This window comes from Pseudarthrobacter cellobiosi (genome assembly GCF_023913815.1).
GTDB classification, from domain to species: domain Bacteria; phylum Actinomycetota; class Actinomycetes; order Actinomycetales; family Micrococcaceae; genus Arthrobacter; species Arthrobacter cellobiosi.
This window is the reverse complement of record NZ_JAMXBK010000023.1, coordinates 56,999-113,161: the sequence shown is the minus strand read 5'-3', so window position 1 is coordinate 113,161 and position 56,163 is coordinate 56,999. Positions and strand designations below refer to the sequence as shown.

Here is a 56,163-nt window from a genome sequence, read left to right as displayed (position 1 = left end):
TGTCCGTGGTGCTACATCGGCAAGCGCCGCTTCGAGGCCGCCCTGGCCGAGTTCCCGCACCGCGACGCTGTGGAGGTGAAGTGGTGCAGCTACCAGCTGGACCCCACCCTCCCGGAGCACTACCACGGCACGGAGCTGGAGTACCTGAGCACGCGCAAGGGCATGGCCCCGGCGCAGGTCTCGCAGATGTTTGACCACGTCACCGCACAAGCCAAGGGCGAGGGCTTGGACTACCGGTTCGACCAGGTGGTAGTGGCCAACAGCTTCACCGCCCACCGCCTGATCCACCTCGCGGCCGAGCACGGTCAGCAGGATGCCGCCAAGGAACGCCTGCTGAGCGACCACTTCGAGCACGGCAAGGACATCGGCAGCGCCGAATACCTCACGACTCTGGGCCAGGAGCTGGGCCTCAACCCCGATGCAGTCGCCGAACTCTTCACCACGGACAAATACGCCGACGACGTCCGCTTCGATTTCGAGGAAGCCCGCGCCCTGGGCATCACGGGTGTCCCATTCTTCGTGATTGACCGAAAGTTCGGCCTCTCTGGTGCCCAGCCTGCCGCAACGTTCACGGCGGCGCTCAACCAGGCCTGGCAGGAGACGAACCCGCTGGTTCTGGTTAACGCCGCGGACGGCAACGACGGCGAGGCCTGCGGCCCGGACGGCTGCGCGGTCTGAACGATCCGGGGCAACACACGGACCCAACTCCGGGTTTACTGACACATCGCGATAAAGTGTCTGCATGCCCAGGATTTCGGCGGCCAACAACGCCGCGCAACGCGCCGAGACGCAACGCCGGGTCCTGACAGCGTTCGGGGAACTCCTGTTCACCCACGGCCTGCCCGGACTGACCATGACAGACGTCGCCCGGCATGCCGGGGTGGGGCGCACCGCGGTCTACAACTACTACGCGGATATCGAAGAACTGCTGATCTCTTACGCCCTGGACGAGACCGAGCGATTCCTCGCCGAACTCCGCGAGTCACTGAGCACGCTCGAGAACCCCGTCGAACGGCTGGCCCTCTACGTGCGCACCCAGGTGGAGGACCTCAGCCGCCGCCACCTCCCGCCCGGACCGGCGATGGCGGCGGTGCTGTCGCCGTCGTCCTTTGCGAAACTGGCCGACCACGTGGGTGAACTCAGCGTCCTGCTGCAGGGCATCCTCCGGGACGGCATGGCGCAGGGGTACCTGCCGCGGGCGGACATTGGCCAGCAGGCGCAGCTCATCCACGGCACACTCTCCTCCAGCGCGGCACGCGGCAGCAACGAGCCCGCGGAACTTGAGGCCCGGGTCACCCGCACCGTGCGGTTCATCCAACTGGGCGCCGGAGCAAGGTTCGACGACAACGGCGCACCCCTGCGGGTCAGCCTCCCCTTGCCGTAAACCCCTGCGTTGCTCTATCACTTCCGGTCGTCATCCGGCTGCTTTAACGACCAGACGTGATAGAGCAACGGCAAATGGTCAGGGGCCGGCCGTCGGAATAACCGGCCACTTGGCATCGTCAGCGATCCGGCGGCTTTCACGCGGGCAGCTGAGCTTCCCTGGCGTCTGGTCCACACGGTCCGCGGCGGCCAGCTCTTTGTAATCGCTGGAAAGGATCACGTCTACGCTGGCGTCCGTCCGGCCATCCTGGAAGTAGTCGGAGCCCGGCAGGTTCCGCTGGACGCTGAAGGCCGCAGACTGACCGGCAGCCCCGGAAACCACTGCGGCCACGCCGCGGAAGCCGGCCTCCGTGTTGGCCACGGCCCCCACCACAAACTTCCGGACCAGCAACTCATCCGCCACGGAGCGAGCCAGCCCGGGACGGCTGGTGGAGTTGTAGACGTTGAGGTTGATTTTGTCGTTGGGCGTGTAGTCAAAGGTGGCCCCGGGACAGGTGGCCCGGGGCTCATCGCTGCCCGGCGTCGTCGGAAGCTTCAGGTGCCCGCTCATGATGGCCAGCGCAACGATGATGGCGCCGGCAATGAGGCCCAGCAGCAAAACCAGGACCACGCCATGCACCACGCGCCGGCGCAACCGCACCGGATTGTCGGGGTCGCCGGCAGCCTCAAACGTGGCCCGCAGTTCAGGGCCGGTGACAACGTGGTGGCCGTGCAGGACGCTGGCGTCCCTGGGTTTCCTAGCCATCTATGACCAGCACGCGGGCGTGGATGGCGGTCCGCTGGTGCAGCGCTGTCCGGACGGCGCGGTGCAGGCCGTCCTCCAGGTACAGGGTTCCCTGGTACTGCACCACGTGGGGGAAGAGGTCACCGAAAAAGGTGGAGTCTTCGGCCAGGAGCGCTTCGAGGTCCAGCGTCCGTTTGGTGGTCACCAGTTCGTCCAGGCGGACAGGGCGCGGCGGCAGCGACGCCCACTGTTTGGGCGTGTTGAAACCATGGTCGGGATACGGGCGTCCCTCGCCCACAGCTTTGAAGATCACCATGCCACCCTAGGCAGCTTGGCGGCCCAAGAGAAGTGTCCGGCCCGCAGCAGCCCAAGGTTGTAGCCAAACAGTGACCATGTGTCGCATGCCGCGGACTTTGCCCCGCCCGGCGCAGGATCGGAGTCTCCTGGCTGACACAATGGAGCCATGACTGCACCCGAATTCCCTGCCAGCACCACGCCCGGCGTCCGCCTGCCGTCCACCCCGCCGCTCGCCCTCCTGCTCGACGTCGACGGACCCGTGGCCAGCCCCGTGACCCGCGACGTGAAACCGGGCATCATTGCCGATCTTGTGGCGCTGGCCACCGCCGGGATCCCGGTCGTTTTCAATACCGGCCGCTCCGATGCGTTCATCCGGGAGCAGGTCATGGTGCCGATGATCGCCGCCGGTATTCCCGCAGGGACGGTCATCCACGCCATTTGCGAAAAGGGTGCCGTGTGGTTCAGTTACACCGCTGCCGGGCCCGGCCCCATCCACGTTGATCACGAACTTGCTGTACCCAAGGCCTACGGCGATGACGTCCGCAGGCTCGTGGCCGAGGACTACTCCAGGCACATGTTTTTTGACGAGACGAAACGCGCCATGGTGTCCGTTGAGCAGCACATCGAGGTGCCTTCCGCCGATTACCTGGCCGAACAGCAGCTTTTCGACTCCGACGCCATGGACCTGATGGCCCGCCACGGCATGGGCGTGGTCCGATTGGAGCACCACGCACCGAATTCCGACGACGAGGTGGACTACCGCGTCGATCCCACCATCATTTCCACCGATATTGAGTCGGTGCGGCTGGGCAAGGACCTCGGCGCCAGCCGCGCGGTGGAGTTGCTGGCGGCGCAGGGCATCACGCCGCAGGCGTGGCGGACCGTGGGGGATTCCCGCACGGACTACGCCATGGCGGACTGGCTGCACCACAATGACCATCCCGTGAAGCACGTTGATGTCCGCCCGGCGGACGGCGTTCCGGTCAAACCTTATGACGTGTTGACGGCCACCGATCTGGGGCTTGGGGAAGATGTCATTCACGACGACGCCGGCGGAGCTTTCCTGCGCAGCTGGCGGGAGGCAATGGTCAGCTGAGCCCGTCCCCGGCCGGCAGCGCCCGTTTGGGGGCCGCCGTTTTGGGGGCCGCGCTATTATTCAGGTAAGAACGCTTACCACTTACCCGCGACGGAGACAACCATTACAGAAGCACCTGTCCAGGACGAGATCTACTACGGCGGCCAGGCGTCCGTAGAACCGCGCACCCACGCCGAGGTGACATCTCCGGCGGCTGAGGCGCGACTCAAACACCGGCCTGACGTCGTCCGGCACAAGGGCAGGTATGCCCTGATCAACCACAACCGGACGCCGTACCAGGCCATGGTTGAGGACCTGTTGTTCCTGCGTGGTGTCCTCGCGGGCGAAGGCCTGGACTACCTGCTGGTCCGGGGCAACAACGACCGTCCGGTCATCGCCCTGGACTGGAAGGACCGCAAGAAGCTGCGGGCAGCCTTGGTGGAGGCCTGCCGCAACGAGCCCGTCTACTCCATGACCGTGGACGCGAAAAAGAAGTCCTCCGTGCTGGTGGCCGACGGGGATCTCTCCCCCAACCGCCAGGCCCGCATCTTCCGGCTCTACCGTCCACGGGTTGAGCCCGACGGCGGTTTCGAGTTCGGTTCCTCCGCTGGCGTCCAGATTGAGCTCTGGAGCTTTGAGGGCGATCAGCTGATCCTCCCGATCGAAAACTCCCTGACCCGCCGCACCATGCAGTCCCAGGACGCTGTCCGCGGCACGGTTGAACGGTACGGTCACACCTGGCCCACCATCGAGAACATGTTCGCCGACCATGCCAGCGACATCAGCTTCGACATCGATCTGGTCTTCTCCTGGGTGGACGGCAGCTCGCCCGATTACATCGCGGCCCGCCGCGCCCAGCAGAAAGGAGTGGTTCTCGGCGAAGGCGACGACAACGAAGCCCGCTTCCGGCAGATCAACGAACTCAAATACGCCCTGCGCTCGGTGTACATGTTCGCGCCCTGGATCCGCCGCATCTTTATCGCCACGGACTCCCCCGCCCCGGAGTGGCTCGCCGAGCACCCGTCGGTGACCATCGTCCGCAGCGAGGAATTTTTCGCCGATCCCACAGTGCTGCCCACGCACAACTCGCAGGCCGTGGAATGCCAGCTCCACCACATCGAGGGTCTCTCCGAGCACTTCCTTTACTCGAACGACGATATGTTCTTCGGCCGGCCCGTGGGCCCGGACATGTTCTTCACTCCGGGTGGCGTCACCAAGTTCATCGAGGCCGAGACCCGGATCGGGCTGGGCGACAACGATGCCGAGCGCAGTGGCTTCGAGAACGCGGCCCGCGTTAACCGGAAGCTGCTCTGGAACCGTTTCGGGCGGATCACCACGCGGCACCTTGAGCACACCGCCGCCCCGCTGCGGCGCAGCGTTGTGGCCAAGATGGAGCGTGAGTTCCCGGAGGAGTTCCAGAAGACGGCCGGCAGCAGGTTCCGCGGCGCCGACAACATCTCAGTCACCAATTCCTTCTACCACTACTACGCCCTGCTCACAGGCCGTGCAGTCACGCAGACCGCGGCCAAGGTGCGTTACGTGGACACCACCGCCCGCGCGGGGCTGAACTACCTGCCCAAGCTGCTGGCGAAGCGGAACATGGACTTCTTCTGCCTCAACGACGGCAGCTTCCCCGAGGTCCCCGCGGACGAGCGCGCCGAGATCGTGACCGATTTCCTGGAGAAGTACTACCCCATCAAGGCGCCCTGGGAGCTCTGACGTCCACAGCCCCCAACGTTGGAGTAGCCGACGCTGGGGGCTCCGGCCCGCCCGCCGAGCAAGGCTAGATAGCGTAGTACGGAACGGCTACCTTCCTGGTGCCTCCTGCTTTCGCGCTGTCAGGGATGCTGACGCCCGCGGCGGCCAGTCGCTCGGCAGTCATGTCCGACGTGACATGCTCGCCTACTGTGGCCGCGTTCCCCAGCGGAACCACGGAGTGGACAATGGTGTGCTCGTAGACGTGCACCAAGTTGAAGGCCTGCCCGCCGTCCCGGCCGCGGGTACCGCCGACGGCGACGTTGAGGTCCTGGGTGTAGCACGTCGCCGAGGCGACGGAGACAGGAATCCCCGCAAAGGTGGCGGTGGTCGAGTAGTGCAGATGCCCGGCAAGAATGGTTCGGACGTCGGAGTTGCGGACCACGGAGGCCAGGCTTGCCTGGTCCCGCAGTTCCACGAGCACGGCAAGGTCCAGGACCGACGGGACCGGCGGATGGTGCAGCGCCAGGATGGTGCCGTCGGGGGCCGGGGTGTCCAGCTGGCGGGTGAGCCACCCCAACTGTGACGGGCTCAGCTCGCCGTGGTGGTACCCCGGGACCGAGGTGTCCATGGTGATGATGCGCAGGCCATTGATGAAGTAGCTTCGGTCCACTGGTGCATCGCTCGCCGGCTCGTCCAGCAGCCCTGTCCGGAAGTTGGCGCGGTTGTCGTGGTTGCCCATCGCCCAGATGACTTGGGCGCCCATGTCTTCGCAGGCGGGATCAACAATTGCCCGGAGCTTTGCGTAGGCTTGAGGATCACCCTTGTCGGCCAGGTCCCCCGTAAAGATCACGGCCTCGGGCCGGGCGCCGGAAGCCCTGACCTCTTCGAAAAGCTGAATGAGCTTGGCTTCGCTGTCAACTGCGCCGTAAAGGGGATCCGGACCTCCCAACAGGTGGGGGTCGCTCAGGTGGAGAAGGAAGTGGCGTGGCCGGGGGTGTTCGGCCTCGATGTGCTTCATTGCTGCCTCTGTGGTTGGTGGGAAACGGCGTTTCCCTTCTACCCTTCAGTAACTATTATCCAATCAGACAATTGGCAAACTGTGGGTAAATTGTTGCGGCCAAGTTGGAAAAACTAAAGAATTAAGCCCTGGAAAGTTCGGTTGTGGCCGCCGGGCCGTCAAATTCTGCCAGTGCCATTTCTATGGCATCGATGACCTCGGCGGAGTCCGGTTCGACGGTGGGCGCGAAGCGTGCCACCACTTCGCCCTCGCGGCTGACCAGGAACTTCTCAAAGTTCCATTTCACCAGGCCGGGCAGCACACTGGTTTTGAACCTGGTCAGCTCGGCATAGAGCGGATGCTGGTCCTTGCCACGCACGTTGGCCTTGGCTGTCAGCGGGAAAGTGACACCGAAATTCCGCTCGCAGAACTCGGCGATCTCGCTGTCGTTGCCTGGCTCCTGGCCGGCGAATTGGTTGCACGGGACCCCGAGGACGTCGAAGCCGCGGTCCCGGAACTTCTCGTAGAGCGTCTCCAGGCCCGCGTACTGCGGAGTGAACCCGCACTTTGACGCCACGTTCACCACCATCACCACGTTGCCCTTGAACCGGCCAAAATCGGTTTCGGTGCCGTCGTTGAGAGTGAGGGGAATGGTGTACAGGTCTGTCACAGCGCCGTCCTTTGAAAGGTTGGTCATGCAGGTGATTCGTTGCCAACCATCAAGGGTACGCGTGCAGTCTGGGAGTTTCCCGTCAGGGTCCCGCCGGCTCGGACCATGCTGCGGTGTCGGTAGGTGTGGCGGTGGTTGTAGCTGTCGCAGTAGACGAGGGCGAGGCTGTTTCGGCTGAGGACCCGCTACTCGTTGTTGCTGTTGGCTCCACCGCTGGCGCCGGCGTCGGCGTCAGGCGCGAGGTAGGACTGAACGGCCACGACCTGGAGACAGTGGGCGTCGGAGACGGCGACGCGCTCGTCGTCGGCGCAGGCGAAGTGCCCGTGGGGGTAGGTGAGGTTCCCGTGGGGGTGGGTGACGTCGTCGTCGGCGTGACGCTTGAGGTTCCCGTCGGCGTCGGCGTCCGCGTTGCCCGGGGCGTGGAAGGTGTTGGGGAGGGCGATGCCGTCGAAGTGGCTGTTTCCGTCGTGGTTTCTGTCGCAGTTTCCGTTGCAGTGGGGTCCGGCGACGCGGATTCAGACGACGTAGCGTCCGACGAGGGCTCTTCCGTGGGGGCCTCGTCCTGCGGTTCCGACGTGGTCACCGGCCGTTCCACTGGCGGCGCCTCGGACAGTTCCTCTACGCCGCCCAGGACCGTGTGGCTGTTGTCCTCGGCGACCGGGATGGCCCAGCGTTGCGCGCCGTCATCTGCGGGCTGGGCGTCATAGCTGACCATGGCTATGTCCTCGAGCTCGTCCAACTGACGAATGCGGAGGAGTGTCCAGTTCAGCGGGCTGGTGTGCTTGCCGTGGAGGATGGTTTCGAAATGCAGATGGCAGCCCGTGGACCACCCCGTGGTGCCAACCCGGGCGATGACCTGGCCCACCTGCACGGAATCCCCCGTCCGGACCGCGACAGCCTCCAAGTGGTTGTACGTGGTGATCAGCCCGTTGCCATGGTCTATTTCCACGCGGTTCCCGCCGCCCCAGGGGTGCCAGCCGGCGGCCCGGACCACGCCGGCGTCGGCCGAATATACCCTGGTGCCGCAGCCTGCAGCGAAGTCCTGGCCCAAGTGGAAATCGCCGCCCGCACCCGTGATCGGGCTGACCCGGAACCCGAAAGGAGAGCTTGAGGTGAGGAATTCGAGGGGCGCCATGAGGGAGCCCTCCGGCGGGCGCGTGAGCCCGGCCGCGGCCACATTCAGCGGTGCACTCCCGCCCTTGGCGATGGTCCTGACCAGCGTGCGGTTGAACGGAACCAAGGCCCGGCTGTCCGTCAGGAAAGCACCGGCCAGCCCAGGCAGGCCAACATGTCCGGCACCGCCCGTCGCTCCCGGGCCGGGCTCAACGGTGGTTGTTCCAGGGAGGCCGACGGCGAAGAGTGACGCGGCAACAACGGCACTGGCGGCCAGCACGCGCACAGCCACGGCGCAGCCGCCCGCAGGCTCCTTTGCCCGGCCGGATCCCCAATGATTGCCCACTCGCTACTCCCGGATTGGCCCGCCAGACCCCGGATCCAGGCGGACGTACCATTTCATGGGACCACAAAGGTCCGGGCCTGTGAACCCCCGCGCCGGTACGACTGCGGACAATATGTGGATCCGACGTCAAAAACGAAACCCGCCGGGCTCTGGGCGAGAATGGTGACATGCGAAATTTCCTCAGGGAATGGCAGGGCGAAGTCAAACGGGTATTCACGGGCAACGCGGACGGCCCGCCCGCTTGGGTTCCGCGGCTGGCCGAGGGGGACGACGCCGGCTATCACCTGCCCGGCTCGGCCGTCTGGGCGGTGCACGGCTCCATGACCACCATTGTGGCCGGGGTCCGCGCGCTCCTGATGCAGGCCTTGCATCCGGGAGCGCTGGCGGGAATCCACGAGCACTCCGACTTCCGCGCAGATCCGCTCAGCCGGCTGGCCCGGACCATCCGCTGGATTTTCACCGTCACGTATGGCCCGCAGGCCGCCGCAGACGAGGCTTCCGCCCGGGTCCGTCGCCTGCACGAGCCTGTGCACGGGAGCTACGCTGACGGGCACGGCGGCGAACGGAGCTATGCGGCCAACGATCCGGAAATCGCCCGCTGGGTCCACATCGCGTTCGTGGACGCCTTCCTCTCGGCCCACAAAATCTGGGGTGCCGGGATCCCCGGCGGCCCCGACGCCTATGTCCGCGAGTGGGCCCAGGCCGGACGGCTGATGGGCGTGGAGGATCCGCCCCTGAGCGAGGCCGAAATGCGGGAGCAACTGGACCGCTGGTATAACAACGGTGAGCTGGTGGCGGACAGGAGGGTTGCCGAAACCGTTGAGTTCATCCGCAACCCGCCACTGCATCCGCTGCTGCGCCCCGGCTACCGGATCATCTTCGCCGGCGCTGTCTACAGCCTAGAGCCGAAGTACCGCCGGATGCTGGGGCTCCAGGTCCCCCGGCTGGGGCCGTTCCCGCTCCCCGTGAGACTGGCAACGAAGGTGACTCTCGGCGTCGTACATCTTGCCCTTGGACGCGGGCCTGGACCCAGCGAACAAGCGGCCCGGGAGCGCCTCCGCCGCCTGGGCTACGGTGGCAGCTGACCTGGCAGCTGGCCTGGGCGGCTGGGTTCCAGCCATGGGTCAACGCCTGGCTGGAGCACAGCAAAAACCCGGCCCTGACGAGGTCAGAACCGGGTTTTTGGCTGGCGGAGAATGGGGGATTTGAACCCCCGAGGGCGTTAACCCAACACGCGTTCCAGGCGTGCGCCATAGGCCGCTAGGCGAATTCTCCAGCTGCTTTCGAATCAAAAGCAGATACTAGACTACCTGAACTTTCCGGCATCGCCCAATTGGCCCGGCGGACTATTACCGCGGCCGCACAACCCGGACTCCATTTGGCTGGTTAACGTAAAAATGGACGCCCCCAATGCGCCCATTCCTCCGATACGCCGTTGAGCTGCCGGGTCCGGCCCTCCAGCCAGGCCCCGCAGCTCACAACCTTGAGATTGCCCCAATCGGTGTACATATCCATGATCGACCCTACCCGCCGGATAAGCAATGGAAATTGCTGCCGATAACCCTTCCTTCTTGGCAGGATGAGGCCATGACACAGCTGCACGCCCTGGTGGTTTATGTTCCGGACACACACACGGAGCCGCTGCTCGCGGCAATCGGGGACGCCGGCGCGGGCAGGATCGGGAACTATTCGCACTGCGCCTTCACCTCCCCCGGCACCGGGCGCTTCACTCCGTTGCCTGGTGCCGAGCCGTTCATCGGGGCCGTGGGTGCGGGCGAGCCCGTGCCGGAAACCCGGGTGGAATGCGTTGTGGAGGAAGAGATGCTCGACGCCGTTGTGCTGGCCCTCCGCGCGGCGCACCCTTACGAGGAGCCCGCCTTTATGACCTGGCCGGTGGATGGCTGGCGACGCTAGCTGGCGCCTGGGCCTTTGCGCCGGCTTTCGCGGTTGCGCCGGCTTTCGCGGCCGCGCCCCGCTTGAGCGGTGTGGGCCAGCACCGTTCAAGCGGGTCCGGGCAGCTCATCAGGGGATTCCCGGCCGCGAGAGGGCACCCGGCCGGGCCACGGCCGGCCGGCGCCCGGGCCGTCCGGACCTTCCCGAATCTTCGGGTAAACTTGTCTGCGGCCCCTCATGTGGCGTCATCCTGTTGAACTCCCCCAGGACCGGAAGGTAGCAAGGGTAAACGGGCTCTGGCGGGTGCATGGGGGGTCTTTACTATTCCCCCACAGGGCGACCGCCCGCGAGGGATCCTGATTGTCAGCCCGGATTGGTAGGGTTTTCCCGTGACTGTTACTACCACCGCCCTTTACCGCAGATACCGCCCGGACTCCTTCGCCGACGTTATCGGGCAGGAACACGTCACCGAGCCGCTGATGACGGCACTGCGCAAAAACCGTGTCAACCACGCCTACCTCTTCTCCGGCCCACGCGGTTGCGGAAAGACCACCTCCGCCCGCATCCTGGCCCGCTGCCTCAACTGCGCCCAAGGCCCCACGGATACGCCCTGCGGTACGTGCCCCAGCTGCATTGAACTGGCCCGCGGCGGCTCAGGCTCCCTGGACGTCATCGAGATCGACGCCGCCAGCCATGGCGGTGTGGACGACGCCCGCGACCTCCGCGAGCGCGCGACGTACGCTCCCGTTCGCGACCGCTACAAGATCTTCATCATCGATGAGGCCCACATGGTCACCTCTGCCGGGTTCAACGCCCTGCTGAAGATCGTTGAAGAGCCGCCGGAGCACATCAAGTTCATCTTCGCCACCACGGAGCCGGACAAGGTCATCGGCACCATCCGCTCCCGCACGCACCACTACCCTTTCCGGCTTGTCCCGCCGGAGCCGCTGATGGTGTACCTGGAGCTGCTCTGCACCCAGGAAAACGTCCCGGTGGCACCCGGCGTCCTGTCCCTGGTGGTCCGGGCCGGCGGCGGCTCCGTCCGCGATTCCCTGTCCGTGCTGGACCAGCTGATGGCCGGCGCCGGACCCAACGGCCTCGACTACGAACTTGCCGTAGCCCTCCTCGGCTACACCCACGCATCGTTGCTGGATGACGTGGTGGAAGCTGTGGCCGCCTCAGATGCCGCCACCGTTTTCCGGGCTGTGGACCGCGTGGTGCAGACCGGCCACGATCCCCGCCGCTTCGTCGAGGACCTGCTGGAACGCTTCCGCGACCTCATCATCGTCCAGGCCATGCCCGAAAGCGCCCAGGTCATCCTCCGCGGCATGCCGGCGGACCAGATCGCCCGGCTCCAGAACCAGGCGCACAACCTCGGGGCCTCCGAACTCTCGCGCGCCGCTGATGTCACCAACACGGCGCTGACCGAGATGACCGGCGCCACGTCTCCCCGCCTGCACCTCGAGCTGCTCTGTGCCCGCATCCTGCTCCCCAGTTCGGAACAGACCGAACGCGGTATCGCTGCCCGGATCGACCGCGTGGAGCGGCGCCTGAACTATGCCGGGAACGACGTCGGCGCTCCCGCTCCGGCGGACGCTGCGGTTTCGGCTGCACCCGCTGCGGTTGCTGCAGTGCCGGCAGCGGCAGCGCCGCTTGCTGCTGCACCCGTTGCCGTACCAGCAGCTTCCGTGCAACCAGTTTCTGCGCCAGCCGTTTCTGAGGCGCCCGCTGCGGCACGTCCGGTTGCTTCGGTTCCGGCCGCGGCACAGCAGGTGGCTGCTGCGCCGGTTGCTGCGCAGCAGCCTTCAGGGCCAGCCGCTGCCGGTCCTGGGTCGGGCCGGCCACAGGCCGGCGGAGCCGACGAGGCCAGACAGTCACTGACGCCGCCCAGGGTCAGCACCAACGACTGGCCTGTTGACGAGTCCACAGGCAGGCGGCCCGCTTCCACGCCGCAGCCAACCGGACAGCCCACCCGGGAGACCGGGGCAGACGCCCCCCGCGCAGTTTCCCCGGCCACCCCGCCGGCAAGCACCGACGCTGTCACGGCTCCTGCCACCGCTGCACCCGCTTCGGTTAGCCATGCCCCTGCCACTGCTGCACCGACCGGTGCGACAGGAACTGGCGCGGCAAGCACTGGGGCCGCCGGCACAGGCGACGTCGAAGTCCTGCGCCGCGCCTGGCCGGAAGTCCTCCAGACGCTCTCCAAGATCAAGCGCAGCACGTGGGCGCTGGTTGAGCCGAACGCCCAAGTGGGCGCCTTTGACGGCCAGGTCCTGACGCTAGCGTTCAGCACTACCGGGTTGGCTGGCGCCTTTGGCCGGGCCGACCACGCTGAGAACCTGCGGCAGGCGATCCACAAAACGGTGGGCATCGACTGCCAGATCACCGCAATCGCCAGTGGGGCCAACAGGGCAGCGAGCGCTGAGCCAAACCCAAAAGCACCCGCTAGTCCGGAAGCTCCGGCCAGTTCAGCCGATGTCGCATGGGGCCTGGCCCCTGCTGGCGCCGTTTCCACCCCTGTCGTCCATGCCACCGCGCCGGCACCTTCCCCTGCCCCCTCCCCCGCGACGCGTGCTCCTGAACCGGCCGCGCCTCCTGCCGCGGCTGCACCTGCACCGTCTGCAGGCGCAGTAGTTCCTGCAGAAACTGTCCAGCACGCCGGCGACGTCAGCGCGCCGGCAGCCACTGAGGCCGCCCAGGTATCAGCCGCCGAGGGTCAGCCGGGACCAGCTGAGCCGGATGCCATTGCCGGTTCATTTGCCTACTCCGATGACGACTGGGGTCCTCCGCGCGACGAAGATGCTCCGCCGCTGGACGAGGAACCCCCCATGGACTGGGATCCTTCGGCTGCGGCTGCGCCACGCCTGTCGCCTGCACAGCCAGAGCCTTCAGCGGCGGCACCCGCCAGGCGGCCCGCTCGGGGTACTTCAAAGGCTGCAGCAGCAAAAACCTCCCCAGCAGGCAGGTCCTCCGCTGCTGCATCGGCCGCTCCGTCCCAACCCGATGCGGCATTGGATCCGTGGGGCCGAGCCGTCGAGCAGGCGCCGGGCGTATGGGTGGTTGGCACGGAGCCGAATGTTGGCAAAAGCCTGAACACGTCCGTCCCGGAAGAGGCGACGGAGACCGCTCCCGCACCCAGCTACGAGCCCGCCACTGCCCAGGTCCCTCAAACTTCACCTGTCGTTGGCCAGTCCGATGCGGACGCCAGCTGGGGCTTGCCTCCAGTGGCCGCCGCCGCAATTACCGACGTCGCTGCGCAGCAACCAGCCGTGCAACATTCAGCTGCACCGCAAAGCCCCGCGCTGGAACCCGCCGAGCCTCGGAGCGCGGCGCCATCCGGCCAAGCACCGGCAGCCCCGGCGGCGGAAGTAGTGGTTCCCGAACCGGCTGAAGTCCGCGACTACGCCATGGCATCGACTGCTCCGGCTGCCGCCCCCCTGCAGCCGGCACCGGCAACTTCCGAGTCCGCTTCCGCCGCCCGGCAGAGTCTTTACCAGCGCCTGTCCAACAGCCCCGAGGCCGAAGCCGGGCGCGCCAAGGCTCCAGCCAGGGCTGCCGCCGCCACCTACGTGCAGGACATACCGAGCGCGGACGATGAAACCATCGAGGAATCCGGCGTCTTTGGACGCGCCGCCGTCGAGCGTATTCTGGGCGGAAAGCTGATCGAAGAGCGGTCCCCGGACGGAAGCCCCATCGTTTCAAGGTTCTAGGCACCTGCAGTACGTACTCCCGCAACGCCAATCACCATCCAAGCCAAACCAAAAGAGGAAAACGTGTACGAAGGTGCAGTCCAGGAGCTGATCGACGAGCTCGGACGGCTTCCCGGCGTCGGTCCCAAATCCGCCCAGCGGCTTGCCTTCCACATCCTCGAAGCGGACCCCCAGGACATGAAGCGACTCGTGGAAGCCATCACCATGGTGAAGGAACGCGTGAAGTTCTGCACGGTATGCGGCAACGTCACCGAACAGGAATTGTGCAACATCTGCCGCGATCCCCGCCGGGACCCGTCGGTCATTTGTGTGGTGGAGGAGTCCAAGGACGTCCTCGCCGTGGAGCGCACCCGGTCCTTCCGCGGCCGGTACCACGTGCTGGGCGGGGCCATCAACCCCATTGCCGGCGTAGGGCCCGAGCAACTGCGGATCCGGGAACTCCTGACACGGCTGAACGACGGCGCCATCCAGGAAGTCATTATCGCCACCGACCCCAACCTCGAAGGCGAAGCAACGGCCACGTACCTGGCCAGGATGCTGAAGACAATCGGCATCGTCGTGACCAGGCTGGCCTCCGGCCTGCCCGTGGGCGGCGACCTTGAGTACGCCGACGAGGTCACGCTCGGCCGTGCTTTCGAAGGCCGCCGCAACGCCCTGACCTGAGCCGACCTCATCTGACCGGGGGTAAGCAGACAGGCGCTCTGACCTGGCCTTGCCAGGGCTCAGGGGCTCAGGGTTCAGGGCTCAGGCGTCCGGGTTGAGCCGTCTTCGGGCAGCCCTGTGGCCGCTAGCCAACAGAATCCCTGCAACCCCGGACTGCGTGCCAACGCCAATGAGTGCCAGTGGCATCTCGGCGCCTGTCTTCTCCTGTTCCTGCCCCTCCACACAAGGAACCTGCGTGCCTTCCGCTGCGTTCTGCAGCTCCCCGGGCAGCCAGTCCAGGGCGTTCTCCTTGGGTTCGGCCTCACCGGCAAGCAGCGCCAGGATCACCATCGGGTTGCTCGTCGCCATCCAGAAGATCCGCTCGGTGTGGTAGACCTCGGCGATTCCACGGAACTCCGGCGAACACCGATAGGACGTAACCCTGCCCAACTCGTCCCGTTGAATATTGATGGCCACCAACACCGGCTCATAGGCCCGGACGCTGGGCAGGAGCGCTATCACCGCCACGACGTTGCCGACCAGAAGCAAAGCTGCGACGCCCCAGGCCAGAACCCTTCCTCTCTGACCCTCGAGCCAACGCGCAGCACCCGCGCCAATGCCGCCAAAGACCATGACTTCAAGGACCATCAGGACAAAGGACACCCCGGCAACTGCTGGCGAGGACTCCGACCAGAACGCGAGCAACAGCAGGAAAACGACCGAAACGGTGGCGAAGATCAATCCTTTGGCACTGCAGCGCACCCAGTCCAGCAGGGGTCCCTCCACACCACCCTCGGCGTGATCCGGCCCAGCGCCGCGCTGCGTGTCCCCCCACAGGATAGCGAGCACACAGCTCACCAGCACCAGCATTGCGGCCGCGAGGATGTATACCCAGGCGTGGGATTCCGGCGGCAGGTCACCGCCCGTGACCAGGGCGATCACCAACAGCGTGCCGGTGCCCCAACAGACACCGAGAATGGCGGCACTCCCCCACCAGAAGCGGGCAGACCGGACAGTCTGAAAGGCTGACGCAAGCGCACTACTGACGAGCAACCGAACCTGGCCGCCCGGGGAAGAGCTGTCCCCGGCGTCGTTTTCATCGTCGGGCTGGATTTTTCCGGTGCCGATGGGTTCGTAGACGGGTTCGTCAGCGGCCGGATCCACCTCGTCAGCCATGGTCCGCGTCCGCCACGTTCTGATCAGCCACGTGCCGCCTCCATCCCTATGGACAGGCCCAGCCCCCGACAGTCAGCTGCCAGTTCGGTCGGCCAATCCAATCGTGATCCGCTGAAGCGGGCCTGTCCAGTGCCCTGCAGTGCACTTCACTGCACCCCAGTGCCCTGCGGTCCAGTGCGAGGACTGTCCCGTGGAGCCAGCTTTAGGCGATGCGGGTTCCGCGTGCCAGCCTGTGCGCCGGGGTTCGCAGCGAGCGCCAACCCAACCACATCAGCAGTCCGGCAAGCAGCAGCTGCAGGCCGAGCCCCAGCGGCCACAAGGGAATGGACTGTGCCAGGTAGCGCAGCTTGGCCTCGCCGTTGGCGCAGGGGTACGTGCCCTCGGGACCGGCCATGGCGTAGCGTGCACCCTGGCTGATGGATTCGATGGCCCCCACCGGCGATGACATTCCGAAGCTGTTGTTGACGCGGACCGTGTAGGGGATGGCATCAGCCACCACCACGTACGGATTCATGGCCAGCATCCACGCCACCCTTTCGGTGCGAACGGCCGGCTGGGCGCGCAGCGGTCCGGAGCAGGTGTACTCCGGTTCCTGCGGCGCTGTTTCGTCGGGTACCGGCTGCAGCGGTTCGTAGTTGCGGTACTGCGCCTGGTTGGCCATGATGGTGCCCTGCGAGAGCCCGGTGCCCAGGCCGAAGGCAATCAGGGAACCGAATACCAGCCCGGCCACGGCAAGGTACGTGACCACAATCGAGAACAGCGGGCGTCCAGCCAGCGCGGAAATTCCGACGCCGATGGCACACACCACGCCCACTTCAACGGCCAGCATCAGCAGGGCCACGATGACATGGCCGGGCGTCATGCCGCCAAGGGCGACTCCGATAACCAGGAACGGCGTGCTGGCAACCAGGAAGGCCAGGGCGGCGGCCCAGGCGGCGAAGAATTTGCCCCACAGGATCTGGCCGGGACGGAGCAGGGTCACCTGCAGGATGGCGAGGGTCCCGCCGGCGCGGTCGCCATTAACGGCATTGGCAGACAGTGCGGGCGCCACCAGCAACGCGAAGAGCAGGACAAAGGCCAGGACCACTTCGAAGATCATGGACCCCGGTCCCTGGTCGGCCGGCAGAAAGTTGGAATAGGCGCGCTGGGCTTCGCGCTGGGCGTTCCAGCTGGCCCACGTCAGCCAGGTCACCAGGCCCGTCAGGATGAACCAGATGGCCAGCATGATGTACCAGCCGCGGGACCGGAGCCGCTGCTTCAGTTCCAGGACCACCACATCCCGGATCCCCGCAAGGTAGCCGGCACCAAAGCCGGAAGCCGGCGGGCGCTGCGTTGTATCTGTCAGCTGGCTCATCGCCGCTCCCCCTCGAGGTTCATGTAAGTCTCTTCCAGGGCACCCGAGGCGGGGGCAAAGGAGCTGACCCCGACGCCGGCCAGCACCAGGTCGCGCAGGAGGCGGGCGGCGTCGTCGTCGTTCAGCAACACGAGGCTGACAGCCGGCCGGCGGCCGTCCTCAACCCGGAACGCCAGGCCCAAGTCCGTGAGTTTGGCGGCGAGCGCGGCACCGTCGGTTGCCGAGATGGCGTAGCGCCTGCCGGAGGCGGCAGCCGCGTCCGTGGTCTGGTGCCGGACCGTCTTCCCTCGGTTGACGAACACCGCTGCGTCGGCAATTTCGTCCAGCTCGCTGAGCACGTGGGAGGAGACCACAATGGACTTCCCCTCAGCCGCAAGCTGCCGCAGCATCACGCGCAGCTCCACCCGCGATCCCGGGTCCAGGCCTGACGCCGGCTCATCGAGCAGCAGCACGGACGGATCGTGGATCAGTGCGCGGGCCAGGCTGAGGCGCTGCTGCTGCCCCCGGGACAGGACACGGGCCGGCTGGTCTGCAAGGTCGCTCAGGCGGACCCGATCCAGCATCTCGGTGACGCGCTGCGGGATTCCGACCTTGGGCAGCCGGTAGAAACGGGCTATCTGAGTGAGGATCTCACGGGCGGTCAGGGACTCCCACACACCCAGGGTGTCCGGCATCCAGCCAATCCTTTTGCGCACTTCCGCGCGGTGGTGCTGCGGATCCAGCCCATCCACTGTGACAGTGCCGGAATCCGGCGCCAACAGCGATGCCAGCATGAGCAACAGCGTGGTTTTGCCGGCCCCGTTGGGGCCGATCAGCGCGGTGACTTTTCCCGCCGGAGCATGGAAATCCATGTGCTCGACGGCGTGCACCTGCCCGAAGCTGCGGCTCACCGCGGTGGCGCTTATGCCGTCCTGGCGCGGGCTTTCCGGCTGGGCCGGAATGCCTGTTTTGTCCCAGTTTTCTGTCATTTCCCGAGCACCTGTCCCCCAAACCGTTCATGCAAACTGACTATATGAGCCTACGCCTGAGCCGACAGGCACAGTATCCGCCGGAAGGCTGAGATTTGGACACAATTCCACGTCCGGCCACAGGCGGCGATAAACTGGGCAGACACGTCACGCCGGCCAGCCGCAAGGCCGTGCCTGACCTCCAGAACTCCGATTGATCCAGTGAAGGTACGCGCATGAGTACGCCCACTTCCGAAGTGCACACAGCAACGCAGCCACAGGAGCTGCCCGAAGCCGCTGCCGTGACGAAACACCTGATCGTGCAGAAGTTCGGCGGCTCCTCCGTGTCGGATGCCGAGGGCGTCAAGCGGGTCGCCAAGCGCGTGGTCGACGCGCAGCGGGCCGGCAACGAAGTTGTGGTGGTCGTTTCGGCCATGGGCGACACCACCGACGAACTGCTGGACCTTGCCGCCCAGGTGACCGATTCTGCCCCGGCCCGCGAGATGGATATGCTCCTCTCCGCCGGTGAGCGCATCTCCATGGCACTGCTGGCCATGGCCATCAACAAGTTCGGCGCCTCAGCCCAGTCCTTCACCGGCTCCCAGGCCGGCATGATCACGGACGGCATCCACGGCAAGGCGCGCATTATCGACGTCGATCCGCACCGCATCCGCACCGCCTTAGACAAGGGGCACATCGCGATCGTTGCCGGGTTCCAGGGCATGAGCCGCAGCACCAACGAGATCACCACCCTGGGCCGCGGCGGCTCGGACACTACCGCCGTCGCCCTTGCAGCCGCGCTCGACGCCGACGTCTGCGAGATCTACACAGACGTTGACGGCATATATACCGCGGACCCCCGCGTGGTGCCGTCCGCCCAGAAAATCGACACCATCTCCAGCGAGGAAATGCTGGAACTCGCCGCGTCCGGTGCGAAGATCCTGCACCTGCGCTGCGTTGAATACGCGCGCCGGTTCGGTGTGCCGTTGCATGTCCGGTCCTCATTCAGCCAGAACGAAGGCACCTGGGTCATCCCCAGCGCCGAAGACAAGATCACCACTCAAGAGGGAGTTGCCTTGGAGCAGCCAATCATCTCCGGCGTTGCACACGACCGTTCCGAAGCCAAGGTCACCGTGGTGGGTGTTCCGGACATCCCCGGCAAGGCAGCCGCGATCTTCCAGGTCATTGCCGACGCCCACTCGAACATCGACATGATCGTGCAGAACGTTTCCACGCACGGCACGGGCCGGACGGACATTTCCTTCACGCTCCCCATCGTCGAAGGCGCGGAGGCCCTGGAAGCGCTCAAGGCCGCCCAGCCGGACATCGGCTTCGAGAACATCGAATACAACGAACAGATCGGCAAACTGTCCCTGATCGGGGCCGGGATGCGGTCACACCCGGGCGTCTCCGCGACGTTCTTCAAGGCCCTGTCCGACGCCGGGATCAACATCAACATGATCTCCACCTCGGAAATCCGGATCTCCGTGGTGACACACGCCGATCTCCTTGATGACGCCGTCCGGGCAATCCACAAGGCTTTCGACCTGGACAGCGAGGACGAGGCAACCGTCTACGGCGGCACCGGGCGCTAGCCCTCAGCCTGCTGCACAATCAAAAGGATGTTCTGGAGGCCGGTTCTGCCGGCCACCAGAACATTTTCTTTTTGGGCAAAAGCGGGCAACTCAGCCCTGCTTTTCCAATTCTTCGCGGCGCACGGCGTAGTGATGCCCTTCGGAATCGGTTTCCACTTCGAAGTGGGAAAGGTCCTCATCAGAGGCCTGCTCAAACTCATCATGCTTGTGGACCACGGGCGAATCCGTGTCCAGACGCGTTGCCGGCCCGAAGACAAAACGGAGCCTGTCAGTCGCATGCATAAAACCGGTGAGCGCATGTCCCATTGTTTCCACCCCCTTCCCGCGTTGCGGGCGAAAGAGCTGCTACCTCCTGTTGGAGTCAGTGCCCTTATTTTACGCCCGCGGCCCAAAAAAGGGTCTGGTGAGATTGTGCCTGATGGGGAGGCCGGGGGGTCACCGGAGGGACTGGTCGTCCGGGTTCCTGGGCACAACATAGGTGCTGCCGTCCGGGCGGGTGACCGTTTCCCATTGCTGGGTTTCCCGCTCGCGCTGGACCAGGAGCGCCCGGTTCTCTTCGGTCATGTCATGCACCAGGGAACTGCGATTGGCCGGGCCGAAAATCGCCCGGAGCTTGCCGGTTGCCCGCATGAACCGCTGGGATGCGTTGCCCTTGTCAGCTGACTTGCCTTTGCCCATGAAAGTGACCCCTTCGATAGAACCCAATTACTCACTCCAGTGTACGCTAACAATTAGTGCACTAACTATTGGAGGAATGTGATGACGGTACGGGCCGGCGCTGCGCGGCAGCAGGACGATGACCTCCTCTTGGAGCAACAGCTCTGCTTTGCACTCACCGTGGCATCCAGAAGCGTGGTGGGGTCCTACAAGCCCGTCCTCGAAAAGCTCGGACTCACCCACCCGCAGTATCTCGTGATGCTGTGCCTTTGGGAATCAGCACCCCGCACTCTGCGCAGCATCAGCGAAGCCCTGGCGCAGGCCCCGGCCACCATCTCACCGCTTCTTCGGCGGCTGGAGGAGGCCGGCTTTGTCACCCGCCAGCGGGTGGACGGAAACGAACGCACCCTTGCCGTGGGCCTGACCCCCGCCGGCGCCGCGCTGCGTCAGCAGGCCATTGCCGTCCCGGGCACCATGATGGAACGCCTGGGGCTGACCCGCGAGCAGGTGGGCGAGCTGCACAGATCCATGATGGGGCTCATCGCCGCCGCCGCTGGAACCAACGGGCAACCCGTCGGGGAGTAAACCCGGCAAGGCGTAAAATGGCAGCAACCTAGGAGGGTCCATGCGTTTGCGAACAGTACGGCCATTGCTAGCGGTCCTCGCCGTCGCCTTGCTCGCCGCGTGTACGGGCACGCCGGACGGGACCGGGACTTCATCCGCCAGCCCCACAGCCAGCTCCTCCGCCACCCCGGGCACCTCGGGGTCCCCCGCTCCGGACACCGAGACCACCGTCCCTGCGCCGTCCCCTTCCGCACCCCCGGCCCCGACGGCAGGCCCCGGCGCGGGCAACGCCGAACTTGCCATCATGGTCCAGCCCTCTTCCACCGAAGCGGCGGTGAACTACACGCTGGTCTGCCGCGACGGCCTCCCCACGGCTGAGAGCAAGCACCCCAGGCCGGAGGCTGCGTGCGCTGCCCTCAAGAACAACGCTGCGCTCCTCAGCCCGGCCCCCAAGAGCAAAGACGTGGCCTGCACCGAACAATACGGCGGCCCGCAGACCGCCACGGTCACCGGGATTGTGGACGATACTCCCGTGGATGCCGCGTTCGCGCGCACCAACGGCTGCGAAATCGGTGCCTGGAACGCAGCCCAGGACGTCCTGGGTGCCAGCGGTGGAGCAACGTAGCCTGCTGACGGCCGATGCCTGGCGTGCCCGCGAAGAAGCGCACGCCCAACGCGTCCGCCGTTACTCTGATCCCTACCTTGCCCGCCGCTCGGCAGGTCGGAAGCACCCGGTGGAGGACTTTCTTTTCACTTACTACACCCAGAAGCCTGGCCAGCTGCTGCGCTGGCACCCGGGAGCCGGCGTCGTACTGAGCGCTGAAGCGGCGTCCGCCCGCATGGGCTGGAAGCACTACAAAACGCTCGACGACGGCGAACTCGCCTCCCTAGGGCTGCCGCCAGGAACCACCGCTGTGACTTTTGACCGCGCCCGGTTCCTGGCCGACCGGCACGAGGCTGTGGCCTTCGCGGACATCATTCTTCGCGGCACCGCTGCCCGGCCCTCGCAGTTCGGCTGCTTCGGGCTGCACGAATGGGCCATGGTCTACCGCCAGGACAAATTCGACCTGCGCCATGAATACCTGCAGCTGAGGTTGGGGTCTGCCGGCACGGACAAAGTGGTGGAGGACAACCGGATCCGGTGCTCACACTTCGACGCCTTCCGCTTTTACACGCCCGACGCGATTGCACTGAACGAACTGGCGCCCAGCCGCGAAAACCAGCGGCACATGGAACAGCCGGGCTGCCTGCACGCAAACATGGATCTCTACAAGTGGGCGTACAAGCTGCTGCCCGCGCTTCCCAGCGAACTGGTCATGGATTGTTTCGAACTGTCCTGGCGGATCCGGGCCATGGACATGCAGGCCTCCCCCTACGACCTCGCGGAGTGGGGTTACCCGCCCATTCGGATCGAAACCACGGAAGGCAAAGCGGCGTACGTTGAGCATCAGCGCGCCTTCGCCGGTGAGGCCGCTGCACTCCGCGGGCGCCTGGCGCAGGCTTTGGCACCGCTTCGAACACAGGGGACGGCATGAAGGATCTGGAGCTGACCATCAGGGTCACGGAAGACCCCGACTCGCCCGAGTTCGAATTCCGGCTGATAGTCCGCGATGGCCACCCTGCTGACGGGTGCACGTTGCCTGACCCCGCAGGAGCGTTGTCAGCCATGGAACGCTTCGGTGAGAACATCTTCTTTCCCAAACCGGGCCCCCCGAAACTCTGCACGCAGCAATACGGCGGGCCGCAGGTGGCCGTTGTGACCGGCTCCATCAACGGCCGTCCCGTCAGTGTGACTTTCCGGCGAACTGATGGCTGCGAAATCTCCCGCTGGCGCGCCATGGCTCCCCTGCTCGGCGGGACAACGGGTTCCCGCGGCGAAACCTGACCATCGGCGGCAGCTCCGCCATCGACAGGAACGCCGCCGGAACCAAGCGGTCCGGCGGCGTTCCCGTGCTGTTGCTGAAAAACTAGAGATCCATGTTGCGGTTTCCGGAGAACTCCGGGATCTCCTGCTTCTTCTTTTCCTTTTTGACCCTGTCCTTCTTGTCTTTCTTGTCCTGGGCCGGGTCATCCGCCGTTTCATCATCAGGGACGGCCACAGCACTGCCTGGTGTGACAACCACGGAGACGAAGGTGGGCACGCTCGAACCGGCGAACGTCACCCGGCCGATATAGGAGCCCTCAGCGAGATCCTTCCACTGGAGCTTCAGAATCCCCGACTGGCCGTTCCCGAGCCGCAGCGGATTGGGGGTCACCGTGGCATTTCCCACGTTGGCTCCGAGCACCGCAGCGTCCACGGACGCTTTGGTGGGCTGCCCATTGGGGCTTGCGTAGAGGTTCACAAAAATCGTGTACACGCCCGGCGCCGGGTTCGGAACCGAAATCGATTCACTGGCAGAGGCCGTCTGCGCCAGCAGCGCCTGTCCCGCCGGATTGAAGACCACCATGTCAAAGTCGGCGGTCTCGTCGGAGGAATAGACGGAGAACTTTGCCAACGGCGATCCGGCCGGAACGGTGACCTCCTTGGCGAAGTTGGACGCGTCCGTTTCCAGGGCCAGCGGTCCGGGAACCAGTTCGATGGCCGAGGAGTCAGCCTTGGACAGTCCGTCCAAGGTGATGTTCACGGGCGTGTTCGTGCCGGAAACCACCGGAATGTCGCCCTGCCCCTGGCCTCCTTCCGAGGTGAAGGCCAGGTTCGCCGGCGCCACCACCGACTGCGGGCGGACGGCCACCGGCGATGCCACGTTCTTGCCGGCACCCTGCCAGACGAGGTTGCCCATGGCAAACTGCCCCAAGGCAGCGCTGGTGTTCTCGAACTTGACCTTAAAGGTGCGCTTCTCGCCGGGAGCGTTGAAACTAAGGATCGACGGCGTGACCGTCACCTTGATGCCAGGAACGCTGGCCTTGGCCCGGTAAACGCCGGGGGTCAGCGCGGTGACAGTCCGGGTGACTTCTGTCTTCCCGGTAAGTGCCCCCAGCGCGAACGAGGCAACATTCATATCCCGCGGCGCAGTTGTTCCGAGATCCGGGATGCCCAGGTCCAGGCCCGTTCCCTGGATGAACTTCAGGTAGTCGTCCTCTGAATTGTCGTAGACCAGGCCGGGATCGAGGACCCGTGCAACGTCCACCTGGCCAGCGCCGGTGGCGAAGACGTCACCGTTCCTGGTGCCGTCTGCTTTCTTGATGTCAGCTGCCGTAGTCATCATGGCTGACTTGATAGTGGCCGGAGACCACGTGGGGTTCTTGGCCAGAATCAAGGCGCCAAATCCAGCCACATGCGGCGCAGCCATTGATGTCCCGGACATCATGCCGAACTGGTCGCCGCCGGAACCGATGGGAGACACCCCTGCCAGCACCGCAACGCCCGGCGCCGCCACGTCAGGCTTGAGCAGGTCTGAGCCGGTGGCGAGCAGCGGGCCCCGGGAGGAGAAGCCGGCGATCTGCGGCTGCGGCGCGGCCGGAAGACCGGTGGTGTCCGTGTTCACCAGGGCGACCTTGATGCCGGGGTTGGCGGTGATCTTGTCCTTGATCTGCTGCGTGGCCGGCGGGTTCACGTGCACTGTGGGGACTGCGTGGCGGTCCAGGTCCTCGGAGGAGGTGGTCACGTTGACCAGGATCATGCCGATGCCGCCGGCACGCTGCACCTCGGCGCTCTTGGCTACGCGGTCCACCACTCCGCGGTCGCAGACAACAATCTTCCCTGTCACTTTGGCGGGATCCAGCGCATTGGGGGCGCACAGTTCCGGGTTTGCTGCGCCGGCGGCTGCGGCACCTACCGCCAGCACAACGTTGCTCGCAGGAACGGGGGCGGCCATGAGACTGGCGCCGCGGTACTTGCTGCCGTCCTCAAATTCGACGGTTCCCTGCAATTCCGTGGAGAAGGAGCTCGCGGCCACCGTGGTCAGCCACGGAGCGCCGTGGTTCACTGTGCTTGCCGCCGGCCCGGAGTTTCCGGCGGATGCGGCAACAAAGATTCCGGCAGAGGCCGCGGAGAGGAAGGCCAGCGAAACCGGGTCTGTGGTGGTTGAGGTGCTGCCGGAGATGGAATAGTTCAGCACATCCACGCCGTCCAGGATGGCTTGATTGATCGCGGCCACGGAGGCGGAGCTGTAGCACCCGCCCGTGGCCGGGTTGTCGTCCTCCCAACACACCTTGTAGACGGAGATCTTTGCCGCCGGCGCCACGCCGCTGGTGATGCCCATATCGGTTGCACCAAGGTTGGCCCGGACGTTCGCGTTGCCCGCGGCCGTGCTGGCAGTGTGCGTCCCGTGGCTTCCTACATCCACAGGCGAAATCAGTTCTTCTGGCGCGCGGTTCTCCGGCGCCACGTACGCCATGTAGTCGTCAGCGAAGTAGCGTGCACTCAGGACTTTGGAGTTGCAGGCGCTGCCGTCAAACGCGGCCCCGGTTCCCTGGCCCTTCTGGCACTCACCGACGAAGGTGTCGCCGTCGGACTTGAGCATGGCGATATTGCCGTCCGCGGTGCGGTACGGGGCGCCCACCTGGGCCTGTCCGGCGAGTGGTTGCACGTCTTCACCGCCGAAGAACGGGTTGGAGGGGGTGTAGCCGGAGTCAATAACGCCCACTACGACGCCTTTGCCGGCATTCTCCTGCCCGCCGAAGGCAGTCTTCCAGATGCCGTTTTCACCGCTGAGCCCTAGGAAGTCTGTGGTGGAGTAATCCGGCGCGTTCTCCGTGTCCGGTGCCACCATCAGGACGGCCGGGTCCTTGGCGAGCTTAACGGCCTGGTCGGCCGTCAAATCCGCCGAGAACCCGTTGATGGCAGCCGTGTACTGGCGCTTGATCTGGACGCTTTCGGACCCGGCCACAGCGTTCTGCCTGCCCTCAAGGTGCGCCTGGTACTGCTGGACTTCGGGCCGGTCGGCGTCAAGCTTGCGGCCGTTCCGGGGCTTCGTCGCTGCGAGTCCGGGAGACCCGCCGTCGTAGGTGGCCGCCGGCTTCTCCGCCAGGACCACAATGTAACGGCCGGCGGGGTAGTCGCCGGGGTTGATCTTCTTTGAGGCAACTGCCGTGTTTGCTTCAGCGGGCGCCGCGGTAGCGGGGCTCATCGCCATCGAAGAAAGGAGCAGCGGCAAGCCCACGGCCAATGCCGCCGCTTTCCGGAGTCCCCCGCCCCGAATGGGGCTTTTTCCAGTTGATTTCACGAGCGACTACACCTTTCACGAGGAACGGCCGGCCACGTGCCGGTCTGGAGCAGCTGGGAACGGCACACGACATTACAGATTTTGTAATGCTGTGACCAGCCGTTACAAACAGTACAGACTGAGAGCTGAATATGACATAGGACATATCAGGCGTATACGTCAGTTATGCAGCGTTTAGGGGATGCCCGGGAGACCAGCGGGAACAAAGAAGGCCCCCACGTAGTGCCGGACTTTGGGTAAGTCCGGCCCTATGCGGAGGTCTTCTCTGGTGCTAGGAAATCACCCTGGCTCAACCCTTGGGCGTCACCTGCAGGCGGTCGAAGGAGACCTGCTTGCCGTCCTTGTCCAGCACCACCACGTCGTCGCGGCCGCTCTGCACACCCGAGGCCAGGATGAACTCCACCGTGTTGTCGGTAGTGGGGAAAATCCAGCCGATCCGGTAGCTCTTCTTGTTGAGGTACACGAAGTACCACTGGCCGTAGTCGAGACCCCTCAGGGTCACCTTCTGGCCGTTGCGGTACTTGTCCTGCGTGCCCAGGTCGAACGGAGCCGTCTGCTCCTCGAGATCCTGGACAGCGAGGACGGGGACCGTCTCGGGCTGTGCCGGCTGGAGATTCAGCAGCAGTGCGCCGCCGGTCACCGTGGCCGTGACCTGCTTGGCGCCGTTGGTGGCCATTGCTTCGAACGAAACGGCGTCGAGGCGGCCTGCCGCGATGTCGGCAGCAGTCAGGACATGCTCGCGCGTTGCCGTCACGGTCCCGCCCACAGCCAGGGCCTCCTGGCTGATGGAAGCGTCCGGGGCACTGAGCCCGGTCAGGGAGACATTGCCGGCGTTGCCTACGGTGTAGGCGTATGAGACCGTATCGCCTTCGCTGGCGAAACGGTCGCCGTCGGCGTCGGTCCACTCAGCGGAAACGGTGCCTTCCAGCTTGGCGTCGCGGACCTTCAGGTCCACTTCGCCGCCGTCCACTGTGTAGATCTTGCTGCTCTGGCCTGCCGAGCCGACTTCCCAGGTGGTCTTCGGAACGAAGTAGCCCTGCTCCGCCTCGGCAGCGGTCACGGTGTGGCGAGGCGTGGCGCAGGTGTAGCCCTGGCCGGCCGGCAGCACGCCGTAGCGGCAGTTGCCCGGGCCTTCTGGGACGAACGGGCTGAAGTTGCCGGCGGTGGGAACCACTTTTTCGACAAGCGGGCTCGTGTTGCTCACGCTGAAGGTGTACGGAACAGCGTCGCCGGCGGCGTACGGTGCGGTGGCGAGGTCACGGCCGGAGTCCGCACGGGCGCCGGTGATGCTGGCGGAAACCAGACCATCACGCAGTGCCACAGCGGCGCCGGTGAACGGAACCGTCTTGGTGAGCGACGGCGTCGCGCTGGCCGTGATGGCGAAGCTCGCCTGGGGAACAAAGTAGCCGCGCTCGACGTCCCCTGCGGTCACCGTGTGCTTGGCCGTGGTGCAGTTGTAGGTGGCACCGGCGGCCAGGTTGTTGAACCGGCAATTGGGTGCGCTGGGTGCGCCTTGTGCCGGCGGCAGGAAGCCGGTTTCGAAGTTGCCGGACACTGGAACGGAATTCGCCGTCACGTTGGCTGTGCTCTTGACCGCGAACGTATAGCTCAGGACGTCGCCCGCCTGATAAGGGCTGGCGATGACGTCGCGGGCCGGGGCTGTTCCGGTAATGGTGAGCCCCACCTGCGGAGCAACCGGGACGGTGGCCGTGAAGGTGAACTGCGAAACCCGGCCATCCGCCGTCGTAAAGGCAGCGTTAAGGTTTTGAGGACCGCTGGCGTTCGCCGGGGCGGTCAGGGCGACGTTGACGGTCGCCGAGGCGCCTGGCACGACGTCGGGCACGGGCACCGTGGTGGCCGTCCAGCCGGCCGGGGTGTAGACGGTGGCGTTGGCGCCGGAGAGCGTGGCGGCTTCCTGGTTGGTGACCGTGACTGCCACCTGCGAGGTGGCACCGGGGGCCGTGGTGACGGCCGGCACGGACAGCGGGGCGCAGGCGTAGTTCAGCCAAGCGTCGTCGAACTTCGCGAACTGGATGTTGTCCGTGTAGTTGCCCTCATACAGGACACCGAACTTGCCGTCCTCCAGCCGGGACACCGTGGAGTAGGCGGAGAAACCGGTGCGGACGGTGCGCACACCGGGCCAGGTGGCGCCGTCGTCGCAGGAGATACGGGCAGAGACATTCTCGCGGCCGGTCTTGGAATTGGAGTTGGTGAAGATGAGTTTCTTGGCGTCCGCTGAGCCCTGAGCCGCGTCCGGGAACATCCGGGCGATGGAACCGTTGTTTGCCGGGTCCGGCAGTTCGGTGTCCTGGGTGACCGGACCATAGGTGGCGCCGCCGTCAGTGGAGATGGCCACCTTGCGGTAGCCCTGGTTGGCGTTGTCGCGCGAGTTCAGCAGTACGCGGCCGTCGGAAAGTTCCACGGTCTTGTTCTCGTCCATGCGGTCGCCCACGTTGGCGCCCTTGTGCCAGGTCACGCCGTGATCGTCCGAGTAGACGCTGTAGGCCTGGATCTTGTTGGTGCCGTCGGCCTGGCGCACATCGCCGGCGTACTGCTGGATCAGGCGGCCCTTGTACTGGCCGTACTTGAGCTGGATGCCTTCGCCGGAGGACGCGAAGTTGGAGCGGATATCGCCTGCCACCGGGCTGGTCTTGCTGGTGCCCGGCTTGGTGACGTTGGTGATGAGCCTTGGCTGCGTCCACGTGACGCCGCCGTCGGAGGATTCGATCACGGCGGAGGAGATCACGCTGCGGTCGGCGTCGTCGTTGCCGAACTGGCTGCCGAAGAAGCCCTGGTCCTTGGAGTACACGAACAGCGCGAAGACCTTGCCGGCCTCTGCGTCGTGGATGTAGGACGGATCACTGTAGCCGTATTTGGGGCCCGTGGCGTCGCCCACGTGGCCGGCGGCGATGACCTGCACGGGGCCCCAGGTCTGGCCGCCGTCGGTGCTGCGGCGCTGCACGATCGAGTTGGGGTTCGGAGCGTCTGCGGCGCTGCCGGGGCGGCCGTCCCACGAAGCGAGCACCACGTTGTTGCCCAGGTAGGTCAGGGCCGGGATCCGGTGGAAGAAGTTCGCCGCAGTCCGGTCGGCGCCGATGTTGGCCTCCGCGAATGAGCCGGGAGGAGCGGTGGGGTTGTTCGGGGGGATCGGTGCCGCCTGCGCGGCGATCCCGGATCCGGCCAGCAGCGCCAGCGCTACCAGCCCGGCTCCTGCGGTTCGGCCAATACTTCGGTGCCTGTTCCGCTTAGTAGAAAATCGCAAATCCATATCCTTTCAAGGCGCCGCGGGGCGGCGGATCGGGAGAATTCGGCCGTGAGGGCGGTCTTGGCACCCGAGGGGATACCACCTGCCACATACGACGTCCTACGACCATAGTGTTTAGAGCGTCACATGGCTAGGAGTTTCCGCAAGTTGCTTGGGAGAGGCCTGGGACAGGGCGTTCGGGATCAGTACATTTTCAGCAGGGCAGCCGGCGCAGGGGCACTTGCGGCGGGGCACAAAAACGGGCGCCCCCCTTCAGAGACGCCCGGTTGAGGTTTGGGCAAAGACTTGAGGCCTAGATAAGGGGCGGGCGCCTACTGCCTGGGCGTCCGAACCACGTCACTGATCCACTGGCGGGTCTTTTCGTCCACGGGGCCGGCCACGCGCGTTTCCCGGGCAGCCCGGTCCGCCTTTATCTTCTGCATAACCATCCGGCCCAGCCCGGCAAAAACGGCCACGGCCATCATCGGCAACAGCAGAGATTTCGATTTTTCAGCCATGCGGTAATCCTAGTGACGCTTGCTCCGCGAGGCCATAGCCGCCGTCGTCCTCCACCTCCCGAAAGCCCGCCCCGCCGCGATGACTGTGGCCGATCCCACCGAATACAGGGTGCGGCGCTCGGCCCGGTAGAATGGCCTAGCAAGCTCGCGGAGCGCCCGTCCACACTGTTCGAAAAAGAACGTCCCCAGCATCCCGGAACGGCGTAAGACGGCGTGACTCCGCTGCGCCCTTACCCAATGCTCACGCACAGGAGTTGCCGGATGCCCCGGATCGTTGTTGACGTCATGCCCAAGCCCGAGATTCTGGACCCGCAGGGGAAGGCCATCGTGGGTGCACTCCCCCGTCTGGGCTTCACCAGCTTTAGCTCTGTCCGCCAGGGCAAGCGCTTTGAACTGACGGTTGACGGCGAGGTGACCGACGCAATCCTGGCCCAGGCCCGCGAAGCCGCCGAGACCCTGCTGTCCAACCCCGTGATCGAAGACGTCGTCAACGTCGAGGTCGTCGAGGCCTGAGATGACTGAACTTCCCTTGATCGGCGAGGCAATTGCCGTCGCCGCCGAGCCCCGGCTCGCCGGTGCCCGGATCGGCGTTGTTACTTTCCCAGGCACCCTTGACGACCGCGACGCCGCCCGTGCAGTCCGGCTCGCCGGCGGCACCGCAGTGCCGCTCTGGCACGCGGACACCACCCTGGGTGATGTGGACGCCGTCGTGATCCCCGGCGGTTTCTCGTACGGCGACTACCTCCGCGCCGGCGCAATTGCCCGCTTCGCGCCGCTGATGTCCAAAATCATCGACGCCGCCAACTCCGATGCCAAGCTGCCCGTGCTGGGCATCTGCAACGGCTTCCAGATCCTGACAGAATCGCACCTGCTGCCCGGCTCCATGATCAAGAACGACCACCTGAAGTTCATGTGCCGCGACCAGGTCCTGCGTGTGGAAAACAGCAACACCGCCTGGACCCTGGACTACGAGTCCGGCCAGGAAATCACGGTGCCGTTGAAGAACCAGGACGGCCAGTACATCGCCGACGAAAAGGTCCTGGACGCGCTCGAAGCCGAAGGCCGCGTGGTGTTCCGATACGTGGGCTTCAACCCCAACGGCTCACGCCGCGACATCGCCGGCATCTCCAACGCCGCCGGCAACGTGGTGGGGCTTATGCCCCACCCCGAGCACGCGGTGGAAGTTGGCTTCGGCCCCGAATCCCTGGACGGGATCGGCGGGTCCGACACCGACGGCCTGGGTTTCTTCACCTCCGTACTGAACAAGATTGTGGGAGGCAACAAATGACCGAGATCAATTCGGTGGTCGAGCCTGTCGAGACCTCATCCAAGAAGTTCAACATCGACACCGTCAAGAACGCCGCCAAGACGCCGGACACTGAACTGCCGTGGGCCGAACTCGGCCTGAAGCAGAACGAGTTCGATGAGGTAGTCAAGGTCCTGGGCCGCCGCCCGACCGGCGCCGAATTGGCAATGTATTCCGTGATGTGGAGCGAGCACTGCTCCTACAAGTCCTCGAAGAACCACCTGCGCCAGTTCGGCGACAAGGTGACCGACGAGATGAAGAAGGACATGCTGGTGGGCATCGGCGAAAACGCCGGCGTCACCAACCTGGGCGACGGCTGGGCCGTGACGTTCAAGATCGAGTCCCACAACTCGCCGTCGTTCGTGGAGCCCTACCAGGGCGCCGCAACCGGCATCGGCGGCATTGTCCGCGACATCATCTCCATGGGCGCTCGCCCGGTGGCTGTGATGGATCCGCTGCGATTCGGCGCCATCGACCACCCAGACACTGCCCGCGTGATGCACGGTGCCGTTGCCGGCATCGGCGGCTACGGAAACTCCTTGGGCCTGCCGAACATCGGCGGCGAAATGGTGTTCGATTCCGTCTACCAAGGCAACCCGCTGGTTAACGCGCTGGCTGTCGGCGTGATGCGCCATGAGGACATCCGCCTGGCCAACGCCTCCGGCAAGGGCAACAAGGTAGTCCTGTTCGGCGCCCGCACCGGCGGCGACGGCATCGGCGGCGCCTCTGTTCTGGCGTCCGAGTCCTTCGACGATACCAAGCCGTCCAAGCGCCCCGCCGTCCAGGTCGGCGACCCCTTCGCCGAGAAGGTCCTGATCGAGTGCTGTCTCGAGCTGTTCAAGGGCTCGCTGGTTGAGGGTATCCAGGACCTCGGCGCCGCAGGCATCTCCTGCGCCACGTCCGAGCTCGCCTCCAACGGCGACGGCGGCATGGAAGTTGAACTGACCTCCGTCCTGCTCCGCGACCCCACTCTGACCCCGGGCGAAATCCTGATGTCCGAGTCGCAGGAACGCATGATGGCCGTGGTCACCCCGGAGAACATCGCCGCCTTCGAAGCTGTCATGGACAAATGGGCCGTGGAGTACTCCTGGCTCGGCGAGGTCACCGACACCGGCCGCCTGATCATCACCTGGGACGGCGTAGTCATCGTGGACGTCGACCCGCGCACCGTGGCCCACGACGGCCCGGTCTACGACCGCCCGTACGCCCGCCCCTCATGGCAGGATTCCGTACAGGCCGATTCCTTCACCGGCTCCGTACAGGACACCGGCCGCCCCTCCGCCCCCGCGGAACTGGCAGCCGCCGTCTCCGAGCTCGTGGCCTCGCCGAACATGTGCAGCAAGGCCTGGATCACCAACCAGTACGACCGGTATGTGGGCGGCAACACCGCCCTGGCGTTCCCGGACGATGCCGGCGTGGTCCGCGTGGACGAGGAAACCGGCCTGGGCGTTGCCCTGGCCACCGACGCCAACGGCCGCTACACCTACCTTGATCCGTACCACGGCGCACAGCTGGCGCTGGCCGAGGCCTACCGCAACGTGGCCACGTCCGGCGCCGTGCCCATGGCCGTCAGCGACTGCCTGAACTTCGGCTCCCCCGAGGACCCGGACGTGATGTGGCAGCTCGCGGAGGCCATCCGCGGCCTGTCCGACGCCTGCATGGTGCTGGGCATCCCGGTCACCGGCGGCAACGTCTCGCTGTACAACCAGACCGGCACCACGCCCATCCACCCCTCCCCCGTGGTGGCAGTGCTGGGCAAGCTCGACGACGTCGCCCGACGCACTCCGTCGGGCTGGCGTGAGGACGGCCAGGCCATCTACCTGCTGGGTACGACGGCGGCTGAACTGGACGGCTCCGAGTGGGCCAACATGCGTGGTCACCTCGGTGGACTGCCGCCCAAGGTTGACCTCGCCGCCGAACGCGAGCTGGGCGAAATCCTGATCAACGCGTCCCGAGACGGCATGGTGGACTCCGCACACGACCTCTCCGAAGGCGGGCTTGCGGCAGCCCTGGTGGAGTCCGCACTGCGCTACGGCGTGGGTGCCCGGATCGCCCTGCAGGACGTTCTGGACCGCGACGGCGTGGACCTGTTCACAGCGTTGTTCTCCGAGTCCCAGGGCCGCGCAGTTGTTGGCGTGCCCCGCTCCGAGGAAGTCCGGTTCAAGGACATGTGCACGGCCCGCGGCTTTGCCCACACCCGCATCGGCGTGGTGGACGCAGCGAGCAACAAGCTGGAGATCAACGGCGTGGACACCATGTCGCTGGACGCCCTCCGCGAAGCCCACGAGGCAACCCTGCCGAAGTACTTCGGCTAGTCCCCTCCCGTCGATTGCTCCGTAACCGCCCTTTTGAACCCTCAAAACGGCGGTTACGGAGCAATCGTTCGTTAAGGCCGGGACCGCCATCCGGCTTGTACCAGGGCTGTGCGGACCTTGGCGACCGCAGGCTTGGCGTCATTGAGCATGTGCCGCTTGGAAATCCTGACTTCAGTCCACCCCAGCGTGTGGTACTTTTCAGAACGCGTGATGTCCCGGACGATCTGCCCGTCCTCACCGTGTTGTTCACCTTCGTCCTCGATCCCGATCCGGTACTTGCGGTAGGACAGGTCCGGCTCGTGATGGCGTCTACCGTCGTCGCCGATGATCGGCACGTTCACCTCCGGTTCCGGCAGCCCCGCCCTGACCATGGCCAGCCTCAACAGCGTCTCCTGCGGCGAGTCAGAGCCCACCCGGATGAGTTTGATGGCTTCCTTGGCCCTGCGTAGCCCGCGCTTTCCCTTGTGCCTGTCGATCATTCGCTGAAGATCTGCCAGGCTGCAGAGAGGCATGTCCCTGTCCTCAAACGCCGCCCTCGGCACGCGAACACAACTGTCCCCCATGGCCACAAGTTCGTCCACCGTGAGCATTTCCGCCATGTCCAGCCAGGTTCGCTCCGGAGTGGTCACGGGAATTCCGTCAACTGTGGTGACCTCGTCGCTGTAAAGCTTCATGCGGTGCACAATGACATGCGGCCGGTTCAGGTGTGCCGAGCCCTCAGGCCTGATGACGTGAAACATCTCCGGATTCCCCTTCTGCTGACGTCGCGGCAGCACGAGCATCGCCGCCGCGGTGAGGTGCGACGCGGCGCATCGCTCGTTGACCTCAATGAAGGGCCGGACCCTCTCACTCAAGGGGAGCTCCGCCGTCGAGCTTTCCGACCGGATCCCCTTGCCGAGTCGATGCAGTGCCCGGTGTCGCAGCCGCTTGTGCGACACTCCCGCGCGCGCCGCCTCGACAACTGTGAACGGACGGTTCTGTAGTTCCTCGGGCAGCGGGCGCGGGGTCTTCATGGATTCATCAGAGCAGACTGCCGCGTTCGCTGCAGAAGTTATCCACAGCCTTCATCGATTGCTCCGTAGGCGCCGTTTTGGGCACGCAAAAAGGGCGCCTACGGAGCAATCGATGGGTCAGTCTTCGCTGTGGAGCTCCCGCTGCCTTGAGCTGAGCAGTTCAAACTCCGGCCGGGCGGCCACAAAGCGTTCGACGGCGGTGAGCACCTCCACGAGATGCGCCCGGTCTGCTGCCACCAGGCCGGCGCCCACCTGCGAGCGCCGGTATTGTTCGTGGTCCCCCACCTCCGCTACGGACACATCGAAGCGGCGCTTGAGCTCGGCCAGCAGCGGCCTGATGACGGAGCGTTTCTCCTTCAGGCTCTGGACGTCGCCGAGGAGGATGTCGAATTCAATCCAGCCGATCCACATGCAGCAATCGTATCGATTGCTCCGTAAGAGCCGTTATGGAGGGTCAAAAGGGCCCGTACGGAGCAATCGACGTCGGTCAGATGGTGAGTTCGCCCATCCGGTCCCAGCCGTCGCCGTCGAGCTGGCGGCTGATGATTCGCGGCGTCTCGGCCAGCGCCTGCGGCATGTCCGCCATGGCCTGCTTGAAGTGGGGGCTGTTGACGTGGTCCCCGGCGGCGTCGTCCTTGAAGGCTTCCACCAGCACGAACTCGTTGGGGTCCTCCACGCTGCGGGACCAGTCGAACCACAGGTTGCCGGGCTCCGCCCGCGTCGCTTGGGTAAAGCCGTCAACGAGGCCGAGCCAGCGCTCGGACCAGTCGGGTTTGACCTTGAACTTAACGACGATGAAGATCATGCGGTATTCCTTCTGTTGCAGGGGTGTGGGTTGTTCAGTCTGCGGCCAGGGCCACGTCACAGGCCTGGATGGCCTCACGTGCAGCCTGCTGCTGCGCAGGGGTTCCGGCCCGTTCCGCCCACTGTTCGGCCAGTTGGAACTCCACGAGCGCCTCGTTGAAACGGCCGGCGCTGTGCAAAGTCCAGCCGAGGTTGTTGTGCAGCGCCACCATCCAGCGCCGTGTGTGCGGATCGTGAGCGGTAGAGGCGTATTCGAGGGCGCTCCGGGTCCACAGCTCAGCATGGGCGGAGTCTGCCAGGGCCAACATGTGCAGCGCGTCGACGGCCAGGAACTCCTCACCCAGGTGATCGCCGAGCTCGGCTGCCTGTTCGAACAGGGGTACGGCCATGGCGGCGTGGCCGCTGGAGTTCAGGACGCGTCCGCGTTCCAGCAGGATCCGCACGCCGACGGTGGGTTCTTCCTCGCCGTCCACGGAGTCCAGCAAGGCATCCGCCTCCTCGTAGCGGCCCTGCAGGCCAATGGCCCGGCCAAGCTGCGTGGCGAGTTCGGCCTTTTCGTAGGTGTCGTAGGTTGGGTCAGCAAGGGCGTCCCGGAAGCGCTGTTCGGACAGCTCGGGATCCCCAAAGTTCCATAGGCGGTCAAGGGTCGATTGGTCCAGCATGTACCTTCTCCTGATCAGCTTTCACCTGCGGCGAGTTGGCGTGCCCCTCCAACGTATCGCGAAGTGATGTGCCGTTGCGCCGCCCGGGCCAGCAGGCCTCCCGCCTGGTAGAACCAGTTCGCGTGCCTGCTGAAGGCGGTGATCTTCAGGAACACCCGCCCGTCAGCGCCGATCTCAACTTCGAAGGCTTCTTCGCCGCGTTCAGGATGGCCGGGCAGCGTGCCGTAGCCGAAGCCCGCTGACTGGGGGCCGTCTCCCGGCACCGGCCGCCGCACCCAGACCACCTCGCACGGGGCATTAATACGGAAAGGCCCGACGCCGAACCCGCTCACCACGCGCGCGCCGGGGATCACGACGTCGGACTCGGTCCGGACGCGCAGTCCGGACCGACGCTGCAGTTCCCATGTAAGGATTCCGTACGCCACCCGGCGGTAGAGCGCCAACCCCTCACCCAGGTACTCCTGCGATACGAGGCAGGGGTAGCCTTCCGGCGCCCGGCCGTGCTCGGTGGAGCCGATGCCCGGGTAGTTGAGGCCGCCGGCAGCCAGGCGCTCCCCGGTCAACGGGGCTCACCCGAAGAACCGGACAGCCGCGCCCATCCCAGCTGCTCCTGTTGCTTGCGGCTCAGGGAGGCCACCACCAGATCGTAGGAATCCTCCACCATGTCCCGGACCATGGCGTCGGGCAGGTTTCCGTCCAGCCGCACGCCGTTCCAATGGGTCTTGTTCATGTGCCACGCGCCGGTGATTTCCGGGTGGGCGGCCCGCAGCTGCTCAGCCAGGGCGGGTTCACATTTCAAGCTCACGGACCAGTCGTCGGGGTTCATTGCGGACGCCGCAAACATCTTGGCTTCGTGCCGCGCGCCACCTGCTACGGCAGCCCGGACCTTAAACACGGAGGTCTCCGGACCGAAGGGAAAATCCTCGAAGGCACCGGGAAATGACAGGCATATTGCCTTGAGTTGGGCTGCGTCCATGGACCGAGCCTATAAAGCCCTTCCCGGCGGTGCTAGTCTGCGAAGATGTCACCCGATCAGGCCATCATCCCCGTTCTGGACATGAGCGCCGCACGCCAGCCGTACGGCTCCTTTAGCCCGGAATTCATCGACCAGCTGCGGGACGCCGCCCACAATGTGGGCTTCTTCCAAATCACTGGTTACGGCGCCGCCCCCGGCCAGGCCCAGGAGCTGCTGGCCCTCATCAAACGCTTCTTCGATCTGCCCCTCGAGGAGCGGATGAAGCTGGACAACAGGATTTCACCGCACTTCCGCGGCTACACCCGGATGGGCACTGAAATCACGCAGGGACGGGCCGACGCCCGCGAGCAGATCGACTACTCCCCGGATCGCGAGCCCGTCCACAACTATCCGGCCGATCAGCCGTACTGGCTCCTCCAGGGGCACAATATGTGGCCCGAGGAGGCGTTGCCGGAGCTCAAGCCGGCGGCCATGGCCTGGGCCGACCTGATGTCCAGTGTGGGCATGGAGCTGCTGCGTGGGATCTCGGTTTCCCTGGGGCTGCCGGAGGACCACTTCGACGAGCCCTTCGGCAACGAACCGGCCTGGATGGGCAAGCTGGTGCATTACGTCGGCGGCGTGGTGGAGGCGGCCGGCGACCAGGGCGTAGGCTCCCACGCCGACTACGGTTTCGTCACCCTGCTCCTCCAGGACGAGGTGGGCGGGCTGGAAGTGCTGCCGCCTGGGACCAGTGAATGGGCACCGGTTGAGCCTGTTCCCGGGGCACTCGTGGTGAACCTGGGCGAAATGCTGGAGGTGGCCACGGAAGGTTACCTCGCCGCCACGATCCACCGGGTTCAGGCGCCGCCACCCGGCGTGGACCGTTACTCAGTCCCCTTCTTCTGGTCGCCGCGGTTGGATGCCGTGATCGATCCGGTGCCACTGCCTCCCGAGCTCAAAGCCCAGGCCCGTGGCATCTCCGACGATCCGTCCAACCCGATGCTCGCGTCCTTTGGCCTGAACATGCTCAAGGGCCGCATGCGCGCCCATCCCGATGTGACCGAACGCCACTACCCGGAACTGATGCAGCGCTGATCGTCGCCCAACCCTGAGCCTGCCGCGCACGCGCGTGCCGCGGGAGCTGCGCGTCCAGGGAACCAGTCAGAGGTTGTACTTCCACGCCTGCTGCGCGGGGCAAACGTCCATCACCACGTCCAGGCCGGCGGCCTTGGCACGGTCCACTGCCGCTTCGTCGATAACACCCAGCTGCAACCACACGGCTTTGGCGCCCACCGCAATTGCCTGGTCCATCACCGCCCCGACCTTCTGCGAGTTCACAAAGCAGTCGACGACGTCGAGGGGTTGCTTTTCAGTGGGAATCTCACCCAGGGTGCGGTACCCGGTTTCGCCGTGGACAGGGTGGCCGGGAAGGTTGACCGGGATGATCTCCATCCCGAGCCGGTCGCGGATAAACAGCGAGGTGTCGTAGGCGGCACGCCACTCATTGGTGGTCAGGCCCACGATGGCCCACCGCCCTTTGTTTCGCATCAGGCGCTCAATCACGGCAGGATCGTTGACGTGGACCATGACGCAAGCGTACATCGTCCCCTGAGCGGCCCCTGATCGAATATTTGAATGAATAGCGGGCGTCAATGCCTGGCGTGAACGAATATTACGTTCCGCGGACCCCGATTTGGCGCAGAGCGTACGGTCAGCTGTAGTGGAAGTGACCATCCCGAGCGGCCGAGAGACCTGGATCGATGAAGCCGCAGCATCCCTGACCAAACGCTGTACCCGTTGAGGCGACCATCCTCGGCAAACAGTGAAGGGTGCTACCGCCAGGATCGATGGAGCACATCTATGACATCAGAAGTATCCTCTGCCACGTCTCTGTCCACCCTGAGTCCCGTCAGCGCCGCAGCAGCGGCCGCCGCACTGGGCTCTCCCCAATCCACTTCGAACGCGACGGCGGTCGAAGCAGGGCTGCGTGACGCGCCCGGCCCTTCCAGCAGCTCATCGGGATGGTCCTCGACCGAGCCCAACGACGTCGCCGTGCACGGCGCACCGTCGGGAGGGCCGGCGCGCCACAGCAGCACCACCGCCGCGCAGCACACGGCGGAGCACGAAGCAGCCCAGCACCACGAAGAAACACGCGGCGAAGCACAACCGGACAATGTGGCATTTTGGGAACAGCAGGCCCTCCGCCTGGACTGGGCCCAGCCAGCAGGAACGTCCGGCGGCAAGCCGTGGCACACGGCCCACCGCCGCGTCCCGGCCGACGCCGCAGCCCGAAAAGGCCCGGAGATCACCTGGTTTGAGGGCGGCAAGCTCAATGTCGCCTTCAACTGCGTGGACCGCCACGTAGCCAAGGGCCACGGCGACAAGGTGGCCCTCCACTTCGAGGGCGAGCCCGGCGACCGTCGAGCCATCACGTACGCGGAGCTGCAGTGCGAAGTCTCCAAGGCGGCCAACGCCCTGCAGGCCCTGGGCATCACCAAGGGTGACCGCGTGGTCATCTACCTGCCGGTCATCCCCGAAACCGTCATCATCACCCTCGCCGTGGCCCGCATAGGCGCCATCCACTCGCTCGTTTTCGGTGGCTTCTCCGCTGAAGCCCTGAAGTTCCGCGTCGAAGACACGGGCGCCAGGCTCCTGGTGACCACGGACGGCCAGTTCCGCCGCGGTGTCGCCGTGCCCGTCAAGGACAACGCGGATGCCGCCGTCGCCGGGGACAACGCGATCGAACACGTGCTGGTCATCAACCGCACCACGGCGCCGGAGGACCTGGCCGCCGTCCCCATGACTGAAGGCCGCGACGTGTGGTGGCATGACGCCGTCGGGAGCGCCGCGGAAGTCCACGAACCGGAGGCGTTCGACGCCGAGACGCCGCTGTTCATCATGTACACGTCCGGGACCACCGGCAAGCCCAAGGGCCTGGTCCACACTTCCGGCGGGTACCTGACCCAGGCGTCCTGGAGCTTCGAACACCTCTTCAGCAACCCGGATCCCGCACTCCGTGACCAGGACGTGCACTGGTGCACGGCGGACCTCGCCTGGGTCACGGCGCACACTTACGAGATCTACGGCCCGCTCTCCAACGGCGTCACCCAGGTGATCTTCGAAGGCACTCCGAACACCCCGCACCCGGGCCGCCACTTCGAGATCATCGAACGCTACGGCGTCACGCAGTACTACACCGCGCCCACGCTGGTCCGTTCCCTCATGGGCTGGTTCCCGGACGGCGTGCCGGGCAGCTACGACCTCTCCTCCATCCGGATGCTCGGCACCGTGGGCGAGGCCGTGAACCCCGAGGCCTGGCGCTGGCTGCGCCAGAACGTCGGCGCCGGCACCGCACCCGTGGTGGACACGTGGTGGCAGTCCGAGACCGGCGCCACCATCCTCTCGCCCGCGCCCACGGACACCGAGTTCAAGCCGGGCTGCGCGGCCCGCCCGCTGCCGGGCGTCAGTACCAGGATCGTGGACGACGCCGGCAATACAGTGCCGCCGGGCGTCCAGGGTTTCATTGTGGTGGACACCCCCGGACCCGCTATTGCGCGCACCGTCTGGGGCAACCCCCGCCGCTACTACGACTCCTACTGGAGCCAGTATGTGGAACAGGGCTGGTTCCTCGCCGGCGACGGCGCGAAGTACGATGCCGACGGCGACATCTGGATCCTGGGCCGCGTGGACGACACCCTGAACGTCTCCGGCCACCTGCTGTCCACCATCGAGATCGAGTCAGCGCTGGTGTCCCACCCCGATGTGGTGGAGGCCGGCGTCTGTCCAGTGGCAGATCCCAAGACCGGGCACGCGATTGTCGCTTTTGTCGTACTAAAGCGCGGGCTTTCGCTCCCCAACCGCCCCCTCCCCTCGCAAGCTCGGGCAGGGAACCCGGCGGTCGTGGGCCCAGGCTCTATCGCCGAGGAGCTCCGCAACCACGTGGCGAAGGCGATCGGCCCGATCGCGAAGCCGCGCGACGTCGTCGTCGTCCCTGACGTACCGAAGACCCGCAGCGGCAAGATCATGCGCCGGCTGCTCACCCAATTATTCGAGGGGACCGCCCTGGGCGACACCACCTCGCTCCAAAACGAACCGGCGATCGCCGGAATCCAGGACGTCCTGCGCGAGCGGACCCTAGTAAAGGAAAACTCATGACAGACATCAGCAACGTTGCCCGCCTTTCAGAGCCGCTCAAGTTTGCGTACTGGGTGCCGAACGTTTCCGGCGGCCTGGTGGTCTCCACGATCGAACAGCGCACCGGCTGGGACTTTGACTACAACAAGAAGCTCGCGCAGATCGCCGAGAACTCCGGTTTCGAGTACGCCCTGACGCAGACCCGGTATGCCGCGTCCTACGGGGCCGACAAGCAGCACGAGGCCACGTCCTTCAGCCTTGCCCTGCTCGCCGCCACGGAGCGTCTCAAGGTCATCGCCGCCGTCCACCCGGGCATGTGGCACCCCGGTGTGCTGGCCAAATACATCATCACCGCGGACCACATCTCCAACGGCCGCGCCGCCGTCAACATCGTCTCCGGCTGGCTCAAGAACGAGTTCACCAACTTCGGCCTTGACTGGCTGGAGCACGACGAACGCTACGTCCGCACCGAGGAGTTCATCAGGGTGCTGCGCGGCCTGTGGACCGAGCAGGAGTACAGCCAGGCCGGCAAGTACTACAACATCACGGACTTCACCCTGAACCCGGCCCCCGTGGACGTTCCCGGCCGCGCCCACCCCGAGGTCTTCTTCGGCGGCAACTCGACGGCGGCCCAGGCCACCGCGGGCCGTGTGGCCGACTGGTACTTCTCCAACGGCAAGGACCTGGAAGGCTTCAAGGAGAATATCGCCGGCGTGGTGGCAGCGTCCGGCGAAACCGGCCGAGGCAACGACGGTGCCCTGGCCGCCCCCCGCTTCGGTCTCAACGGCTTTGTGATCGCCCGTGATTCCGAGAAGGAAGCCCGCGATACGCTGCGCGAAATCGTTGAGAAGGCACACAAGCCGGCAGTCCAGGGCTTCCGCGACGCCGTGCAGGAAGCCGGCGCGTCCACCAAGGACGGCAAGGGCATGTGGGCCGACTCCAGCTTCGAGGACCTGGTCCAGTACAACGACGGCTTCAAGACCCAGCTGATCGGCACCCCGGAGCAGATCGCCGAACGGATCGTGGCTTACAAGAAGATCGGCGTGAACCTCTTCCTCACCGGCTACCTGCACTTCCAGGAGGAAGTCGCCGCCTTCGGCCAGGACATCCTGCCGATCGTCCGCGAACTCGAAGCCGACCTGGCCCGCAAAAACGGCACCCAGCTGGACGTGTCCGGGACGCCGGTTGCCGCAGCCGCCGAGTCGGTGGCTGTCTGATGGCTGACCGCAAGTTCGGTTTCCGCACCCGCGCGCTGCACACCGGCGGCACCCCCGACGCCGAGCATGGCGCCCGTGCGGTGCCCATCTACCAGACCACGTCCTTCGTGTTCAAGGACACCCAGGATGCCGCCAACCTCTTCGCCCTGCAGAAGTACGGCAACATCTACTCCCGCATCGGCAACCCCACCGTGGCAGCGTTCGAGGAGCGCATCGCCTCGCTGGAGGGCGGCATCGGCGCGGTGGCGACGTCGTCGGGCATGGCCGCGGAGTTCATCACGTTCGCTGCGCTGACCCAGTCCGGCGACCACATCGTGGCAGCCTCCCAGCTCTACGGCGGCACCGTCACCCAGCTGGACGTGACCCTCCGCCGCTTCGGCGTTGACACCACCTTCGTTCCCGGCACCGACCCCGCGGACTATGCCGCGGCGGTGCAGGAGAACACCAAGGCGATCTTCGTCGAGGTGGTGGCCAACCCGTCGTCGGAAGTCCAGGACCTGGCGGCCCTGGCCAAGGTAGCGCACGACGCCGGCGTCCCCCTCGTGGTCGACGCCACCCTGAGCACGCCGTACCTTGTGCGCCCGATCGAACACGGCGCCGACATCGTGATCCACTCCGCCACCAAGTTCCTGGGCGGGCACGGCACCACGCTGGGCGGCGTGATCGTGGAGAGCGGCCGGTTTGATTGGGGCAACGGCAAGTTCCCCACCATGACCGAGCCGGTGGCGTCCTACGGAGATGTCTCCTGGTGGGGCAATTTCGGCGAGTACGGCTTCCTCACCAAACTGCGCTGCGAACAGCTGCGGGACATCGGCCCGGCACTTTCCCCGCTTTCGGCCTTCCAGCTGCTGCAGGGCGTGGAAACACTGCCGCAGCGCCTGGACGAACACCTCAAAAACGCCCAGGCCGTGGCCGAATGGCTCGAGGCCGATCCCCGGGTGGCGTACGTCAACTTCTCCGGGCTTCCCTCGCACCCGCATTTTGAGCGCGCGAAAAAGTACTTGCCGCTGGGCCCCGGCTCCGTGTTCTCCTTCGGGGTGAAGGGCGGCCGCACGGCCGGGCAGAAGTTCATCGAATCCCTGCAGCTGGCCTCGCACCTGGCCAACGTGGGTGATTCCCGCACTCTGGTGATCCACCCGGGTTCCACCACGCACCAGCAGCTGAGCCCGGTCCAGCTGGAATCTGCGGGCGTGCCCGAGGACCTGGTCCGGATTTCCGTGGGCCTGGAGGACATCGACGACATCCTGTGGGACCTGGACCAGGCACTGGACGCGGCCTCGGAACCGGTGGTCGAGCTCGTCGGGACCGTGGATTCCTGCACGATTGGAGCCAACGTATGAGCACCAGCGAACGAACCTGGACCGGACCTTCGGCTCCGGAACGCCTGAACCTGCTGCGCGCAGCCACCTCGATTGCGATCGTGGGCGCCTCGGACAAGCCCTCCCGGGCGAGCTACTTTGTGGCGACGTACCTGCAATCGTCCACGCGGTACAAGGTGTACTTCGTGAACCCCGTGGTCAAGGAGATCCTTGGTGAACCGACCTACGCCTCACTGGCCGATCTTCCCGAGAGCCCGGACATCGTGGATGTGTTCCGCAAGCACGATGACCTCCCGGGCGTCCTGGACGAGGCCATCGCGGCCGGCGCCAAAACCCTTTGGCTGCAACTCGGTTCCTGGCATGAGGACGTGGCCGCGGACGCGGAAGCCGCCGGGCTCAACGTGGTGATGGACCGCTGCGTGAAGATCGAGCATGCCCGGTTCCATGGCGGGCTGCACCTGGCCGGTTTCGACACCGGAGTGATCTCCTCCAAGCGGCAGCTGCTTTCCTGACGGACAGGCGCTTCCTGACACAAACCTGATCAGCGGGTCAACTTCTTCAGCCAGATTGAACCGGGGCCCGCGTTGCCGGCCCCGGTTTTTTCTGTCAGTGCTGGGGGGACGATGGCCGACGTCAGGGACTCCCCCGCGGCTTCGGCCAGAGTACCGGCAACCAGCTTTCCGGCCTTGTCGAGCTCGGCAGCGGCGTCAGTGGCGGCCTTGGCAGGACCTTTGCTTTCCTGGGTGGCAGCGTCCTGGGAAGCAGCACCGCCAGGGGGGACACCCGCAGCGTTCCCCGGCGCGCCGCCGTCGTCCGTCTTTGACTTGCCGGGCGACGTGCCGTTTCCGCGGCCTGCCGGCTCCGTGCCCCGGTTCTGGCCTGCGTTTTCCGGACCGTTCGGTGGCGGGGCAGTTTCCCGTTCAACAGTTTCCGGCTGTGCCGGCGCTCCGTCGTCGCGGGTTGCCGGCTCCGCGCGCAACTGCGCCTCCGCCGGATTCGCGGCGGTCCGGCTGCCGGCGGGAGTCCCTGCGATGGACCAGCCAGGAGCCCAGTCCTGCAACAACTGCTGGATGGAACTGCTGGCCTGCGCGTCCGGAGCGGTGCCGCTGGCGGCCACCCCGGTGACGCCCAGCCCCATCCCCGCGATGACGGAAAGGCCCACAACGGTGGTCCGGTGCTTCCGGAGGAGCCTGTGCCGGGCCAGCTGGGGGGTCTGGCCTGACAGGAGCGCCGCCAGTTCGGGACCGGGCTCGGGTACAGGCAGGGAGCCTAGGGAGCCCACCGCGAGAAGGGCTTCGCGGAGGCCGGCGGCATCGTCCACACCGGCGTCAAGGAGCATTTCATCAATGGTCCGGATCAGGGAGCTGGCATTAAACGTCATGGCGCCACGTACTCCTTCACTGCGGACTGCTCGCGCAGCCGGATCAATGCACGGCGCTGGAGTTGCTTGACGGCGCCGGCACTCTTGCCCATCACAGCGGCCACCTGGTCCACTGTGAGGCCCGCGACGAGGCGTAACGACAACACTTCCCGCTGTTCATCCGGCAGCTCGTTCAGGAGATCCGCGACCTCCTGCGGGGAGATCCGTTGCAGCACCTCGGCCTCAGCGGAGGACTCCTCGCGTCCGTCCAGCTCCGGTTCGAACGGAAGTTTGATGGGTGTTCGTTGCTGGCGCCGGTGATCGTCCACCATCCTGGCGTGCGCCACGGAGAAGACAAATGTGCGCAGCCCGGCCACGCCGCCGGTAACCCTCTGCAGCCGTGGCAGGACGGTAAGGAAGACTTCCTGCATAGCCGCCTCCGGATCTTCTACCCCGCGGGCTGTGAGGTAGCCCAGGACCTGTGGCGCGTAGGTTCGGTACACAATGCTGAAGAGCTCCGGATCACGGGCGCGCGCACGCATAACGTCGTCTGTCAGTGCATCGGTCACGGACACAGGGCCTTCGGTGGAGGGGACTGGGCTGGCTCAGCTTGGGCCCGCACGTCATCCGCGGAATGCCCTCGCCAGCTAACTTTACCCTCCAGTAACAAAAGAGCCGGTCTGGAACATGATGGGGGACAAGTTCCAGACCGGCGCTTCATAGGGGTAATCGCTCAAGGCACCGCAGGGGTTACGCCGTCGGACAAAAAACTTTCCGCAGCCGTGACGTGGGGGGGATTCTTGAGCTGACTACGTCCGGCGCGGCTCACGCCCAGCTCTGCGCGGTCACCCTTCGGCGCGGTGTTTTGGCAAGGACGAAGGTGTGTGCCCTGGCGGCGGGAACGCGCTGGTCCCCACAGTCCGGCTGGAGTTGGACGGGGACCACCACAGGGGCTGGCACGGGGGCCGGGGGTGCAACCTTGGCGGCGGGGCAGAGATCGGTGACCAGCCCTGTCCCGGCGCATTCGCGCACGGCGGCGATCCCTGCGGCCACTGCGGACTTATCCTCGAAGGCCCCGGATACGGCCACCACAGTGCCATCCGGTGCCTTGAGGTGGAACCTGAACCGTGAATCCGAGTCCAAGAAAACTTCAAACTTCCCGGCCATGGTAAATCCTTCCGGTTTGTGGGTCCCGTCCGGGCGACGTCTTCGCCCCGGCCGGCCGGAAGCATCGCTGCGTCCGGTACCTACGGGTCTGGTCCAATGTTCTGCTGATCGGGTTCAGCGTGTGCTTAAGAGTCTGTCCGGCCCGCCTGCAGACTCACAAGACCGGCCGCGTAAACCCTGTGTAAATTCCCAAGTGACTGACAGTTAACGTCGCGAAAACCGTTTTTGAGGACGCTAAGTGCGAGTCACTTGGGTCAGCAGACGACAAAGGCGGGCCACCTTTCCAGGTGACCCGCCGTCGTGGTGCCTTACAGGCCGTTAGTCGTTGATCAGATCGTGAACCACGATGGTCTGGTCGCGGTCCGGGCCGACGCCGATCGCGGAGAAACGCGTGCCGGAGAGCTTTTCGAGGGCCAGCACGTAGTTGCGGGCGTTCTCGGGGAGATCCTCCAGGGTGCGGGCACCGGTGATGTCCTCGGTCCAACCGTCGAAGTACTCAAAGATGGGCACTGCGTGGTGGAACTCGGTCTGCGTCATGGGCATTTCGTCGTGCCGCACGCCGTCAACGTCGTACGCAACGCAGACCGGGATCTGCTCGATGCCGGTGAGGACGTCCAGCTTGGTGACGAAGTAGTCCGTGAAGCCGTTCACGCGGGAAGCGTGGCGGGCCAGGACGGCGTCGTACCAGCCGCAGCGGCGCGGGCGGCCGGTGTTTACGCCGAACTCGCCACCGGTCTTCTGCAGGTACATGCCCATCTCGTCGAACAGTTCGGTGGGGAACGGTCCGGCGCCAACACGGGTGGTGTAGGCCTTGATGATGCCGATGGAGCGGGAGATCCGGGTGGGGCCGATGCCCGAGCCAACGGACGCGCCGCCGGCGGTCGGGTTGGAGGAGGTCACGAACGGGTAGGTGCCGTGGTCGACGTCCAGGAACGTGGCCTGGCCGCCTTCCATAAGCACAACCTTGCCCTCGTCCAGGGCGTTGTTGAGGACCAGGGTGCTGTCGATGACCAGCGGGCGCAGGCGCTCGGCGAAAGCCAGGAAGTAGTCCACGATCTCGTCCACCACAATGTCGCGGCGGTTGTAGACCTTGACCAGGAGCTCGTTCTTCTGGCGCAGGGATCCTTCCACCTTCTGGCGGAGGATGGACTCGTCAAAGACGTCCTGGACGCGGATGCCCAGCCGGGCCACCTTGTCCATGTAGGCGGGGCCGATGCCGCGGCCGGTGGTGCCGATGGCGCGGCTGCCGAGGAAACGCTCGGTGACCTTGTCCAGGACCTGGTGGTAGGGCGCCACGAGGTGCGCGTTGGCGGAGATGCGCAGCTTGGACGTATCCGCGCCGCGGGCTTGCAGGCCTTCGATCTCCTGGAACAGGGCCTCGAGGTTCACCACACAGCCGTTGCCGATGATCGGAATCGCGTTGGGGCTCAAAATGCCGGCCGGAAGGAGTTTGAGCTCATACTTCTCACCGCCTACGACGACGGTGTGCCCGGCATTGTTGCCGCCGTTGGGCTTTACGACGTAGTCAACGCGGCCGCCCAGAAGATCGGTGGCCTTGCCTTTTCCTTCGTCGCCCCACTGGGCTCCTACGATCACGATTGCTGGCATGGGATCCTCCCCCATTCGTTCGGGCCGCACAGGTCCGTCCACCGAAATGGCAGTCCTGCGTAGCGCCGTTCATGAGAATGCCCCGAAGGCCATAGCCTGGCCGGACCGCTACGGCGGCCAACCACGCAAGAGTCCGGGGCTCTTACCACCCAAGTTTAGCCGATCACGGACTTTGTCCACTCAATAGGGTGCCCATGGCCCTTCGCGCGCGGCAAAGGACCACGGGCAGACTTCCCGTGATCTACTACTCGTCGTCAGCTTCCTCGCCGGGACGGGACGTCTGGGTGTCCAGGCTGTCCCAGAAGGAGGTGTCGGCGTCGGCAATCGACCCGTCAGCGATGGCCGCCGCAGTGGCCGTCAGCGTGGTCACCGTTTGCTGGATCAGGTAACCGTTGCTGCGGAGCCCGAGGGCGTAGCCGTCTAGATAGTGATCAGACATGCCACGCATTTCGAAGAGCAGGGTGGCGATCCCGTACTCCACTGCGATGCCGTTGCGGCTGATGGTCTCGGCGCTGCCGCCCACATACTTGCCCAAGTGGCCCCAGCCGGTGGAGTCGACGTTGTTGAAGACCACGGCGCCTAACTGCTTGGACATTTCTACAACAGCCGGATCGGCATTGGGCGTGGTGGGGTACAGGATGGACCCGGAGACCAGCTTTCCGTCGCGTTCACTCCGGGTGCCCTGGTGGTGCAGGTCGATCATGTAGTCAATGTTGTACTTGCGAATGACGTTGTTGTGGAGCGCCTGGGTTTCGGGCTGGATTTTGGCTACGTGGTCACGGTTCAGGTCCACCTCCTCGGCGTTGTACCGCGTCATGTGGCGGTCGCCCTTGGCCAGGTAATCATCCAGCGGGAAGTTCACATCTCCCATCGCGCCGTCGGCGTTGAGCATGGGAACGATGAGGATGTTCACTCCGTCCAGGATGTCCCCCGATTTCCCGGTTCCCAGGTGTTTCACGAATGCCATGGCACCCTCGGTGGTCAGCTGCTCATTTCCGTGCTGCTGGGTCAGGTACAGGATGGTGGGTTTGGCCGGGTCCGAAATGTACTTCACCAGGTGGATGTCCCGGCCCTTGACAGTCTGGCCGATCACTTCCAGATCCATGGCTGGCTGGCGGGTGTCCTGATCCTTCAGGAAGGAGACCAACTCGTCATAGGTTGCCAGTTTCGAGGTGGTGATCTGGCCGTTGCCGTCATAGTTGGGGCCTTCGCCCACGGCTTGGGCCAACGGTGCCGGCGCGGCGAGTGCCGCCAGAACCAGGGCTCCAGATACGGCCGCGGTCCTTAAAGTTGCCAGGGTTTTGTTCACGGTACGTTACCTCTTTCGACTGCATGGAGGGTGCGACCAGCCGCAACGTCCTCATTGCGGGCTGTCACAGACAGCCAATCAAGCTAAACGAAAGCTGTCAATTAACTTGACAAAAGGCTGATCGCCCTGTGCCGTCCATCACGGGAGGTTAGGGCCGGGCCCCGCATTTCGCGGGGCTTGCTAAACTGATAGAGATCGACCAGGAATCGGTCCACACCACATTTCAAACCACGCCGGACGGGCGCGCCCATCACGCGCCCATTTTCCGGATTGGCAGCATCGCCGAGCCCCGCAGGAGACATTGCACTATATGACAGCCCTGGCCCCCGAATCCCTCCGTGAACAGCTCCTGAGCCGCCGCTACGAGCCCAACGTTGCCGCCGTCAACGAGCTGTGCGATTCCCTGCAGAGCGTCAAGCCCCACACCGAAGTCCCCTACGTCGACCCCATGCACGACGTGGACGAGTGCCGCATCATCAGCCTCTACTCCAACATCGGCGAGGCTGACCCGTCCGGCTTCATCACCGCCGGCGACGAAGACGCCGCCACCCGCATGCTCGGCATCCAGTGGAAGCTGGGCCTGCGCCCCGAGTTCGTGATGCCGTGGAACGTGCACCCGTGGCATACGCCGGGCGAGGTCAACGGCAAGTTCACGCCGGACCAGATTTCCGCCGGCCTCAAGCCGCTGCTGAAGTTCCTCGCCGTGGTCCCCCGCGCCTCGGTGATCGTGGCCCACGGCACCGAAGCCAACCGCCTGGCCAACCTGCTGCTGAAGACCGAAGTTCCGCTGCTCTGGCGCCGCGGGCTGAAGACCTACAAGGTCCGCTCCCTCAGCGGCCGCGCCTTCGCCGGGACGCCCGCGCGGCAGGAACAGTACCTCGAGGAAATGCGCGTCGTCTACACCGANGCCCGCACGGGACTCGCGAAGGTCTAACAACCGGAGCATCTCTCGATAAGCTCGACCACCTTACGACGGCGGGCGGTCACCTTTCCTTCTGAAAGGTGACCGCCCGCCGTCGTTCTTTACAAGCAACGCGGGGTCACTTTCTGCCCAAAAACGATGGTTTATTGGGCAGAAAGTGACCCTCCCCACCCGCACCCTAGCCTCGCAAGCTCGGCCAGGGAACCCTGCGGGCGTGGGCCCACGTTGCTCGTACTATTTGGCCTCGATGGCTGCCTTGGCTGCCGGGTCCGAGTCGTTAAGGAACTTCTCGATGCGTTCCGGTTCCTCGGCTTCGCCGATGGCCGCGGACGCGCGGCCCAGCGAGTAGAGCGCGCGCAGGAAGCCGCGGTTGGGTTCGTGCTCCCACGGGATGGGACCCACGCCGCGCCAGCCGTTGCGGCGCAGCGAGTCCAGCCCGCGGTGGTAGCCAACGCGCGAGTAGGCGTAGGAATCGATGGTGCGGCCCTCGGCCCACGCCTCCTCCGCCAGGACAGCCCACAACAGCGACGATGTGGGGTGCTTTTCAACCAGGTCCAGGGCTTCGGCGCCGGCGTCCAGCTGAGCGTAGACGTCGGTCTCGGCAGGCAGGAGCGTTGGCTCCGGGCCCATGAGGTTCTTGCGGAACTCGTCGGACATTCCTAGAAGGTCTTTCCAGCGGAACCCAGCTGCTTGGTTGCCTCGACGACGCGGGCGGACAGGCCCGCCTCGGCGGAGGCACCCCAGACGCGCGGATCGTAGAGCTTCTTGTTGCCCACTTCACCGTCAACCTTAAGCACGCCGTCGTAGTTCTTGAACATGTGGTCCACCACGGGACGCGTGTACGCGTACTGGGTGTCGGTGTCGATGTTCATCTTGATCACACCATAGGAAACGGCGTCAGCGATCTCCTGGTCGGAGGAACCGGAGCCGCCGTGGAACACGAGGTCGAACGGGCTGTTCTTGCCAAGTTTGGCTCCCACTTGGGCCTGGATGTCCTTGAGGATCTCCGGGCGCAGCTTCACACCACCGGGCTTGTACACACCGTGCACGTTGCCGAAGGTCAGGGCCGTGATGTAACGGCCGTTCTCGCCGGCGCCGAGGGCTTCAATGGTGGCCAGAGCGTCCTCCACCGTGGTGTACAGCTTGTCGTTGATGGCGTTTTCCACGCCGTCTTCCTCGCCGCCCACGATGCCGATTTCAACTTCGAGGATCATCTTCGCGGCGGCGGTGCGTTCCAGCAGTTCGCGCGCGGTGCTGAGGTTCTCGTTGAGCGGCTCGTGCGAACCGTCCCACATGTGCGAGTTGAAGATCGGGTTGCGGCCGGCCTTGACCTCGGCCTCCGAAGCTGCGAGCAGCGGCAGGACAAAGCCGTCCAGCTTGTCCTTGGGGCAGTGGTCGGTGTGGAGGGCAATGTTGACGCCGTAGTTCTTGGCAACTTCCCGGGCGAACGCGGCGAAGCCGAGCGAACCGGCCACCATGTCCTTGGTGGCCGCGCCGGACCAGTAGGCGGCTCCGCCGGTGGACACCTGGACGATGCCGTCGGACTCAGCCTCGGCGAAGCCGCGCAGTGCGGCGTTCAGCGTCTGCGAGGAGGTGACGTTGACGGCCGGGAATGCATAGCCTCCGGCCTTGGCACGGTCGATCATCTCGGAGTAGATCTCTGGGGTTGCAATGGGCATGGTGACTCCTATGCTGAGTTTTCGTCTATGGGTTGTGACCCTGGAGAGTAGACCTCTTACGGCTAGCCACCATCCTAGCCATTTCTGTGCAGGGGCAGTGTTTCGGGTCACGCGGGCCGGTAACACTTACGCTCACATGCCGCACCGAGATGGCATTTCACGGCAGTGCCGGAGCCCGGGACTGCCACGAAATGCCATCTCGTGCAGGGGTTTAGCCGTACAGCCAGCAGTTGCTCACCGCGGACCGGCCCGCGAAGCGGCGCTCCAGGAAGTTGAACGCCTGCGGGATGGCGGCCGCGTAGCCGCCAACGTGGGTGGCCCCGGCCGTGACATCGAAATACACCGACGATCCGGCGGCGCACCAGCGCTTGGCCAGCTGCCTGCCCTGGTCAAAGGGAATCACGTCGTCGAGCACGCTGTGCGAGAGCAGCACAGGGACCGCGGGCGCCCGGCCGTTACCGATCTTCTGTTCGGCAATGACCGTCTTGAGCTCCGGGAGGTCCAGCAAGGAACTCAGCTTCTGCCCGGACACGGTGAGCTGCGCAGTGTTCAGGAAGCCGCTCGAGGCAATCGACTGCAACGTGCATTCGTTGTTCGTCGCCGCAACCTTCGCCCGCCCGGCAGCGTTGAGGTGGGGGCTCAGGTCCAGTCCGCCGGCGGCGCTCATTCCCGTCACCGCGTAGAGCAGGAACCCGGTGTACAGGCCGCCGTCGAGGTTTCGTCCGACGGCGGGAAGGTCGGCGGGGACCGCCCCCGCGTAAGCGCCCTTGAGGTTCAGCTCCGGAGCGTATTGGGGGGCAAGTTCGACGGCGGCTGCCGAGGCGCCGCCGCCCTGCGAGTAGCCGGCCAGCGCCACCGGGCCGCCGGGAACGATCTGCGGGTTCCCCAACCGCTGGGCCGCACGGGCGGCGTCGAGGACGGCGTGCGCCTGCGATTCGCGCGCCATGTAGGTGTGGCTTCCGGCCGTGCCGAGACCCTCATAGTCGGTCACGGCTACGGAGTAGCCCCGCGCCAGCAGCCCGGCAATGAAGATGCCCTCGTATTCCTCGCCGGTGGCCATGGCCCGGGACGGTGCACATTGGTCCCCCTGCCCCTGGGTTCCGGCGGCGTAGCTGACCAGCGGACGCGGGCCGGGATCGGTCCAGGCCGCGTACGGCACCAGCACTGTGCCGGTCACGGCGACAGGCACCCCGGAACTGTTCACGGAGCGGTACATGATGCGCTGCACGGAGGCCTGGGCCCGGATGGTCTTGAGCGGATCGACATAGAAGACAGACGGCTCCGTCCGGACCAGGTCGCCGTTGTTGGCCGGAAGTGAGGCGGGGGTGAAGTAGAAGTCGAGCGGGTTGGCCGTCGTCGCCGGTGTTAGGGCAGGTGCCGGAGCGGCGTAGGCCACCGCGCCCCAACCGAAGGTGAGAACCGCGGCCAACGCAATGGCCGAACAGACGCCTACAGAAGGATGCTTCATTGAACCTCCAGTCAGTGTCACACTCGCCAATGAGCGTGATCCAAGCCACATGCTACTGATGGGTAACTTGTGGACCTAGGGATTCTCCGAAGATTTCCGATAGTTTCGTCTCGGATTCAACGGCGGGGTTCAGAAGGCGCGCTACAGAACGGGCTGGCTAAAGACGTGCCGGCGGATCCAGGCATGCATGGCGATCGCGGCGGCCGAGGCGGCGTTGATGGAGCGGGTGGAGCCGAACTGCTCGATGGACAGGGTGGCCAGGGCCGCCTCGTGGACCTCCGGTGTCAGCCCGGGCCCCTCCTGGCCGAACACCAGGACGCAGTCCTTGGGCAGCTCATACGTCTCCAGGGGCACGGAGTCGGGGAAGATGTCTATCCCGATGATCGCGAGCCCCTCCCCCTGCGCCCACACCACAAAGTCCTCCACGGTGGGGTGGTGGCGGACGTGCTGGTAACGGTCGGTGACCATCGCCCCGCGCCTGTTCCACCGGCGTCGTCCGATGATGTGGACTTCCTTGGCGAGGAACGCGTTGGCGGTGCGCACCACGGTGCCGATGTTGAGGTCGTGCTGCCAGTTTTCGATGGCGATGTGGAAGTTGTGCCGCTTCGAATCGAGGTCCGCCACGATCGCGTCATGCTTCCAGTAGCGGTACTGGTCCACCACGTTGCGGCGGTCGCCGTCGGCCAGCAATTCCGGATCCCAGTGGTCGCCCGCGGGCAGCTCGCCGTCCCAGGGCCCGACGCCGACCTCCGCCTTTGGCTCCGAGGCCTCCTCGGGCGCTGGCTCCTCCGCTGGAATCGGATGAGGTTCGACTGGGTTTCCGGGCGTTTGTTTCACCCCTCAACACTAGACTGGACCACTGGAGCATTCATCACCGGCGGAGGTAAACGTGGCAGAAGCAGACCAGGTACAGGGTTCACCGGCGGTTTACCGCAGCGGCCAGGAGATCGAATGCTGGCTGACAGACATGGACGGCGTACTCGTCCACGAAAACCATGCCGTCCCAGGGGCCGCCGAACTGATCCAGCGCTGGGTGGACACGTCCAAGCGGTTCCTGGTGCTGACGAACAACTCGATCTTCACGCCCCGCGACCTCGCCGCCCGGCTCCGGGCCTCCGGGCTGGAGATCCCCGAGGAGAACATCTGGACCTCGGCGCTGGCCACCGCGCAGTTCCTGAAGGACCAGGTGCGGGGTTCCGGTTCCGGGAACCGCGCCTACACCATCGGCGAGGCAGGGCTGACGACGGCGCTGCACGAGGCAGGCTTCATCCTCACCGACCAGGACCCGGATTTCGTGGTGCTCGGCGAAACCCGGACCTACTCCTTTGAGGCCATCACCATGGCCATCCGCCTGATCCTGGCCGGGGCCCGCTTCATCGCCACCAACCCCGATGCCACGGGCCCGTCCAAGGATGGACCCATGCCCGCGACCGGCGCCATCGCGGCCCTGATCACCAAGGCCACCGGCAGGGAACCGTACATTGTGGGCAAGCCGAATCCCATGATGTTCCGGTCGGCCATGAACCAGATCGATGCGCACTCCGAGACCACCGCCATGATCGGGGACCGGATGGACACGGACATCGTCGCGGGCATGGAGGCCGGCCTGCACACGGTCCTGGTGCTGACCGGCATCACGCAGCGAGAAGATATCGCCTCCTACCCGTTCCGGCCGAACCAGGTCCTGAACTCCGTGGCCGACCTGAAGAACCAGATCTAGAAGACCGTCACCTTCGAGCCGCCGCGGGGCAGCGGGAAAAAGTCGTCCATCAGCCGCTCCACGATGGGCCGGTAGATGAGCGGATTCCAGCCGGGGCTCGCGTGCGCCGGCAGGGCCCCGTCCGTTTGCAGGTCCATGGAGACCATGTGGGGTTGGAACGCTGCCGACCACGCGTCCTTGGCCGTCTGGTAACGGACGGTGCGGTCTTTCGGGTTGCCGATGTACGCCATCCGCGTGCCGCCGAGCTTGTCCACAAACCGGTTTCCGTCGAAGTGGTAGATGTACGCCGACTCGGACTGGATGAGCACACTGGACGGGGCGATCGGGGACAGCTGCTCCATGGTCTGGTCCAGGATCTGCCGCCAGGTCCGCTCGTCCTTGTGGATGACGCGCTCCCCCAGTTCGTAGCTGCCGCGGACCACGGACGGGACACGGAAGCCGCTCTCGTACAGGAACACCACGCCGTCGAACCAGCTCTCGTCCAGCACGTCGCTGCGGCTGTAGGGGCTGGAGTCCAGCAGGATGAAGTCCACCTCCACGCCGTGGAATTCCCTGAGCCGCGCGGCCACCTGGGTGGCCACCATGCCGCCGAAGCTGTGGCCGTAGAAGAAGAGCTTGGTGAGCTTTTTCGCCCGGACGTGTTCGATGACGGCGATCACCAACTCGTCGATGTCCAGCCCTTGGTTGGAATATCCGACGGCGACGAGCTGGCCGCGCTTGTTCAGCGCACCACGCATCGCGTTCAGGATCCAGAGCGCCTCTTCCCAGCTGGTCTTGTAACCGGGGAAGAGGAACCAGCTGGCGTTCGGGTAGTAGGCGTCGGCGAAGTCGTCCGCGACCTGCAGGATCCGGTTGACCTGCCGCTCCGCCTGGACCCGGCGGGTAACCAGCATATCCGCCACCAGCAGGGCCGAGGCGCCCGTGCCGGCCAGGAACCCGCGGCGCGAAAACCGCTTGAGTGCGGCGGCATTGGCCAGCAGCCGGGCTTGATGAGCTCCTGGCTGTTCCTGCGGATCTGCTTCCCCCCTGTACGGCACACCTCTACCGTAGCCACAGCGGAAGCCGCCGCTGCAACCCTGAGGCCGGCCACGGCCCCGGGCAACCCTGGGCGCGGGCGGCTGCTGGACCCGCCAGGAGGGGCCGAACCCGCCAGGAGAGGCCGGGCTAGGACAGGCCCAGCTCGTCCTTGCCGAAGGCGAACAGGTACGGGACGCCGGTCTCGGCTTCGATTCTTTCCTTGGAGCCAGTGTCCCGGTCCACGATGACGGCCACGGCAACCACGTTGCCGCCGGCCTTCCGGACACCCTCAACAGCAGTGAGGGCCGAGCCGCCGGTAGTGGACGTATCCTCCAGCACCAGAACCTTGCGGCCCTCAACCGACGGACCTTCAACCTGGCGGCCCATGCCGTAAGACTTCTGGGCCTTGCGGACCACAAA

The 56,163-nt window shown here is 65.5% G+C and carries 54 protein-coding genes, 1 tRNA gene and 1 other RNA gene (2 of these 56 only partly in view); 24 read left to right on the top strand and 32 right to left on the bottom strand.

Going from position 1 to position 56,163, the window contains the following annotated elements; genetic code table 11:
- Together NG701_RS09680 and NG701_RS09675 are read left to right on the top strand one after the other, a co-directional pair.
- A protein-coding gene (locus NG701_RS09680; protein ID WP_252566921.1) for a DsbA family oxidoreductase crosses the window boundary here: on the top strand, positions 1-678 show its 3' portion. Its footprint begins 30 nt before the window's first position; 678 of the gene's 708 nt are visible here — the last part of the coding sequence; its start codon lies beyond the left edge, outside the window; the stop codon is at positions 676-678.
- Positions 679-742: 64 nt separating this feature from the next.
- On the top strand, positions 743-1,384 hold the full coding sequence (locus tag NG701_RS09675) for a TetR/AcrR family transcriptional regulator (RefSeq protein WP_252566919.1): 642 nt from the start codon (positions 743-745) through the stop codon (positions 1,382-1,384).
- A 78-nt stretch (positions 1,385-1,462) separates the two neighbouring features.
- Here NG701_RS09675 and NG701_RS09670 read toward each other — a convergent pair whose 3' ends face one another.
- Positions 1,463-2,128, bottom strand: coding sequence for a LytR C-terminal domain-containing protein (locus NG701_RS09670; RefSeq protein WP_252566918.1), 666 nt, complete (start codon positions 2,126-2,128; stop codon positions 1,463-1,465).
- Entirely contained in the window at positions 2,121-2,420 is a 300-nt protein-coding gene (locus NG701_RS09665; RefSeq protein WP_058930154.1) for a type II toxin-antitoxin system VapB family antitoxin, read from the bottom strand. Before NG701_RS09665 ends, NG701_RS09670 begins: the two co-directional genes overlap by 8 nt.
- Positions 2,421-2,570: 150 nt before the next feature.
- Between NG701_RS09665 and NG701_RS09660 the strand changes: the two genes are divergently transcribed.
- The gene (locus tag NG701_RS09660; RefSeq protein ID WP_252566916.1) at positions 2,571-3,500 is read left to right on the top strand and encodes a Cof-type HAD-IIB family hydrolase; all 930 of its coding nucleotides are present in this window, start codon (positions 2,571-2,573) and stop codon (positions 3,498-3,500) included.
- Between the two features lie 282 nt (positions 3,501-3,782).
- Positions 3,783-5,198, top strand: coding sequence for a stealth family protein (locus NG701_RS09655; protein WP_256471992.1), 1,416 nt, complete (start codon positions 3,783-3,785; stop codon positions 5,196-5,198).
- A gap of 64 nt (positions 5,199-5,262) precedes the next feature.
- Here NG701_RS09655 and NG701_RS09650 read toward each other — a convergent pair whose 3' ends face one another.
- From NG701_RS09650 to NG701_RS09640, 3 genes are all read right to left on the bottom strand, one after another.
- Complete coding sequence (locus NG701_RS09650) at positions 5,263-6,195, bottom strand: phosphodiesterase (RefSeq protein WP_252566914.1); 933 nt, start codon at positions 6,193-6,195, stop codon at positions 5,263-5,265.
- Positions 6,196-6,316: 121 nt separating this feature from the next.
- Entirely contained in the window at positions 6,317-6,871 is a 555-nt protein-coding gene (locus NG701_RS09645) for a glutathione peroxidase (protein WP_252566912.1), read from the bottom strand.
- A gap of 55 nt (positions 6,872-6,926) precedes the next feature.
- Positions 6,927-8,303 carry a M23 family metallopeptidase gene (locus NG701_RS09640; RefSeq protein ID WP_252566910.1) on the bottom strand — a complete coding sequence of 459 codons (1,377 nt, stop codon included), beginning with the start codon at positions 8,301-8,303 and terminating at the stop codon, positions 6,927-6,929.
- A gap of 167 nt (positions 8,304-8,470) precedes the next feature.
- On the opposite strand from NG701_RS09640, the gene NG701_RS09635 reads away from it, so the two are divergent.
- A complete protein-coding gene (locus NG701_RS09635; protein ID WP_252566908.1) occupies positions 8,471-9,388 on the top strand; it encodes an oxygenase MpaB family protein in 918 nt (305 codons plus the stop codon).
- 102 nt (positions 9,389-9,490) lie between these two features.
- Here the strand turns inward: NG701_RS09635 and NG701_RS09630 are convergent.
- Positions 9,491-9,578, bottom strand: a tRNA-Ser gene (locus tag NG701_RS09630).
- Positions 9,579-9,890: 312 nt separating this feature from the next.
- On the opposite strand from NG701_RS09630, the gene NG701_RS09625 reads away from it, so the two are divergent.
- From NG701_RS09625 to recR, 4 genes are all read left to right on the top strand, one after another.
- Positions 9,891-10,217 carry a YqfO family protein gene (locus NG701_RS09625; RefSeq protein ID WP_252566907.1) on the top strand — a complete coding sequence of 109 codons (327 nt, stop codon included), beginning with the start codon at positions 9,891-9,893 and terminating at the stop codon, positions 10,215-10,217.
- A 205-nt stretch (positions 10,218-10,422) separates the two neighbouring features.
- Positions 10,423-10,519: signal recognition particle sRNA small type (gene ffs / locus NG701_RS09620), an RNA gene on the top strand.
- 66 nt (positions 10,520-10,585) lie between these two features.
- Positions 10,586-13,906, top strand: coding sequence for a DNA polymerase III subunit gamma and tau (locus tag NG701_RS09615; RefSeq protein WP_252566905.1), 3,321 nt, complete (start codon positions 10,586-10,588; stop codon positions 13,904-13,906).
- Between the two features lie 63 nt (positions 13,907-13,969).
- Entirely contained in the window at positions 13,970-14,569 is a 600-nt protein-coding gene (recR, locus tag NG701_RS09610; protein ID WP_056348564.1) for a recombination mediator RecR, read from the top strand.
- A gap of 81 nt (positions 14,570-14,650) precedes the next feature.
- On the opposite strand, the gene NG701_RS09605 is transcribed toward recR, so the two are convergent.
- From NG701_RS09605 to NG701_RS09595, 3 genes are all read right to left on the bottom strand, one after another.
- Positions 14,651-15,724 carry a hypothetical protein gene (locus tag NG701_RS09605; protein ID WP_252566903.1) on the bottom strand — a complete coding sequence of 358 codons (1,074 nt, stop codon included), beginning with the start codon at positions 15,722-15,724 and terminating at the stop codon, positions 14,651-14,653.
- Between the two features lie 202 nt (positions 15,725-15,926).
- Positions 15,927-17,078 (bottom strand): ABC transporter permease, encoded by a 1,152-nt coding sequence (locus tag NG701_RS09600; protein ID WP_252566901.1) that lies wholly within the window; start codon positions 17,076-17,078, stop codon positions 15,927-15,929.
- Positions 17,075-18,046, bottom strand: coding sequence for an ABC transporter ATP-binding protein (locus NG701_RS09595; RefSeq protein ID WP_252566899.1), 972 nt, complete (start codon positions 18,044-18,046; stop codon positions 17,075-17,077). The genes NG701_RS09600 and NG701_RS09595 overlap by 4 nt, the downstream gene beginning before the upstream one ends.
- 215 nt (positions 18,047-18,261) lie before the next feature.
- On the opposite strand from NG701_RS09595, the gene NG701_RS09590 reads away from it, so the two are divergent.
- Positions 18,262-19,620, top strand: a complete 1,359-nt coding sequence (locus tag NG701_RS09590) for an aspartate kinase (RefSeq protein ID WP_252566897.1) — start codon at positions 18,262-18,264, stop codon at positions 19,618-19,620.
- Between the two features lie 90 nt (positions 19,621-19,710).
- On the opposite strand, the gene NG701_RS09585 is transcribed toward NG701_RS09590, so the two are convergent.
- Together NG701_RS09585 and NG701_RS09580 are read right to left on the bottom strand one after the other, a co-directional pair.
- Positions 19,711-19,926, bottom strand: coding sequence for a hypothetical protein (locus NG701_RS09585; RefSeq protein WP_252566895.1), 216 nt, complete (start codon positions 19,924-19,926; stop codon positions 19,711-19,713).
- A 129-nt stretch (positions 19,927-20,055) separates the two neighbouring features.
- Positions 20,056-20,298, bottom strand: coding sequence for a hypothetical protein (locus NG701_RS09580; protein WP_058930165.1), 243 nt, complete (start codon positions 20,296-20,298; stop codon positions 20,056-20,058).
- Between the two features lie 81 nt (positions 20,299-20,379).
- Here NG701_RS09580 and NG701_RS09575 point away from each other — a divergent pair, with 81 nt between their 5' ends.
- The 4 genes from NG701_RS09575 to NG701_RS09560 are packed head-to-tail and all read left to right on the top strand — an operon-like array spanning position 20,380 to position 22,726.
- Positions 20,380-20,862: a MarR family winged helix-turn-helix transcriptional regulator gene (locus NG701_RS09575; protein ID WP_252566893.1), complete on the top strand. Its 483-nt coding sequence runs from the start codon at positions 20,380-20,382 to the stop codon at positions 20,860-20,862.
- 40 nt (positions 20,863-20,902) lie between these two features.
- The gene (locus NG701_RS09570; protein ID WP_252566891.1) at positions 20,903-21,466 is read left to right on the top strand and encodes an SSI family serine proteinase inhibitor; all 564 of its coding nucleotides are present in this window, start codon (positions 20,903-20,905) and stop codon (positions 21,464-21,466) included.
- Positions 21,444-22,376, top strand: a complete 933-nt coding sequence (locus NG701_RS09565) for a 3-methyladenine DNA glycosylase (protein ID WP_252566889.1) — start codon at positions 21,444-21,446, stop codon at positions 22,374-22,376. Before NG701_RS09570 ends, NG701_RS09565 begins: the two co-directional genes overlap by 23 nt.
- Positions 22,373-22,726: a serine protease inhibitor gene (locus tag NG701_RS09560; protein ID WP_252566887.1), complete on the top strand. Its 354-nt coding sequence runs from the start codon at positions 22,373-22,375 to the stop codon at positions 22,724-22,726. The genes NG701_RS09565 and NG701_RS09560 overlap by 4 nt, the downstream gene beginning before the upstream one ends.
- An 82-nt stretch (positions 22,727-22,808) precedes the next feature.
- Here the strand turns inward: NG701_RS09560 and NG701_RS09555 are convergent, their stop codons facing one another.
- The 3 genes from NG701_RS09555 to NG701_RS09545 form a co-directional block, all read right to left on the bottom strand.
- Positions 22,809-25,982: a S8 family serine peptidase gene (locus tag NG701_RS09555; protein ID WP_445260471.1), complete on the bottom strand. Its 3,174-nt coding sequence runs from the start codon at positions 25,980-25,982 to the stop codon at positions 22,809-22,811.
- A gap of 313 nt (positions 25,983-26,295) precedes the next feature.
- A complete protein-coding gene (locus NG701_RS09550) occupies positions 26,296-29,268 on the bottom strand; it encodes an exo-alpha-sialidase (protein ID WP_252566885.1) in 2,973 nt (990 codons plus the stop codon).
- A gap of 314 nt (positions 29,269-29,582) precedes the next feature.
- Positions 29,583-29,768 (bottom strand): hypothetical protein, encoded by a 186-nt coding sequence (locus tag NG701_RS09545; protein WP_252566883.1) that lies wholly within the window; start codon positions 29,766-29,768, stop codon positions 29,583-29,585.
- Between the two features lie 261 nt (positions 29,769-30,029).
- On the opposite strand from NG701_RS09545, the gene purS reads away from it, so the two are divergent.
- The 3 genes from purS to purL are packed head-to-tail and all read left to right on the top strand — an operon-like array spanning position 30,030 to position 33,389.
- The gene (gene purS / locus NG701_RS09540; RefSeq protein ID WP_056631212.1) at positions 30,030-30,281 is read left to right on the top strand and encodes a phosphoribosylformylglycinamidine synthase subunit PurS; all 252 of its coding nucleotides are present in this window, start codon (positions 30,030-30,032) and stop codon (positions 30,279-30,281) included.
- Position 30,282: 1 nt separating this feature from the next.
- Positions 30,283-31,056, top strand: a complete 774-nt coding sequence (purQ, locus tag NG701_RS09535; protein WP_252566881.1) for a phosphoribosylformylglycinamidine synthase subunit PurQ — start codon at positions 30,283-30,285, stop codon at positions 31,054-31,056.
- On the top strand, positions 31,053-33,389 hold the full coding sequence (purL, locus tag NG701_RS09530) for a phosphoribosylformylglycinamidine synthase subunit PurL (protein WP_252566879.1): 2,337 nt from the start codon (positions 31,053-31,055) through the stop codon (positions 33,387-33,389). The genes purQ and purL overlap by 4 nt, the downstream gene beginning before the upstream one ends.
- 71 nt (positions 33,390-33,460) lie before the next feature.
- On the opposite strand, the gene NG701_RS09525 is transcribed toward purL, so the two are convergent.
- The 6 genes from NG701_RS09525 to NG701_RS09500 all read right to left on the bottom strand — a co-directional run bounded on the left by NG701_RS09525 (position 33,461) and on the right by NG701_RS09500 (position 36,844).
- Entirely contained in the window at positions 33,461-34,402 is a 942-nt protein-coding gene (locus tag NG701_RS09525; protein ID WP_252566877.1) for a type IV toxin-antitoxin system AbiEi family antitoxin, read from the bottom strand.
- A 117-nt stretch (positions 34,403-34,519) separates the two neighbouring features.
- Positions 34,520-34,813, bottom strand: a complete 294-nt coding sequence (locus tag NG701_RS09520; protein WP_252566875.1) for a DUF503 domain-containing protein — start codon at positions 34,811-34,813, stop codon at positions 34,520-34,522.
- 76 nt (positions 34,814-34,889) lie between these two features.
- Complete coding sequence (locus tag NG701_RS09515) at positions 34,890-35,207, bottom strand: putative quinol monooxygenase (RefSeq protein ID WP_252566873.1); 318 nt, start codon at positions 35,205-35,207, stop codon at positions 34,890-34,892.
- A 34-nt stretch (positions 35,208-35,241) separates the two neighbouring features.
- On the bottom strand, positions 35,242-35,868 hold the full coding sequence (locus NG701_RS09510; RefSeq protein ID WP_252566871.1) for a hypothetical protein: 627 nt from the start codon (positions 35,866-35,868) through the stop codon (positions 35,242-35,244).
- Between the two features lie 14 nt (positions 35,869-35,882).
- Positions 35,883-36,431 carry a DUF1990 domain-containing protein gene (locus tag NG701_RS09505; RefSeq protein ID WP_252566870.1) on the bottom strand — a complete coding sequence of 183 codons (549 nt, stop codon included), beginning with the start codon at positions 36,429-36,431 and terminating at the stop codon, positions 35,883-35,885.
- Positions 36,428-36,844 (bottom strand): MmcQ/YjbR family DNA-binding protein, encoded by a 417-nt coding sequence (locus NG701_RS09500; protein ID WP_252566868.1) that lies wholly within the window; start codon positions 36,842-36,844, stop codon positions 36,428-36,430. Before NG701_RS09500 ends, NG701_RS09505 begins: the two co-directional genes overlap by 4 nt.
- Positions 36,845-36,889: 45 nt before the next feature.
- Between NG701_RS09500 and NG701_RS09495 the strand changes: the two genes are divergently transcribed.
- Complete coding sequence (locus tag NG701_RS09495) at positions 36,890-37,918, top strand: isopenicillin N synthase family dioxygenase (RefSeq protein ID WP_252566866.1); 1,029 nt, start codon at positions 36,890-36,892, stop codon at positions 37,916-37,918.
- 66 nt (positions 37,919-37,984) lie between these two features.
- On the opposite strand, the gene NG701_RS09490 is transcribed toward NG701_RS09495, so the two are convergent.
- Positions 37,985-38,410, bottom strand: coding sequence for a CoA-binding protein (locus NG701_RS09490; protein ID WP_252566864.1), 426 nt, complete (start codon positions 38,408-38,410; stop codon positions 37,985-37,987).
- A gap of 273 nt (positions 38,411-38,683) precedes the next feature.
- Here NG701_RS09490 and acs point away from each other — a divergent pair, with 273 nt between their 5' ends.
- From acs to NG701_RS09470, 4 genes are read left to right on the top strand one after another with little or no spacing between them, the layout of a single operon-like run.
- The gene (gene acs, locus NG701_RS09485) at positions 38,684-40,978 is read left to right on the top strand and encodes an acetate--CoA ligase (RefSeq protein ID WP_252566862.1); all 2,295 of its coding nucleotides are present in this window, start codon (positions 38,684-38,686) and stop codon (positions 40,976-40,978) included.
- Complete coding sequence (sfnG, locus tag NG701_RS09480; protein WP_252566860.1) at positions 40,975-42,174, top strand: dimethylsulfone monooxygenase SfnG; 1,200 nt, start codon at positions 40,975-40,977, stop codon at positions 42,172-42,174. The genes acs and sfnG overlap by 4 nt, the downstream gene beginning before the upstream one ends.
- Positions 42,174-43,514, top strand: coding sequence for an O-acetylhomoserine aminocarboxypropyltransferase/cysteine synthase family protein (locus tag NG701_RS09475; protein WP_252566858.1), 1,341 nt, complete (start codon positions 42,174-42,176; stop codon positions 43,512-43,514). The genes sfnG and NG701_RS09475 overlap by 1 nt, the downstream gene beginning before the upstream one ends.
- Positions 43,511-44,005, top strand: a complete 495-nt coding sequence (locus NG701_RS09470) for a CoA-binding protein (RefSeq protein ID WP_252566856.1) — start codon at positions 43,511-43,513, stop codon at positions 44,003-44,005. Before NG701_RS09475 ends, NG701_RS09470 begins: the two co-directional genes overlap by 4 nt.
- Positions 44,006-44,034: 29 nt before the next feature.
- Here NG701_RS09470 and NG701_RS09465 read toward each other — a convergent pair whose 3' ends face one another.
- The 5 genes from NG701_RS09465 to NG701_RS09445 form a co-directional block, all read right to left on the bottom strand.
- A complete protein-coding gene (locus NG701_RS09465) occupies positions 44,035-44,874 on the bottom strand; it encodes a hypothetical protein (protein ID WP_252566854.1) in 840 nt (279 codons plus the stop codon).
- Positions 44,871-45,422: an RNA polymerase sigma factor gene (locus tag NG701_RS09460; RefSeq protein ID WP_252566853.1), complete on the bottom strand. Its 552-nt coding sequence runs from the start codon at positions 45,420-45,422 to the stop codon at positions 44,871-44,873. Before NG701_RS09460 ends, NG701_RS09465 begins: the two co-directional genes overlap by 4 nt.
- 256 nt (positions 45,423-45,678) lie before the next feature.
- On the bottom strand, positions 45,679-46,020 hold the full coding sequence (locus NG701_RS09455) for a YegP family protein (RefSeq protein WP_252566851.1): 342 nt from the start codon (positions 46,018-46,020) through the stop codon (positions 45,679-45,681).
- Positions 46,021-46,338: 318 nt separating this feature from the next.
- Entirely contained in the window at positions 46,339-47,628 is a 1,290-nt protein-coding gene (locus NG701_RS09450; RefSeq protein ID WP_056348633.1) for an adenylosuccinate synthase, read from the bottom strand.
- Positions 47,629-47,872: 244 nt separating this feature from the next.
- A complete protein-coding gene (locus NG701_RS09445) occupies positions 47,873-48,937 on the bottom strand; it encodes a M14 family zinc carboxypeptidase (RefSeq protein ID WP_252566849.1) in 1,065 nt (354 codons plus the stop codon).
- A 310-nt stretch (positions 48,938-49,247) separates the two neighbouring features.
- Between NG701_RS09445 and NG701_RS09440 the strand changes: the two genes are divergently transcribed.
- Complete coding sequence (locus NG701_RS09440; RefSeq protein ID WP_252566847.1) at positions 49,248-49,871, top strand: uracil-DNA glycosylase family protein; 624 nt, start codon at positions 49,248-49,250, stop codon at positions 49,869-49,871.
- 222 nt (positions 49,872-50,093) lie between these two features.
- On the opposite strand, the gene NG701_RS09435 is transcribed toward NG701_RS09440, so the two are convergent.
- From NG701_RS09435 to NG701_RS09420, 4 genes are all read right to left on the bottom strand, one after another.
- On the bottom strand, positions 50,094-50,516 hold the full coding sequence (locus tag NG701_RS09435; RefSeq protein WP_252566845.1) for a DUF3151 domain-containing protein: 423 nt from the start codon (positions 50,514-50,516) through the stop codon (positions 50,094-50,096).
- Positions 50,517-50,518: 2 nt separating this feature from the next.
- Positions 50,519-51,538, bottom strand: a complete 1,020-nt coding sequence (gene fbaA, locus NG701_RS09430) for a class II fructose-bisphosphate aldolase (protein WP_056348649.1) — start codon at positions 51,536-51,538, stop codon at positions 50,519-50,521.
- A gap of 211 nt (positions 51,539-51,749) precedes the next feature.
- A complete protein-coding gene (locus tag NG701_RS09425; protein ID WP_252566843.1) occupies positions 51,750-53,006 on the bottom strand; it encodes a lipase family protein in 1,257 nt (418 codons plus the stop codon).
- Positions 53,007-53,147: 141 nt separating this feature from the next.
- The gene (locus tag NG701_RS09420) at positions 53,148-53,843 is read right to left on the bottom strand and encodes a TrmH family RNA methyltransferase (RefSeq protein WP_374208674.1); all 696 of its coding nucleotides are present in this window, start codon (positions 53,841-53,843) and stop codon (positions 53,148-53,150) included.
- 52 nt (positions 53,844-53,895) lie between these two features.
- Between NG701_RS09420 and NG701_RS09415 the strand changes: the two genes are divergently transcribed.
- On the top strand, positions 53,896-54,726 hold the full coding sequence (locus NG701_RS09415) for an HAD-IIA family hydrolase (RefSeq protein WP_252566841.1): 831 nt from the start codon (positions 53,896-53,898) through the stop codon (positions 54,724-54,726).
- On the opposite strand, the gene NG701_RS09410 is transcribed toward NG701_RS09415, so the two are convergent.
- Positions 54,723-55,763 carry an alpha/beta fold hydrolase gene (locus NG701_RS09410; RefSeq protein ID WP_252566840.1) on the bottom strand — a complete coding sequence of 347 codons (1,041 nt, stop codon included), beginning with the start codon at positions 55,761-55,763 and terminating at the stop codon, positions 54,723-54,725. The two genes, NG701_RS09415 and NG701_RS09410, sit on opposite strands and share 4 nt — an antisense overlap.
- A 127-nt stretch (positions 55,764-55,890) precedes the next feature.
- Positions 55,891-56,163, bottom strand: the final stretch of a protein-coding gene (gene pyrE, locus NG701_RS09405) for an orotate phosphoribosyltransferase (RefSeq protein WP_193340778.1). The gene runs 309 nt beyond the window's last position; the window shows 273 of its 582 coding nt (coding positions 310-582); the start codon falls outside the window, past its right edge — the gene reads right to left on this strand; the stop codon is at positions 55,891-55,893.

Excerpts from the sequence above, each read along its gene's own strand:
- NG701_RS09515 (WP_252566873.1), bottom strand. The coding sequence starts at position 35,207 with ATGATCTTCATCGTCGTTAAGTTCAAGGTCAAACCCGACTGGTCCGAG.
- NG701_RS09475 (WP_252566858.1), top strand. The coding sequence starts at position 42,174 with ATGGCTGACCGCAAGTTCGGTTTCCGCACCCGCGCGCTGCACACCGGC.
- NG701_RS09545 (WP_252566883.1), bottom strand. The coding sequence starts at position 29,768 with ATGGCTGAAAAATCGAAATCTCTGCTGTTGCCGATGATGGCCGTGGCC.
- NG701_RS09490 (WP_252566864.1), bottom strand. The coding sequence starts at position 38,410 with ATGGTCCACGTCAACGATCCTGCCGTGATTGAGCGCCTGATGCGAAAC.
- NG701_RS09600 (WP_252566901.1), bottom strand. The coding sequence starts at position 17,078 with ATGAGCCAGCTGACAGATACAACGCAGCGCCCGCCGGCTTCCGGCTTT.
- NG701_RS09590 (WP_252566897.1), top strand. The coding sequence starts at position 18,262 with ATGAGTACGCCCACTTCCGAAGTGCACACAGCAACGCAGCCACAGGAG.
- NG701_RS09605 (WP_252566903.1), bottom strand. The coding sequence starts at position 15,724 with ATGGCTGACGAGGTGGATCCGGCCGCTGACGAACCCGTCTACGAACCC.
- NG701_RS09675 (WP_252566919.1), top strand. The coding sequence starts at position 743 with ATGCCCAGGATTTCGGCGGCCAACAACGCCGCGCAACGCGCCGAGACG.
- NG701_RS09450 (WP_056348633.1), bottom strand. The coding sequence starts at position 47,628 with ATGCCAGCAATCGTGATCGTAGGAGCCCAGTGGGGCGACGAAGGAAAA.
- NG701_RS09655 (WP_256471992.1), top strand. The coding sequence starts at position 3,783 with ATGGTTGAGGACCTGTTGTTCCTGCGTGGTGTCCTCGCGGGCGAAGGC.
- NG701_RS09465 (WP_252566854.1), bottom strand. The coding sequence starts at position 44,874 with ATGACGTTTAATGCCAGCTCCCTGATCCGGACCATTGATGAAATGCTC.
- NG701_RS09645 (WP_252566912.1), bottom strand. The coding sequence starts at position 6,871 with ATGACCAACCTTTCAAAGGACGGCGCTGTGACAGACCTGTACACCATT.
- purS (WP_056631212.1), top strand. The coding sequence starts at position 30,030 with ATGCCCCGGATCGTTGTTGACGTCATGCCCAAGCCCGAGATTCTGGAC.
- acs (WP_252566862.1), top strand. The coding sequence starts at position 38,684 with ATGACATCAGAAGTATCCTCTGCCACGTCTCTGTCCACCCTGAGTCCC.
- NG701_RS09635 (WP_252566908.1), top strand. The coding sequence starts at position 8,471 with ATGCGAAATTTCCTCAGGGAATGGCAGGGCGAAGTCAAACGGGTATTC.
- NG701_RS09650 (WP_252566914.1), bottom strand. The coding sequence starts at position 6,195 with ATGAAGCACATCGAGGCCGAACACCCCCGGCCACGCCACTTCCTTCTC.
- NG701_RS09585 (WP_252566895.1), bottom strand. The coding sequence starts at position 19,926 with ATGGGACATGCGCTCACCGGTTTTATGCATGCGACTGACAGGCTCCGT.
- NG701_RS09560 (WP_252566887.1), top strand. The coding sequence starts at position 22,373 with ATGAAGGATCTGGAGCTGACCATCAGGGTCACGGAAGACCCCGACTCG.
- NG701_RS09455 (WP_252566851.1), bottom strand. The coding sequence starts at position 46,020 with ATGGCCGGGAAGTTTGAAGTTTTCTTGGACTCGGATTCACGGTTCAGG.
- NG701_RS09525 (WP_252566877.1), bottom strand. The coding sequence starts at position 34,402 with ATGAAGACCCCGCGCCCGCTGCCCGAGGAACTACAGAACCGTCCGTTC.
- NG701_RS09575 (WP_252566893.1), top strand. The coding sequence starts at position 20,380 with ATGACGGTACGGGCCGGCGCTGCGCGGCAGCAGGACGATGACCTCCTC.
- NG701_RS09580 (WP_058930165.1), bottom strand. The coding sequence starts at position 20,298 with ATGGGCAAAGGCAAGTCAGCTGACAAGGGCAACGCATCCCAGCGGTTC.
- NG701_RS09520 (WP_252566875.1), bottom strand. The coding sequence starts at position 34,813 with ATGTGGATCGGCTGGATTGAATTCGACATCCTCCTCGGCGACGTCCAG.
- NG701_RS09625 (WP_252566907.1), top strand. The coding sequence starts at position 9,891 with ATGACACAGCTGCACGCCCTGGTGGTTTATGTTCCGGACACACACACG.
- NG701_RS09500 (WP_252566868.1), bottom strand. The coding sequence starts at position 36,844 with ATGGACGCAGCCCAACTCAAGGCAATATGCCTGTCATTTCCCGGTGCC.
- purL (WP_252566879.1), top strand. The coding sequence starts at position 31,053 with ATGACCGAGATCAATTCGGTGGTCGAGCCTGTCGAGACCTCATCCAAG.
- NG701_RS09510 (WP_252566871.1), bottom strand. The coding sequence starts at position 35,868 with ATGCTGGACCAATCGACCCTTGACCGCCTATGGAACTTTGGGGATCCC.
- NG701_RS09570 (WP_252566891.1), top strand. The coding sequence starts at position 20,903 with ATGCGTTTGCGAACAGTACGGCCATTGCTAGCGGTCCTCGCCGTCGCC.
- NG701_RS09495 (WP_252566866.1), top strand. The coding sequence starts at position 36,890 with ATGTCACCCGATCAGGCCATCATCCCCGTTCTGGACATGAGCGCCGCA.
- NG701_RS09670 (WP_252566918.1), bottom strand. The coding sequence starts at position 2,128 with ATGGCTAGGAAACCCAGGGACGCCAGCGTCCTGCACGGCCACCACGTT.
- NG701_RS09660 (WP_252566916.1), top strand. The coding sequence starts at position 2,571 with ATGACTGCACCCGAATTCCCTGCCAGCACCACGCCCGGCGTCCGCCTG.
- fbaA (WP_056348649.1), bottom strand. The coding sequence starts at position 51,538 with ATGCCCATTGCAACCCCAGAGATCTACTCCGAGATGATCGACCGTGCC.
- NG701_RS09470 (WP_252566856.1), top strand. The coding sequence starts at position 43,511 with ATGAGCACCAGCGAACGAACCTGGACCGGACCTTCGGCTCCGGAACGC.
- NG701_RS09595 (WP_252566899.1), bottom strand. The coding sequence starts at position 18,046 with ATGACAGAAAACTGGGACAAAACAGGCATTCCGGCCCAGCCGGAAAGC.
- purQ (WP_252566881.1), top strand. The coding sequence starts at position 30,283 with ATGACTGAACTTCCCTTGATCGGCGAGGCAATTGCCGTCGCCGCCGAG.
- NG701_RS09435 (WP_252566845.1), bottom strand. The coding sequence starts at position 50,516 with ATGTCCGACGAGTTCCGCAAGAACCTCATGGGCCCGGAGCCAACGCTC.
- NG701_RS09425 (WP_252566843.1), bottom strand. The coding sequence starts at position 53,006 with ATGAAGCATCCTTCTGTAGGCGTCTGTTCGGCCATTGCGTTGGCCGCG.
- sfnG (WP_252566860.1), top strand. The coding sequence starts at position 40,975 with ATGACAGACATCAGCAACGTTGCCCGCCTTTCAGAGCCGCTCAAGTTT.